Below are 55,286 nucleotides of genomic sequence, written 5' to 3'. Positions count from 1 at the left end.
GCGCCATCGCCCAGAACATCGGCTACTTCGAGCATGCCAGCGGCGGCACCCTGTTCCTGGACGAAGTCACGGAGATGCCGCTGGACATGCAGGTACAACTGCTGCGCGTCCTGGAAACCGGCACTTTTCATCGCGTCGGCGGACTCCACCCGGTTCGGGTAAACGTCCGCATCGTGGCCGCCACCAACCGGGACCCATACACGGCCGTCAACGAGGGCCGCTTCCGCGAGGACCTGCTCTACCGGCTGGCCGTGGTGCCGCTGCGCGTGCCGCCCCTGCGGGAAAGGCTGGAAGACGTGCCTTACCTGGCACAGCGTTTCCTGGACAGCTTCAACGCGGCCGAGGGAACCAACAAAGTCTTCTCCAAGCGTGCATCCGACGCCCTGCTGGCATACGACTGGCCGGGAAACGTCAGGGAATTGAAGAATACTATCCATCGCGCCTACATTCTGGCCGATAACGTGGTCGAGATCGCCGCGCCGGCGCTGTCACGGCGACAGTCCAAGGCGCAGGTTGCCCATGGCACGTTGAAGATGTCCGTGGGAACCTCGCTGCTGCAGGCACAAAGGGAATTGATCCTGGCGACACTGGCTCATCACCAGGGCGACAAGCGCCTGACCGCCCGCACGCTGGGTATCAGCCTTAAGACGCTGTACAACCGGCTTGGCACCTACGACGGATCCGCGACCTCGCACTCCGGGTAATCCCGGACTCGCGGCAAAGTCACGACCAATACGGGGGCTGCCCATAGTACTCGTGGACCCCCGCAGCCCAGGCGGGGTCAGCCATGCGCGGCCAATTGTCCTTGTCGAAGCCGGCGGCGTTGCGCAGACGCTCCAGGTCGATATCCAGCAGAAAGCATTTGCGGTCGGTGTCCAGCGTCAACGCGCTCCACGGCACCGCGAACAGCTTGTCGCCGATCCCCATGACACCGCCTCGTGCCAGCACGGCATAAGCGATGCGGCCGCTGCCGACGTCGATCATGATGTCCTGCAAAACGCCCAACTTTTCGCCGGACAGGTTCAGGACGTCGTTCCCCTCCAGCGTGGCCGCCGCCATGACTTCCGGCCCGGGGCCGGCGCCGGATTTCTTTGCCGACCCGACGATCCGCGTCTCGGCCGGCGAGCCGGCGGCGGCAATGTGCCCGGGTTCGACGGTATCTCGGCCATGCTCCATATCGACCTCCTGGGAATGACGCCGCCGCCGCGATCCTGGAGGCGTCTGGCAGTTATTACATGAGCTGGTAAATCCGTCCGGCAAAGTCGGGGGCTTGGCGGCATCCAGCGATCCACCTATCCCTACGCCAGCATGCGGCGTGCCTTGAAAAGCCAATAAATACGCGGGCTTGCCAGGGGTCCGTCAGGTCGCACGGGGTCGACTGAAAATTGGCATGCACCTTGCTTATGTTTGTCTTGAATGGGATGGGCGTTTTCATCCCTGCAGTCAGACGGAGACAGCAATTGGCACATCAAGCCACGTACGAACTCAGGGCGCGTCAGCAGACCAGCCTGACGCCGCGGCTCCAGCAGTCGGTAAAACTGCTGCAGATGTCCGCGCTGGAATTTACCCGCGAAATCGAGCAAGCACTTGCGACAAACCCGTTCCTCGAGGAAGGCGAGGACGATAACGCACCGGCCGACTCCGGCGTGGCGAGCACGCCGGCCACGGATACGGCGCTCCACGAAAATTTGGCCGGCGCGTCCGATATGCAGAATCCCGCTCTGACGGAAGCTCCGCCGGAAGTCGTGGTCGAGCTACCCGAGCTGCCGGACATTCAATCGGAGTATTCCGGCGATTACCCCGCGGCCCGCGCTTCGGGCGATGGCGACAGCGACGTCGGCCAGTGGGCCCGCAGCACCGAAGACCTGCGCGACCGGCTATGCAGCGAACTGTGCAGCTACCGACTGGCGCCACGCGATCGCCTGATGGCCGAGTACATCATCGAGGGGCTGGACGAAGAAGGCTATCTGCGAACCGACCTGACCGAACTCGCCGGGGACGGGGTATTCGATCCCCCACCCGAGCCCGAGGAATGGGAGGTCGCCCTTAAGTTGGTTCAGCAGCTCGACACGCCCGGCCTGGGGGCACGCAACCTCGCGGAATGCCTGAAGCTGCAACTCGTCGCGATGGACGAGACAACGCCCGCGCGCGATCTGGCAATCCACATCGTCGAACACGAACTGGAACGCCTGGGCAAGCACGATTTTTCCGGCCTGGTCCGCGCGTGCCAATGCAGCGACGACGCGATGCGCGAAGCGTGCTCGCTGATACGACGCCTGGACCCTCGCCCCGGACTGCGTTATTCACAAGCCGATTCCAGCTATGTGGTGCCCGATGTCGTCGTACAGAAGTTCAACAACCAATGGATCGTCACACCCAACCGTGCGGCGATGCCCCGCGCACGCCTGCATCGGGCCTACGCCGATCTGTTCCGCAATGCACGCTATAGCGACCGTTCGCCGATGGCACAAGAGCTGCAGGAAGCACGCTGGCTGATCCGCAACGTCGAACAACGCTACAGCACCATACAGCGCGTGGCGGAAGCGATCGTTCTGCGCCAGCAAACGTTCTTCGAGTACGGAGAGATCGCCCTGCGTCCGTTGATGCTGCGCGAGATCGCCGATGAATTGGAAATCCACGAGTCCACCGTATCCCGCGCGACGAGCAATAAATACATGGCCACGCCACGCGGCATTTTCGAATTCAAGCACTTCTTCTCCCGCGAACTTTATACGGACACGGGGGGAAGCTGCTCGGCCGCCGCCGTGCGGGCGTTGATCAAGGAAATGATTGACGGCGAAGATGCATCCACGCCCCTATCCGATGTCGACCTTGCGCAACTGCTCGGCCAGCAAGGCGTGGTGGTGGCGCGTCGCACCGTATCGAAGTACCGTGGACAGCTGAAGTACCCGCCCGCCGACATGCGCCGGCAGTACTGACCGCGAAGGCATATCGAAAAGGGGCGCCGCGGCGCCCCTTCGTCATTCCGCGCGGCGAAGGTCCTTACCGCTTGCCCGTATCCGTATAAGGCGCGCCGCCGCCCTTCGTTGGCGAGACGTTGGTGTTCTTCATATCCGAGGGCATGCGCGGTTCCTTTTCCTTTCGCAGGTCGCTGCCGGAACTATCCCGCGTAACCGGCGCGGTGCCGGCAGGATGGCTCGCATACGGCGCGGGCGCAGGCGTGCCCGGCGGTACCTTGTCATTCCTTGGCGGCGTGGCGGTAGAGTCGTTCGGCGTGGTGGAAGGCGTGGTAGGTGCATTCTGCTGCGCCAACGCGGCACCGGACCCGCAAGCCGCGGCGAGAATCAACATGGAGGTGAGACGACTGAACTTCATTCCGATCTCCTTTCGTGTGACGAGTTGGGACTACGCACACAGCAAGGGCTATGCCTATCGACGCATGGTTGGGGAATATTGCGCTCGGGTACGCAGCTTGCTCGAAGAACCAGCCCGTCGAGGGCCAGGTCAATCGGCCTGTAGACGACAACGAGGAGTAGCGTCATGAGCATCATCAAACTTTCTCTGAGTGCCATCGCATTGAGTATCCCGGCGGTGACTTTCACCGCGCATGCTCAGACCCAGGCGCCGATGACCAACAAGGAAATCGATGCGCAGTATCGCGCCGACCAGAAGAAATGCGATGGCATGAAGGGCGACGAAAAAGACGTTTGCCAAAAAGAAGCCAAGGCCACGCGCGATAGCGCCAAGGCCGACGCGAAGCAAGCCAAGGAACAGGCCGAAGCGCGACACGATGCAACCAAGGAAAAGCGCGAAGCGGCATATGACGTCGCGAAGGCGAAATGCGACACCCTGTCCGGCAACGCCAAGGATGCCTGCATGGCCGATGCCAAAACGCGCTACGGAAAGTAGCCCCTCTGATTGCGAACCGGCCGGCACGCGCCGGCTGTTCCCGGTCCCGGGAGACGGGCCGTATCAGAGCCAGCGCTCGAACATCCGACCAAAGGACTCCATGAGTCTTTCCTTGATGCCCCGGTCCGACCAGTATTGGGCATCGATTCGCTGGCCCCGAGCTACATCCTCGTCAAACAAGGTTTCCATTTGCCGGGCGAAGCGCGGTCCGATCACGACGGCGTTCAACTCATAGTTCAGCGCGAAACTACGCCAGTCCATATTGCTCGAGCCTACGGTGGACCATACTCCGTCGATCACCGCGGTCTTCGCGTGCAGAAACGCGTCGCGACGCTCGTAGATCTTCACACCTGCTTCCAGCAACTCCGAGTAATGCGAGCGGCCGGCATGGAACACGAGAGAAGAATCGCTGAAGCCCGGCAGCACCAGCACCACGTCCACATTGCGCCTGGCCGCGTCCGCCAAGGCCTGGACGAAGGCAGGATCCGGCACGAAGTACGCCATGGTGATGTGTATCGATCGCTGCGCGCTTTGTATGGCCGACATGAAAGTCAGATACAGCGTATAGCCGTCGCGGTCTCCCGGGCGATTGGCGACGATGCGCACGAAAAGATCTCCCATCCCCTGATTTACCGGATAGAACTCTCTTGGGTCCAATGGCGGACCGTGCTGGGCCTGCCAGCCTTCCTGCATCACCCGTTCAATCTCGGCCACGGCCGGACCCTGCACCCGGATCTGCGTGTCGCGCCATGGAGCCTCCTTGGGATCCGGGGGCTGGGCCGAATCCGACGAGCTGCCGCGCAGGATCGATGCCGATGACCCACCCGATGCGGATGACTCATATACAGAACTGATATTGATTCCGCCGAGAAAGCCCGTCTTGCCATCGACAACCAACAGTTTCCGATGATCGCGGTTATTCGGAGACCATCCCGCGCGTGCCTCGGCAGGGTTCACCGGATTGAACACCACTACCTGTATCCCCTCCTCGCGCAGACGGTCGAAGAAAGCCTTCGGCGTATGCAAGGTCCCCACGCCATCGACCATGAGCGCGACAGGGACGCCCTGTTTTCTCTTCGCGATCAGTGCGTCCGCAAACTTCTGTCCCGCGTCGTCGTCGTCGAAAATATAGCTTTCCATATGCACATACTGGCGAGCGCCCCGGATGGCCTCCAGCATGGCGTGGTAGGTCGTGGGGCCGTCGGAGAACAGATCGACACGATTGCCGGCCTCCAGAGGCGCTCCGCTGATGGCCTCTTCGACTTGCAGGTGACGCAATAGGAAACCCGCGGTGGCGGAGTCCATGTCGTCGGCGCTGAAGCGTGGGCCGGACGCCGGCTGACCGGGCGTATCGAGCTTCTTGACAATATCCTGGCTGCGTTGATAACTCAGCCAGCCGGAATCGGTTGCGATGCGTATCTGGCTGCGCGGCAATGTGCCATCCGTAGCGTCGGGCACGGTGGCACAGGCCGCGAGCAGGCAGGCAAATGCCGCGAGCCAACAGGCCCGCCATAAGCGTTTCATTGTTTCTTCTTGGCTGGAGGAAGGGGCGGCCGCCTTTTACTTCTTGTGGACGTGGGACAACCGCGGGTTAATGGCACGATTGCCTGTGGCTACCTTTCGCGCTCTCCTTTTGTGGCGGAGGGTTCGGCCTGCCGGTTGCCGACGCCGCGTTCGGAGTCTTCCTTGCGGGGAAAGCCGAAGTCGCGTGTTTCATACTTGCCCTGGTCATAGTCGCCCTTATAGCCGCCCTGGTCGCCCTTCTGGAAACCGCGGTCCTGCGCCGCTTTGTCCCACTCCTGCTGTTTGTCCAACTCGTGCGACACGCGTGCCGGCCCTTCCCTGTTCTTGTCCTGGGAATTATCGGGCGAACTGTCCTGGCCGCTCGCTGCCTTATCGTGTTCGTCGCTACGTCCGGCTTTCATTACGGTCTCCTTAACATCATGAAATGGGAAAGCGTCTACCGAACGGACTATCCATGCCCTCGTGGCCTTTAACCAGTTCGGACAGAATCTGCCGCCCTCCTCTGAGGCGCTCCATACTGCGGCCACCGGCGTCGTGCAGCAGTTGCGTACCCTTGGCCTCCTGCCCGGTCCCTGTCACGACAGCCACGAAGGCCGCCTGCGGCGGCAAGGCGCCGTCCGATTCGCCGCGACGCTCCAGATGCGTTACCACGGCCGCGGCCAGCGAGCCGGCCAGCGCGCCAACGGCCGCGATCAGGACACTATATGGATCCGGCACGGCCATCACGGTTGTCGTCGCAACGCCGACCGCCGCACCCGCCGCGCCCAGCGCCGCGGTTCTCGCGATGGCGGCACGCACGCGCCGGCCGGACCAGCGTTCGCCCGGTTCGCCGGCACGAAAAACGCATACGGCGTCTTCGCGAAAACCCTCGCCGACCAGCGCGTGAGCCGCGCTGGCGGCGTCCGGCAGGGTGTCAAATCGCGCGACCACAATCATAGGCATGGCGGCATCTCACGGCCGATGCATCGGGCCGCCGCATCAGCGCCGGTCGTTGCTGGACGACAGGCACGCACCCAGCAGCAGGCCGAGCACCGCGGCGATACCGATCGATTTCCAGGCGTTCTCGTGAACATACTCGTCCGTGGCGTCCGCGACATAGCGATAGCGCTCCGCAGCCGTGCTCTCCCACGAGCCGGCCATGCTGCGCGCGTTTTCCAGCTGAATCTTCAGGCGCTGGCGCGCCCGCTCGATTTCTTCGCCGGTATACGACGCCGTGGAACGAAGCAGTTCTTCGGTACCGGCCATCAGCTCCCGCAGGCTGGTCGCCACCTTTTCCTTGCCGGCCAGAAGTTCTGCGCTATGGGAATTCGAGTTCATGTTCTCTCCTTGGAAAAAACCCTTGCAGGTGACAAAGGGGACGGCGTACCGTATGGCCCATTGTCGAGCTTGACGATGGCGGACGCCCTTTTCTTTCGCAACGATGGGTAAAGCGCTATTTCAGCCCGGCAAACCGGCCAAATTCCTATAAACCTCCGCCGGGAACGGCGATTGCTCCCTCGAACCGTTTGGCCGCCGCCACCTTTGCACAAGGATTTCGCATGCGCGTACCCTCGTATACGTCTTCCGCCGTCGACACCATCCCAACGGTGGCGCCAGCGGCACCCGCCCCCGAACCGCGGTTTCACCAGCGGCACGTCGAAACCACCGATACGGTAAAAAAAGAGCTGCTGGACGGCCTGACAAAAGAGCAGGCTCACATCAGCCCCAAGTTCCTCTACGATGAATTGGGATCCAGCCTGTTCACCGCTATTACACTTCTGGATGAGTACTATCCCACGCGGTGCGAGAACGAGATATTCGCGAAGCATTCGGCCGACATCGTCACCCATGCGGGCCCGGTGCGTACCTTGATCGATCTGGGCGCCGGCGATTGCGCCAAAGCGGAACGCCTGCTGGCCCATCTGCGGCCAGCTCAATATGTTCCCATCGACATCTCCGTCGACTACCTGAAAGCCGCGGTCAAGCGGATCGCGGATCATTATCCGGACCTGGAGATCTCCGCGCTGGGCATGGATTTCTTCAACGATCTCAGCCTGCCCGCCGAAGTACACGGGGAGCGGCGCGCTTTCTTCTATCCTGGGTCGAGCATCGGCAACCTTCCCCCGGAACAGGCGGCAGACCTGCTGGCGAACATACGCCGGCAATGCGCCGATGGAGCGTTGATCATCGGAGTCGATCTGGTCAAAGCTTGCGAGATACTGGAACCGGCCTACGATGACGCGGTGGGCGTGACGGCCGCGTTCAATCTGAACATGCTGCGCCATGTCAACAAAATCCTCGGCTCTGACTTCAATCTGGCGCAATGGCAGCATCTGGCCTCCTTCAACGAAGCGCGCTCGCGCATGGAAATGCATCTGCGCGCGCGTGTCGCGACCAAGGTACGGTGGCCGGGAGGCGAAAGAAGCTTCAAGGAAGGCGAGAGAATCCATACGGAGGACTCCTACAAGTACCGTCCGCATGCCTTCAAGGCCATGTTGTCGCGCGCCGGATTCGGCCAGATCCGATACTGGACGGACGAGCGCGAATGGTTCGCGGTGTTCTGTGCGCGAGCGTAAGAACCCCAAGCCCTATGCAAGACGCAGATAAAGACCATGGATAGTCATCACACGTCGAGCCGTCCCCTCATGCCGGACGCGCCACTGGCCCCCTTGCTGGCCCACTACGAAACCGTACGCGAGACCAGCCTGGTGCTGGCCGCCCCGCTTAGCGCGGAAGACTGCCAGGCGCAGTCCATGCCGGACGCCAGTCCGGTGAAATGGCATCTGGCACATACGACGTGGTTCTTCGAGACCTTCCTGCTGCAACCACGGCTTGCGGACTATGCCGTTTTCCACCCCCGTTATGGCTTCCTGTTCAATTCCTACTACAACGCCATCGGCGAAAGGCATCCGCGCCCACAGCGCGGCCTGCTGACGAGGCCGCCTTTACAGGACATCCTTGCGTACCGCGCACATGTCGACGCAGCGATGGCGCGTCTTATCCCCGCCATCTGCGGCGACAGCGCTGCCGAGGCACTGGTGCGCCTGGGTCTGCATCATGAGCAGCAGCATCAGGAACTGATCCTTACGGACGTCAAGCATTTGCTGTCGTGCAACGCCCTTCGTCCGGCCTATGCCAACACGCCGCGCCCTCGCGCGGTGGTCGCGGCATCGCCGCAGGAATGGCTGGACCATCCCGGCGGCATCGTTTCGGTAGGCCACGACGACGACGACTTCTGCTTCGATAACGAAACCCCTGCCCACCAGGTATTGCTGCGGCCTTTCCGGCTGGCGCGGCGCCCCGTGACCCAGGGCGAGTACCGGGCTTTCATAGACGATGGCGGCTACCGGCGTCCGGAGCTCTGGCTTTCATTAGGCTGGGACGCCGTGCGGACCCATGGATGGGAAGCGCCGCTATATTGGGAAAACACCGACGGCACGTGGCACGCATTCACATTGCACGGCATGGAAACGATCGATCCGAATGCCCCGGTCACGCACATCAGTTACTTTGAAGCCGATGCCTATGCGCGGTGGGCGGGCGCCCGTTTGCCCAAAGAATCCGAATGGGAGCAGATGGCGCGCGACATGCGTCCCGATTCGCATGCAAATCTCCTGGAATCCGGCGCCTTGCATCCTCGTGTGGCCGCCGGAAGCAACGCTCGGACCCCGTTGCAGATGTACGGCGATGTCTGGGAATGGACGGCCAGTCCCTACGAGCCCTACCCCGGCTTCGCAGCGGCGGCCGGCGCCGTCGGCGAATACAACGGCAAGTTCATGTGCAGCCAATACGTGCTGCGTGGCGGCTCCTGCGCGACACCCCGCACGCATATCCGGGCGACGTACCGCAATTTCTTTCCGCCCGACGCGCGGTGGCAGTTTTCCGGCCTCCGGCTGGCTTGCGATGCCTGAGCTCGGTCCGCTTGGCGCTTAGGGCCGGTGCGAACCAGCCCTGGCGACGCGCGCTTCCCGGGCGCCGCGCCATTCGACCGAAAGCCGGGCGCCCCGACCCAGAATGGAGACAAGGGCGGCGCCCTGGGCGGAGGCTTCAGGAGGTACCGTTTCGATTTGGCAAAATGCGACGCAGCGTGCTAGAATTTTGGTCTTTCCTGGGACGCGATGCATCCGGTGTGTCACACGACAATCGATGATGAACCCGAACCTGGATATGGCGCATTAGCTCAGCCGGTTAGAGCGACGGAATCATAATCCGCAGGTCCCCTGTTCGAATCAGGGATGCGCCACCAAAGAATTCGAAGGCCTCCACGCAAGTGGGGGCTTTTTCATTCGGAGCGTCGCTGCCCAATCGGCCGACCATGGACCATGTCCGACGACGCCAGTCACGCTACCCAGGCCGGCGGATTCGGACTGCCTAGAAGGCAAGCAAAGGCACCTTCTCCTTCGTCGTGCGGGCAGACGTTGCACGATAGTGCCCAGCGGGGCCCTATCTCGCCATCCTTGTATCAAAATCGTACAATGATGTCATTATGAATCCGGCGATGCCCCGGCGACCACCAGGAGAGCAACGTGAACACCTCTGCGATGCAAACGATGATGTATGACGCCAACCGGAAAAACGTGGGCGTTGCCTATCTGTTGTGGCTGTTCCTGGGGAGCCTCGGCGGGCACAGGTTCTACGCCGGCAAGACGGGTAGCGCCATCGCGATGCTGGCGCTGACGGTCCTCGGCATTATCCTTAGCATTATCGGCGTGGGCTTTGTGCTTCTGATAGCGGTCGGTATCTGGACCCTGGTGGATGCATTCCTTATCCCCGGCTGGATCCGCAACAAGAACATGCTCCTGGCGGCCACGCTATCCAACGGGAATGTTCCGCTTCAGTGAATCCACGACGCGACCGTCGTGACCTGACCGTGAACGCAAGCGGTGAATGGCACCCCGGAAGCAGGACCTTGATCCAAGCCCCGGGGTGTTTTTCTTTTCAAGCACGCGCCGCAGCTATGCCTCAGTGCTTCAATTCCTCGGGCACCTTGCCGCCGTTTTCAGCCAGCTTGACCATCACCTGCTTGTGCAACCAGATGTTCATGGAGGCGGAGTCCTCCATGTCGCCGCTGTAACCCAATTCGGAAGCCAGGCTTTTACGCGCGGCGAGGCTGCTGTCCAGCCCCAGCAGCTTCATCAGATCGACGATCGATGTATCCCAATTGAGCTTCTGCGGATTCCCGCTTTGCATCTCTACGAGCACGGCGCGGACATCGACTTCGGGCATGGCGGTCGACGGCGTGGCAGCTGAAGCTGCGGACGTGGTGGCCGCTTCGCCGGTCGGAGCAGGCTGGGACGAGGACGCCTCGGTATTGGCGGGATGGCTGCTTGGAAAGATCCTGGCCAGTATGGATTTGAAGATGCTCATGATGTCTCCCATTGAGGCTCGGCATTGCGCTACGCGCGGATGACGCGTTCACGACTTTTAACCCGGAACCGAGTCTGGCCGATGCCTCACTGACCGCGGCCCTTCAAACAGGGCAAACCGGACGTTGCCCCGCCGGGTTGGCGGCGGGCGCCATTTGGAGCAGACATGAGCATCGATATTTACTTATCCCCGCCAACGGAGGCGCCCGTACGCAGGATGGCGTACGCTTGTCCGCCACGGCGGCGCCCCTGGCTTGTACGCGCGCTTGTCGGTGCGGCCCTGTCCGCGCTGGCCTGCGCACCGGCGCGCGCGCACGAGCTGGCGAGCTACCCTTCCCTCGTCGCGGCCTTGATGGCGGGCGAATCGGTCACCGTTCTGCTCGATCTGGCGCACTGCGCCAAGGACGGCAGCGGCATCGCGGGGCCCAGGATGCAGGGTGGTTCGCGCATCACCCGCTTCCTGATCCCAGGCGGACAATACGTCGCCTTTGCCGATACCCATCATACCCTGGCCGCAGAGGATCGGCCTGTTGTCGAATACATACGCTATCGCGCCATGGCCGACGGCAAGGTCATCGTCCGCTTCGCCAGGCAAGCTGGGCCGGGCGGCGCAGCGACGCCCAGCGGCCAATACGAATGCCGCTTCACGCGCGGCATCCGATTCGTCGCCGATCGCGCGCCGCCACGCTGAGCGACGCGGCGCTCGCCGCCGTCCGGATGGATGCGCGCCAGCGTCGGTGCCGTGCAACAAAAAGCCCCACCGAAGTGGGGCTTTTTGCACCGTATTCATGCCAGAGGCATTACGCCGGCGTGATCTTCGTTGCTTGCGGGCCCTTGGGACCGTTGGCGACGACAAACGTCACACGCTGGTTTTCTTCCAGGGAGCGGAAGCCGCTGCCTTGGATTTCGGAGAAGTGCGCGAACAGGTCCTTACCGCCCGACTCGGGGGTGATAAAGCCATAACCTTTTTCAGAGTTGAACCACTTGACGACGCCGGTTTCCATACCGATTTTCCTTGCATTTACAATGGGCCTAAAGCCCGGGACACGAGAATATTCAAGCTAGGGCCAAGAACAATAACGGAGACCGGAAAGAACCCTGAACTGTACAAAGATCGCGCTGCTTGAATTCTCCACGACACTATGAACGTGACGTTCATTTAAGTCAAAAACATTTTCTACCCTAGGCAGCGCCAGTTGAAACGAATTGCTACATCGTCGCGCATAACTCCCGCAGTGCCTTACGCCGCGTTGCACATGAACATTGTGAAGGCGGGAACGATTCGGACTGGCTGGGCATTCGTGTTCCAATGCCACAACGAATATCCCATATATTCGTCATCAGGGGCCAGGACCACACGGCACCCAAGCGAAAGAAGGTAACCATGAGCATTATCAGCGCCCGCACCGCCGACCTGACATCCGGAATTGCCTTGCGAACCACCCTGGATGGCGAGTTCATACGCAGCTATGTCGTCGTGAGCCCCCCTGATCTGGACGCGATTGCCGATATCGTACCGGCCGCCGAGGTCGAAGCCGGGGGACAAATTCACGCCACCGCCGTCAGCGACCCGATCTCGGCCGCCGAGCAAATCGGCGATGTGCTGGACAATATCAATCCGGGAGACATCGCCGTTTTCCTGTGCGCCAGCCCGGCCGCGTACGAAACGGCCCTGCAGCTTTTGGGCTACGATCCGGCGCGCCACGATACTGAATTGCATTAAGTTCAATACAAACTGGCGGGGCTCACGCGGGTACCTGATAAACCCTCACGCCCGCGCGCGGAGTATTTTCCGGCGCCGCATATTGCGGACGCGCGCCTCCCTGTACAGGGGCCAGCCTGAACCCGAGATCCATGCCCCACCGATCGGTTTCGCGTACCCACTGGGTATGGCAGCATGAGCAGCGGAAACGGTCCTCGCGGTGATTTTCGCGGCGCTTTTCGGTAGGCCGCACGAAGCCTTCGTGCACAAGGTTCTGGTGGGCCTGCAGACCGGGCCTGGCAAGGGCAATGCTCTGGCAGGGAAGGCACATCATGGCGCTCATATTTTTCTCCAGGTTCAACATTCAAGCGATAAAGAAAACGAAAATCGAAATCGGCCTTTCCGGTGCGCGCATCGCGACAAGGGTTTACCCCCGGGCGGGATAAGGCTCCGGTTCCAGCTCTTCCAGGGCTGCGCGGCCATCCAGGATGGTTTCGCTGACGGAAGGAAAGCCCACCGGAGAGACGATGCACTGGATGCGCGGCTCGCCGTGCCGGCGATCCTCGACCAGGATCTTCCAGCTATAACGGCCACGGCCATCGGGGTCGACGGTCAAGGTGGCGCCCCATGCGTTGAAGGTCTTTGCGAAAACTTCCATTGCGTATCGCCTCGCGGACTGTTGCACCTGCTGTCGCAAGCGCCGTGCCCGGACCGGGACGCCCCCCTTCCCGCCCAGGAGGATCCCCCACGCGCCTGGCCTGCCAGCCAATAAAGGGACGCAACTGCGGGGGTACCAGCCTGGAATCCCCCGGACACAAAGGCATTAGCAAATGCTACGACTGGATCGGACACCTACCCGAATAAAAAAGGCCGGCAGTTGCCTGCCGGCCTTCGTGCCGCGGGATGACTTTATTACAACGATCGCGCCAATTGCGCTGCCAGACCGATATAGGATCGCGGCGTCATTTGCAGAAGACGCGTCTTGGCATCCTCGGGCAGGCCCAGTCCCTGGATGAATTCGCGCAGCGCGATTTCGGTGATCCCCTTGCCGCGCGTCAGCGCCTTGAGCTGCTCGTAGGGTTGCGGCAGTCCATAGCGCCGCATGACCGTCTGGACCGGCTCTGCCAGGACTTCCCAGCAGGCGTCGATGTCGGCGTCGATGGCGGCCGTGTTCACTTCGAGCTTGTCCAGGCCGCGCAGGCAGGCATCCCAGGCAACCATGCAATAGCCGAACGCCACACCCAGATTGCGCAGGACGGTGGAATCGGTCAAGTCTCGTTGCCAGCGAGATATCGGCAACTTATCGGCAAGATGACGCAACATGGCATTGGCCAGGCCGACGTTGCCCTCCGAATTCTCGAAATCGATCGGGTTGACCTTATGCGGCATGGTGGAGGAACCGACCTCGCCTTCTTTCAGTCGCTGTTTGAAATATCCCAGAGACACATAGCCCCAGACGTCCCGGTCCAGGTCCAGGATGATGATGTTGGCACGCGCCACGGCATCGAACAGGGCCGCCATCCAGTCGTGCGGTTCGATTTGGATGGTATGGCGGTTTTGGGTCAGTCCCAGTCCACGCAGCACCCGCTCGCTGAAGGCGGGCCAGTCCAGCTCCGGATAGGCGGAAAGGTGCGCGTTGTAGTTGCCCGTGGCGCCGTTGAGCTTGGCCAGGGGCTGCACAGCGCGGATCGCATCCAGGGCACGGCCCAGGCGTGCCGCCACATTCGCGAATTCCTTGCCCAGGGTGGTGGGACTGGCTGGCTGCCCATGGGTGCGCGACAGCATGGGCTGGTCGGAGTGGGCGGCCGCCATCGCGGCAAGTTTGCCGTGCAGCTTCTGCAGCGTCGGGATCAGCACACCGTTGCAGGCGCGCGACAACATAAGCGCATGCGAGGTGTTGTTGATATCTTCCGAGGTGCAGGCGAAATGTATGAATTCCGCCGCGCGGGAGAGTTCGACGTGATCGCCCACTTTTTCCTTCAGCCAGTACTCCACGGCCTTGACGTCGTGGTTCGTGACGCGCTCGATCTCTTTGATGCGGGCGGCATCCGCTTCGCTGAAGTCTTCGACGATCGCCTTCAGGCGCGCCCGCGCATCGTCGGAGAAGCGCGGCAGCTCGGGCAGCCCCGCGTCGGCCAGGGCGGAAAGCCAGGCGACTTCCACTTCGACGCGATGCGCCATGAAGCCGGCTTCGGACAACAGCCCGCGCAGGGCCTCGCCACGGGAGGCATATCGCCCATCAAGAGGAGAAAGCGCGTTGAGCGGACTGAGGGCGGGGGCGATATGCATGAGCAGGGAAATAGACCGAAACGAGTATTGAAAACCGCGAAAAAACGCCAGGATTTTATCATCCGCCGCTCTTCGTCCGCCGGCGCGCGCCATCGGCTGCGCCAACCGCCGTCCGGCGTGGCATCATCCTGCTATACTGCCGCCCGCTTTCCGACTATGACCGTGCATCCATGAAACTGATAGGCTCCCTTACTAGCCCGTACGTACGTAAGGTACGGATCGTCATGGCGGAAAAAAAGCTGGATTACCGCTTTGAACTCGAAAACGTGTGGTCTCCGGATACCCGGATCCAGCAATACAACCCCCTGGGCAAGGTGCCCTGCCTGGTCATGGAAGACGGCGGCGCGCTGTTCGATTCGCGCGTTATCGTCGAGTATCTCGATACGCTCTCCCCGGTTGCCAGGCTGATCCCCCAATCCGGCCGCGAGCGCGCTGCCGTCAAGTGCTGGGAAGCCATCGCCGATGGCGTCCTGGATGCCGCGGTGGGGATCGTCAAGGAAAGGCAACGCCCCGCCGAACTACGCAACGATGAATGGATCGCCCGCCAATACGGCAAGATCCACGCCAGCCTGGACGCGATGAACAAGAGCCTGGGCGAACATGCCCATTGCATGGGCATCAATCACAGCCTGGCGGACGTGGCGGTGGGTTGCGCGCTCGGCTACCTCGTCCTGCGCTTCCCGGACCTGGATTGGCGCGCGGGGCACCCGAATCTGGCGCGCCTGTTCGAAAAGCTGTCGACGCGCCAGTCCTTTATCGATACCGCCCCGCCGGCAAATGCCTGAACGGGGCGCGCCGTCTCAGGAAAAAGCACGCCAGGCCTTGTAGGCCATGAAGATCGCCAGCGCGAAGAGCAGGTAGGCGAAAATACGCTTGACTGTCGCGACCGGCAGCTTGTGCGCGGCGCGGGCGCCCATCGGCGCGGTCAGTACGCTGGTGCACACCAGCGCCAGCAGCGCCGGCCAGTAGATATAGCCCAGCATCCCAGGCGTACTTCCCGCTTCCCGCAGGCCGGAAATCACATAGCCGGTGCTGTTCGCCAGCGCGATGGGGAAGCCCAGCGCGGCGGATGTCGCGACCGCGTTGCGCAGCGGAACATTGCACCAGATCATGAAAGGCACGGATAGAAACCCGCCGCCCGCGCCCACCAGGCCGGATATGAAGCCGATGCCGGTGCCGGCGGCCGTTGTGCCGATCACGCCGGGCATTTGGCGCGAAGGCTTGGGTTTGGTATTGCGCAACATCGAATAGCCGGAGTACAGCACGAAGGCGGCGAAGAATGCGGACAGCCAGCCCGTGTGCAGCGCGGCGAACACCGCCCCGCCCGCCAGCAGCCCCCCGACGATCAGACCCGGCGCCATCGCCAAGGCAATCCGCCAGAGCACCGCGCCGGCGGCGTGGTGGGCACGTACGCTGGATAGCGACGTGAACAGGATGGAAGTCATCGACGTGGCGATCGCGGCATGGACGATGAGATCGTCGTTCATGCCTTGCCAGGAGAAAATCATGGTCAGGAAAGGCACCAGCACCATGCCGCCGCCGATGCCAAGCAAACCCGCCGCGAAACCCGCGCCCGCACCCAGCAGCAACAGGCAGATCAAGATAGGAATATCCACGCCCCACTCCCTTTGTTATGGTCATTGGGACGCGATGATACCTCCCCCCAGGCAAATCTCGCCGTCGTAGAGCACGGCCGACTGGCCCGGCGTCACCGCCCACTGCGGCTGATCGAAGTCCAGCGTGAAGGTATCTCCGCCGCCATCGCGCATGACACAGCCGGCATCGGACTGCCGATAGCGTGTTTTGGCCGCATAAGAGCCGGGGGCGGGAGGATGCCCGGCGATCCAACTGGCATCCTGGGCGCCGAGAGAGTCTGACAGGAGCCAGGGATGATCGTGGCCCTGCACGACATACAGCGTGTTGGCCGGCAGATCCTTGCGGGCGGCGTACCAGGCTTCGGCGGTGCCGTCGTCGCGCTGCCTGCCCTTGATGCCGCCGATCCCGATACCCTTACGCTGCCCCAGGGTATAGAACGAAAGCCCGGTATGAGTGCCGACACGCTGCCCTTCCGAAGTCAGGATGGGGCCGGGCGCGGTAGGCAGATAGCGGTTCAGGAACTCGCGGAAAGGCCGTTCGCCGATAAAGCAGATGCCGGTGGAGTCCTTCTTCGCAGCATTGTGCAGGCCGATATCGTGAGCGATACGGCGCACCTGGGTCTTGGGGATTTCCCCCAGCGGAAACATGGTGCGCGACAACTGCTGCTGGTTCAGGCGGTGCAGGAAGTAGCTCTGGTCCTTGGTCGCGTCCAGCGCCTTCAGCAGTTCGTAGCGGGTGCCGCCAGCGGCAGAGACCGCGCGCACGCGGGCGTAGTGGCCGGTCGCGATGAGATCCGCGCCCAGGGACATGGCATGGTCAAGGAAAGCCTTGAACTTGATTTCGGCATTGCACAGTACATCCGGATTGGGCGTGCGGCCGGCCGAGTATTCGCGCAAGAACTCGGCGAAAACGCGATCCTTGTACTCGGCCGCGAAGTTCACGGCCTCGATGTCCACGCCGACCAGATCGGCGACGCTGGCGGCATCCAGCCAATCCTGCCGGGTCGAACAATATTCGGAATCGTCATCGTCCTCCCAGTTTTTCATGAACAGGCCGATGACTTCGTAGCCCTGCTGTTTGAGCAGCCACGCGGTAACGGATGAGTCGACGCCGCCGGACATGCCGACGACGACACGGCCTTTGATGGGAGCAATGGAAGACATGGAAAGCCGAAAGATAAGCGGCGCGCAAGGGCAACGAGGATCCCTGCGCCGCCGGATAAGGGCCGCGGGCGGGCTGCCGCCCGTCCCGGAAGAGCCGGACGGGTATTTTACCCGGTGCTTTTACCGAAGCCACGGCGCGACAACTCGTGTATAAGTGTCACCGGCCGGACATCCGACAAGGAGAACGTATGCGTATCGGTATACCGCGAGAGACCCTGGAGGGGGAAACGCGAGTAGCGGCAACACCGGAGACCGTCAAGAAATACGTGGCGGGCGGGAATACCGTCATCGTGGAACGCGGCGCCGGCAGCGCCGCGCGCTACACGGATGAAGCCTACGAAGCAGCGGGCGCCATGCTCGGCTCGGCGACGGATTCGCTGGGCGCGGATCTGGTGCTGAGCGTGCGGATGCCCGGTACGGCCGGCCTGGCGGCGCTCAGGCGCGGCGCCGTCCTGGCCGGCATGCTGGATCCGTTCGATACCGAAGGCATCGCGCGGCTGGCGGCGACCGGAGTCACCGGCTTTGCGCTGGAAGCCGCGCCGCGCATCACGCGTGCGCAAAGCCTGGACGTGCTCTCGTCCCAGGCGAACCTGGCGGGTTACAAGGCGGTGCTGCTGGCGGCTCACTACTATGGGCGGCTGTTCCCCATGATGATGACGGCCGCGGGCACCCTGAAAGCCGCACGCGCGGTCGTATTGGGCGCGGGCGTGGCCGGCCTGCAGGCGATCGCAACCGCCCGCAGGCTGGGCGCCGTGGTAGAGGCATCCGATGTACGGCCGGCTGCGAAAGAACAGGTCGAGTCGCTGGGGGCGAAGTTCATCGACGTACCCTTCGAAACAGACGAAGAACGCGAAATCGCGCAGGGCATAGGCGGCTATGCCCGGCCCATGCCACCCGCGTGGATGGCGCGCCAGGCGGAACTGGTCTCGGAACGTTGCAAGCAGGCCGACATCATCATCACCACGGCGCTGATACCGGGCCGCCCTGCTCCCACGCTGGTCTCGGCCGAGACGGTGCAAGCGATGAAGCCGGGGTCGGTGGTGGTGGACCTGGCCGTGGAGCGCGGCGGCAACTGCCCCTTGTCCGAGAAGGGACAGGTGGTGGAAAAGCATGGCGTGACGCTGGTCGGCCTGACAAACCTGCCGGCCCTCGTACCCACGGACGCTTCGGCGCTCTACGCGCGCAACCTGGCGGACTTCCTGAAGCTTATCGTGGACAAGGACGGCGCGCTGGCCATCCAGCGCGAGGATGAAATCGTCGCAGCCTGCCTGGTCTGCGAATCCGGCAACGCGGTTCGGAGGTCCTGAATGGAAGCCCTCAGCCCTACCCTGATCAACCTGATCATTTTCGTCCTGGCGATCTACGTCGGTTACCACGTCGTATGGAACGTCACGCCGGCACTGCACACGCCGCTGATGGCGGTGACCAACGCCATCAGCGCCATCATCATCGTTGGCGCGATGCTGGCCGCGGCGCTCACCGAGGGTGGCCTGGCACGCGGCATGGGCGTGCTGGCCGTGGCGCTGGCGGCGGTGAACGTCTTCGGCGGCTTCCTGGTTACCCGGCGGATGCTCGAGATGTTCAAGAAAAAAGAACGCAAGCCCGCCAAGGAGGACGCACGATGATTTCGCTGAACGTCGTCACCCTGCTCTACTTGCTGGCATCGATCTGCTTCATCCAGGCCCTGAAGGGACTCTCGCATCCGACCACGTCGCGCGTCGGCAATGCCTTCGGCATGGCAGGCATGGCGATCGCCGTCCTCACCACGGGCGCGCTGATCGTGGCCCTGGCTGGGCCGGGTATCGCCGGGCTGGGATTGGGGTGGGTATTGCTGGGTCTGCTGATCGGCGGTACCGCCGGAACCATCATGGCCAGGCGCGTCGAGATGACCAAAATGCCAGAACTGGTCGCCTTCATGCACAGCATGATAGGCCTGGCCGCGGTGGCGATCGCCGTCGCCGTGGTGGCCGAACCGCATGCCTTCGGCATCGCCCCGATGGGTACCGCGCTGCCGATGGGCAACCGGGTGGAGATCTTCATCGGCACCTTCGTCGGCGCCATCACCTTTTCCGGTTCCGTCATCGCATTCGGCAAGCTTTCCGGCAAGTACCGGTTCCGCCTGTTCCAGGGCGCTCCGGTGGTGTTTCCGGGCCAGCATATCTTCAATCTCCTGCTGGCGCTGATCATGCTGGGATGCGGCGTGGCCTTCGTGCTGACGGAAGGCTGGACGCCGTTCATCGCCATGGCCGTGATCGCCTTCGTGCTGGGCGTGCTGATCATCATTCCCATCGGCGGCGCCGACATGCCGGTCGTGGTCTCCATGTTGAACAGCTATTCGGGGTGGGCCGCGGCCGGCATCGGTTTTTCGCTGAACAATCCGATGCTGATCATCGCGGGATCGCTGGTCGGGTCTTCCGGTGCCATCCTGTCGTACATCATGTGCAAGGCGATGAACCGCTCGTTCTTCAATGTCTTGCTGGGCGGCTTCGGCAATGGCGGCGGCAGCGCCGGCGCGGGCGCGACGGCAGAGCAGCGCAACGTGAAGTCGGGCAGCCCCGACGACGTGGCCTTCCTCATGACCAATGCCGAAACGGTGATCATCGTTCCGGGTTATGGACTCGCCGTCGCGCGGGCACAGCATGCACTGAAGGAGCTGGCGACCAAACTGACGGCAAAAGGGGTATCGGTACGGTATGCCATCCACCCGGTGGCCGGCCGCATGCCGGGCCACATGAACGTCCTGCTGGCGGAGGCCGAAGTGCCCTACGACCAGGTCTTCGAGATGGACGACATCAATGGCGAATTCGGTCAGACCGATGTGGTCCTGGTGCTCGGCGCGAACGACGTGGTGAATCCCGCCGCCAAGAACGACCCGCAATCGCCGATCGCCGGCATGCCGATCCTGGAAGCCTACAAGGCCCGCACCGTGATCGTAAACAAGCGGTCGATGGCGGCCGGCTATGCCGGCCTGGACAACGAATTGTTCTACATGGACCGCACGATGATGGTCTTCGGGGACGCGAAGAAAGTCATCGAGGATATGGTCAAGGCCGTGGACTAGCGCCCCTGTGGATGGAGGCGCTCGTCCAGCGCCTCTATCCAGTGCCGCACCGGCGTGGACGTGCCGCTCTGCAGGTGCGTAATGCAGCCGATATTCGCCGACAGGATCACATCCGGCGCCGTCGGTGCAATCGCTGCCAGCTTGCGGTCGCGCAGGGTGCCTGCCATATCGGGGTTCATGACAGAGTAGGCGCCGGCCGAACCGCAGCACAGATGCCGGTCGGCGAAAGGCTGCAACTCGAAACCCAGGTCGGCCAGCAAGGTGTCGGCCAGGGGCCGCAGCCCCTGCCAATGCTGCAGCGTGCATGGCGGGTGGAACGCCGCGCGTACCGGCGCAGGCAAGCGCTCGCGAAGCTGGCCGGCGTGCGGCGCGACGATCTCCGATACATCCCGGACCATCGATACGATGCGCGCCGCGCGGTCCGCGTAGCCGGCCTCGCCACGCAGGTGATAAGCGTATTCCTTGACGATGGCGCCGCAGCCGGAGGCGTTCATCACGATGGCTTCCACCTTGCCGCTTTCCACCAGCGGCCACCATGCATCGACGTTGGCGCGCATCTGCGCCAGGGAAGCCGGTACATCATCCAGATGCAGATTGATGGCGCCGCAGCATCCGCTTCCCGCCACCACCGTCGTGCCTATGCCCAGGGCGTCGAGGACCCGTATCGTCGCGGCGTCGATGGTAGGCATCATGGACGGTTGCACACAGCCCGACAGCATAATCACCTGACGCGCATGCGCGCGCCCGTCCGGAAGCCTGCCCGTGGGGCGCGGCTGCGGCACCTTGGCACGCACCGCGGCCGGTAGCAGCGGCCGCAGCGCCTGGCCCAGTCGCATCGCGGGCGCGAACCAGCGCGACGTCAGGCCCTTGCGCAGCAGCGCGCGCTTCAGGCGCTGGCCCCAGGGTCGGCTGACACGGCTTTCCACCAATCCTCGGCCGATGTCGATGAGATGTCCATATTCGACGCCGGACGGACACGTCGTCTCGCAATTGCGGCAGGTCAGGCAACGGTCCAGATGCGCCTGCGTGGAGCGCGTGGGCTCGGCGCCTTCGAGGATCTGCTTGATCAGATAGATGCGGCCGCGCGGGCCATCGAGCTCATCGCCCAGCACCTGATACGTCGGACACGTCGCCGTGCAAAAGCCACAGTGGACGCAGCGGCGCAGGATGGCGTCCGCTTCGCGGCCGTAATCCGTGTTGCGCGCCCATGATGCGATTTGGGTTTGCATGATGACCCTATAGCTCCAATGCCAACCTGCCGGGATTGAACAGCCCGGAAGGATCGAGTTCCTGCTTCAGCCGGCGTGTGAGCGTGGCGACGCCTGGCGCCAAAGGGTGGAAAACACCATCTTCGGGGACGTCCTCGCGCCGTGCGGCGCGGAACAGGGTTGCGTGCCCACCCCTGCCCTGCGCGGCGGCGCGCACGGATGCGGCCTCGTACCGGCCGCTGAGCCAACGCTGGCCGCCGCCCCATTCGATAAGCGTTGCGCCCAGGCCCATCGGCGCCGTCGCCGGCGGCACCGCGATGCGCCACAATGGCCGCGTGCGATCGAAGAATTCATGCGTTTGCTCGCGCAGCGACAGCCAGAAGGCGTCGGCCCGTTCGGGATCCACCGCGTCGCCGCCGATACGCACGCGTGCCGCGTCGATGGCGGGCGGCGCGCCGGACAGGCGCACCCATATCGTGCCGCCATCGCCCTGCGCGTCAGACACCCAGCACGCTGCCGAAACCGGCATCGGCAGCCGACGCCATGTGGCGAATGCAGCAAGCGCCTCGCGTTCGGTGCCCTGCAGGCTGAGCGTCGCTTCATCGGCCGGCCGCGGCAGGACTTTCAACGAGACCTCCAGCAAGACGCCGAAGATGCCCAGCGAACCGGCCAACAGGCGCGATACGTCGTAGCCGGCCACGTTTTTCATGACCTCTCCGCCGAAATTCAATGCACGACCATGGGCGTCCAACAGGCGCGCGCCCAGCACGAAATCCCGCACGCTACCGGCGGCCATTCGGCGCGGTCCCGCGAGGCCCGATGCCACGCAGCCGCCCACTGTGGCGGACGCCTCATAGTGCGGCGGCTCGAATGCCAGCATCTGGCCATGTCCGGCCAGCTCGGCTTCCAGCTCGCGCAACGGCGTGCCGGCGCGAGCCGTCACTACAAGTTCGGAAGGCTGGTAGTTGACGATACCCCGGTACGGCGTTACATCGAGCAGGCAGTGGCCGTCCTCCAGCCGCAGCGGTCGATGGTTGCCGTAGAAGGCCTTGCTGCCCCCGCCGCGGATGAACAAAGGCTTGTGCGCGGCGCGCGCAGTCATGACCTGGTCGCACAATTCCGACAGGACAAAATCCATGACAACCAACCCTATATCAGAAACGGGATAGATCCGGGAATCGGAGCTCGCCGCCGTGCACGTGCATCTTGCCGTACTCGGCACAGCGCGCCAGGGTTGGAATGACCTTCTGCGGATTGAGCAGGCACTGTGGATCGAAAGCCCGCTTCACGGCGAGGAATGTATCGAGCTCCTCGCGCGAGAACTGTACGCACATCTGATTAATTTTCTCCATACCCACACCGTGCTCTCCCGTCACGGTGCCTCCCACCTGTACGCACAGCTCGAGTATCGCCACGCCGAATTTATCGGCGCGCTCTGTCTCGTCCGGCTTGTTGGAATCGAAAAGAATGAGCGGATGCAGATTGCCGTCACCTGCATGGAACACATTCGCGCAACGCAGGCCGAACTCGTCTTCCATCTGCTCGATGGCACCGAGCACGCGCGCCAGATGGCGCCGCGGAATCGTGCCATCCATGCAGTAATAATCGGGAGACACGCGCCCCGCCGCGGGGAAGGCATTCTTGCGCCCGGCCCAGAAACGCAGGCGCTCCGGCTCGGACGTGGACACCTGCAGACGGGTCGCTCCGGCGTCCTGCAAGACAGCCTCCATGCGAGCGACTTCATGCGCGACTTCCTCGGACGTACCGTCGGATTCGCATAGCAGAATGGCTTGCGCGTCCATGTCGTAGCCGGCTTGCACGAAAGGCTCGACCATGTGCACCGCCTGCCTGTCCATCATTTCCAGGCCAGCCGGAATAATGCCTGCGCCGATGATGTGCGTGACGGCATTACCCGCGGCTTCCACGCTGGGGAAACTGGCCAGCACCACCTGTGCGCAAACCGGCTTGGGCATCAGCTTGACCGAGATCTCGGTCACGATCCCCAGCATGCCCTCGGACCCGATGAATACCGCGAGCAGATCCAGGCCGGGTGAATCGGGGGCTTCGCTGCCGAGCTCGACGATATCACCGTCGATCGTCACCACCCGGACGCGCAGGATGTTATGCACTGTCAGGCCGTACTTCATGCAGCGCACGCCGCCTGAATTTTCAGCCACGTTGCCACCGATGGAACAGGCAATCTGGCTGGAGGGATCGGGCGCGTAATACAGTCCATACGCGGCAGCGGCCTCCGAGATCGCCAGATTGCGCACCCCGGGTTCCACCACGGCCAGCGCGTTGTCCGCGTCGATGCGCTTGATGCGATTCAGTTTCGACAGCCCCAGCAGCACGCCCTGGCTGTGCGGCATCGCGCCGCCGGACAAGCCGGTCCCGGCGCCGCGCGGCACGATCGGCGCGCTAAGCCGCTTGCATACGCGCATCACCTGTTGCACCTGCGCTTCGGTTTCGGGCAGGCAAACCACCGCGGGCAAGGCGCGGTACAAGGACAGCCCGTCGCATTCGTAGGGCCGGGTGTCTTCCTCTCGGTACAACACGCAATGGGACGGCAGTACCGCCTGAAGCGCCGCGACCAATTCGGGCACCGCCGGCGGCGCTACCTGCGCATCCGTAAGATCGGTCTCTACCAGAGTATTCATGGTTCAAAGATAGCGCGGGCAGGCAAATCGCACAGTCAGGGATTTACCCCAACGCGGCGAGTGCCTGCGCGGCAGACTACCAGCTGATGATTTTTCCGGGATTGAGAATGTTGTTCGGGTCGAAGGCGTGCTTGAGACTACGCATTAAATCCAGCGCCGCCTGCCCGTGTTCCTCGAGAAGAAAGTCCATTTTGTGCAGTCCGACCCCATGTTCGCCCGTGCACGTGCCGTCGGCCGCAATGGCGCGCCGGACCAGCGCGTGATTGATGCGCTCCGATGCCTCCCACTCCCGCGGGCTGTCCGGATCCAGCAACATCAACACATGGAAGTTGCCATCGCCGACATGCCCCACAATGGTGGTTGGAAATGGCGCATCGGCCAGGTCGCGAGCGGTATCCCGCACACAATCGGCCAGGGCCGATATAGGCACGCAGACATCCGTGGTGCTGGCCCGGCAGCCAGGCCGCAATTGCAAGCCGGCGAAATAAGCATTGTGGCGCGCAGCCCACAACCGGCTGCGGTCCTCGGGGCGATGCGCCCATTCGAAATCCATGCCGCCATGTTCGTGGACGATCGCCTGCACGGATGCGGACTGCTCCTGGACGCCCACCGCGCTGCCGTGAAATTCAAAAAGCAGCAGTGGCGTTTCGCGCAGATCCAGTTTGCTGAACCGGTTCACGGAGCGCACCGCATCTTCGTCCATGAATTCGACACGCGCGACCGGTATGCCCGCCTGCATGATTTCGATGACGCTGTCGACGGCGTCGCTCAGCGTGGGGAAATTGCACACGGCAGCGGACACTGCTTCCGGCTGAGGATACAGCTTGACGGTAACTTCCGTGATGATGCCCAGCGTACCTTCGCTGCCCACGAAAATACGCGTCAGGTCATAGCCGGCCGACGATTTCGGCGCGCGGCGCGCGGTGCGCAGCACACGGCCGTCGGCGGTGACGACCGTCAAGGAAACGACGTTTTCCCGCATGGTCCCATAGCGCACCGCATTGGTGCCGGATGCGCGCGTGGCCGCCATGCCGCCCAGGCTGGCATCGGCGCCGGGATCGACCGGGAAAAATAAGCCCGTGTCGCGCAAGTGCTCGTTAAGCTGCTTGCGCGTCACGCCGGCCTGTACGGTGGCGGTAAAGTCTTGCGCATGGACCTCCAGGACCGCATTCATGCCCGAGAGGTCGAGCGTGATGCCGCCCTGGATGGGAAGCAGATGGCCTTCCAGCGAAGAGCCGGCGCCATAAGCGACCAGGGGAACGCGATGGTCATTGCATATTCGCGCGACCGCGGCAACCTCGTCGGTGCTCTCGGCGAAAATCACCGCGTCCGGCAGCACATCCGGGTAGGGAGACTCGTCATGGCCATGATGCTCGCGCACGGCCCGCGCGGTGGATAGCCTATCGCCGACCACCAAGCGCAGGGCTTCCAGGCAGGACGCGGGCAGCGGACGGCGCAGCTGCGAAGGATCGGTCAGGTCATTCATGTTGTTTTATCCGAGCCGGAATCATCCAGGCATTCTACGCCGGCCCTCCGCGCTGTCGCCCAAGGACGTTGTGGCCCCATTATTTTCCGCTCGCGGCCCCGCGCCGGCGTTCCCTGACGGCATCCGCCAGCCCTTCCAGCACTTCGACGGATGCATCCCAATCGATACAACCGTCAGTGATGCTCTGCCCATAGGTCAGCGGTTTGCCCGGAACCAGGTCCTGCCGTCCGCCCAGCAGATGGCTTTCCACCATCAAGCCGACGATTCGGGCGTCGCCCGCCGCGATCTGGCGGCCTATATCCTGGGCGACCAAGGGTTGGTTCTGCGGGTTCTTGCTGCTATTGGCATGGCTGGTGTCGATCATCAGCCGCTGCGCGAGTCCCGCCTTGGCCAGGTCCTGGCTGGCAGCTTCCACGCTGGCGGCGTCGTAGTTGGGCGCCTTGCCGCCCCGCAGGATCACATGGCAGTCCTCATTACCCGCCGTCGAAACGATGGCGGAATGGCCGCCCTTTGTCACCGACAGGAAGTGATGCGGCTGCGATGCGGCCTTGATCGCGTCGACGGCGATTTTCACGTTCCCGTCGGTACCATTTTTGAAGCCCACCGGACACGACAGGCCGGAAGCAAGTTCGCGATGGACCTGGCTTTCGGTGGTGCGCGCACCGATCGCGCCCCAGGACACCAGGTCGGCGATATATTGCGGCGTGATCATGTCGAGGAATTCACATCCGGCCGGCAAGCCCAGGGTATTGATTTCAAGCAGCAGTTCGCGCCCGACGCGTATGCCTTTGTTGATATTGAAGCTGCCGTCAAGATCCGGATCGTTGATCAACCCTTTCCAACCCACCGTCGTGCGCGGCTTCTCGAAGTAGACCCGCATGACGATTTCCAGGTCCGCCTTCAGGCGGTCGCGTACCGGTTTGAGCTTGCGGGCGTATTCCAGCGCGGCCTTCGTGTCGTGGATGGAGCACGGCCCTATCACTACCGCGAGCCGGTCGTCCATGCCATGCAATATCCGATGCAGGGCCTGGCGCGCCGAATAAACGGTGTCCGACACCGATTGACTGCAGGGAAACTCGCGCATGACGTGCGCCGGAGGCGTCAGTTCCTTGATCTCTCGGATACGCAAGTCATCGGTATTGTGTGACACGGTGGTGCTCCTTCCTGGGTACGTTTGCCAGGCTGACGGACACAAAAAAGCCGCCAGATCGCTGGCGGCTTTTTTGGGGGGATTTCGCGGACTTCAGTTGGCGCGCAACCCTTCCTCCGCCAGCGGCATCGGAAAGCCATAAAAATAAAAATAAAATCGGGCGGCCTGGCCGCGGTTGCTTGCGCGCGTCATATTGGACTCTGATCTACCGGATGCCAGAGAGCACCCGGCCAGACGTATTGCCCGGTCGTATTGCCGACTGGGGCACCCAGTGCGACATCACGCCGAATTACATCTCGCGAAATCCTAGCACAAAAATGACCAGGGGTCATGGTGGGACGTTTCGGGCCACTACGAGGCAACCGCGTTATATCCGACGGGACCGGCCTTCAGGCCGTGCCGCCCACCGTCAGTCCGTCCATGCGCAAAGTCGGCATCCCGACGCCGACAGGCACGCTTTGCCCTTCCTTGCCGCACGTCCCGACGCCGGAGTCGAGCCGCATATCGTTGCCGATGAGGCTTACGCGGGTCATCGCGTCCGGGCCATTGCCGATCAGCGTGGCGCCTTTCACGGGGTATGTGACCTTGCCGTTTTCGATCATATAGGCTTCGGACGCGGAAAATACGAATTTGCCGCTGGTGATATCCACCTGCCCGCCGCCGAAATTCACGGCGTAGAGGCCGCGCTTGACCGACGCGAGGATTTCCTCGGGAGGCGTGTCGCCCCCCAACATATAGGTATTCGTCATGCGCGGCATGGGCAGATGCGCGAACGATTCGCGCCGCCCATTGCCGGTAGCGGCCGTTTTCATCAGACGCGCGTTCATCGTGTCCTGCATATAGCCGCGCAATATGCCGTCCTCGATAAGAACATTGCGCTGGGTCGCGTTGCCTTCGTCGTCCACATTCAAGGAGCCGCGACGATCCGGCAAGGTGCCGTCATCGATGACGGTAACCCCCTTGGACGCCACGCGTTCGCCGATACGACCGGCGAAAACGCTGGAGCCCTTGCGATTGAAGTCGCCTTCCAGCCCGTGTCCCACAGCCTCGTGCAGCAGGATGCCCGGCCAACCGGAGCCGAGCACGACCGTCATCTCCCCGGCGGGCGCCGGCCTTGCATCGAGATTCACCAGCGCTTCGTGTACGGCATGCTCGACATAACCACGCAGGATCTCGTCGGTGAAATAAGCGAGCCCGGAACGACCGCCGCCTCCCGCATGCCCCATTTCCCGCCTGCCGTGGCGCTCGACGATCACTGTCAGCGACAGCCGCACCAGGGGGCGCACGTCGGCGGCCAGCCGCCCGTCGCTGCCCGCGACCAGGATGACGTCGTATTCCGCGCCCAGGCCGGCCATGACCTGGATAACGTGCGGGTCTCGTGCGCGGGCCATGCGCTCGATACGTTCGAGCAGGCCGACTTTGTCCGGCGCGCTCAGCGTGAGCAGTGGGTCGATGGCGGGGTACAGGCCGCGTACCTGGTCCGGGCCGCCCTGCGCACGCACTTTTGCCTTGCCGGCGCCTTGACGGGCGATGCCGCGCACCGCGCGGGCCGAAGACAGCAGCGCATCGGGCGAAAGGGTATCCGAGTACGCAAATGCGGTTTTCTCGCCGCTGATCGCCCGCACGCCGACGCCCTGGCCGATCGAGAAGCTGCCGGTCTTGACGATGCCCTCTTCCAGGCTCCAACCCTCGCTACGCGTGTACTGGAAATAAAGATCGGCGTAATCCACCTTGTGCGTGAATATCTCGCCCAGCGCGCGCGCCATGTCCGCCTCGCTCAATCCCCAGGGATCGAGCAGCAGGGATTTGGCCGTGGCCAGGGCTTGAATGTCGGGATCTATTAGTTTCATATCGGCAACTCGGTGGAATTCACATGACGCGGTGGTGCAGTGCGGGCAAGGCGGTTCGCACTTCGGACAGCCGCGCGGGGTCTATGTTACCCGCTACGACGCCCGCCCCCTCCGGCAGCACGTCGATGATATCCCCCCATGGATCGATCAACATGGAATGCCCCCAGGTACGGCGGCCATTGGGATGTGAGCCGCCCTGCGCCGGTGCCAGCACATAGCATTGGTTCTCGACGGCTCGCGCGCGCAGCAGCATTTCCCAATGAGCCTTGCCGGTCGTGTAGGTGAATGCCGCCGGAACCAGAATCAGGTCCACCTGTCCCAGCGCCCGATATAACTCCGGGAACCGGAGGTCGTAGCATACCGAGAGGCCCACGCGCGCGAATGGGGTATCGATGGTACGCACTTCGTTCCCCGGGCGAATGGCGATCGACTCGTCGTAGGATTCCGTGCCGCGCTTGAAGTTGAACAAGTGGATTTTGTCGTACCGCACCAAACGGTTGCCATCCGGACCATATACCAGGGAGGTGTTGAACACCCGGCTTGCGTCCGGGCTGGCAAGCGGTAAAGTACCTCCCACGACATATAGGCCGTGGCGGCACGCCTGATCCGCCAGAAACGCCTGAATGGGGCCGTCGCCCTCTGTTTCCCTAATGGCAAGCTTGTCGTGATCTTTTTGTCCCATGAAGCAGAAATATTCCGGCAAGGCTACCAATCGCGCCCCGGATTCGGCCGCTTTTGCGATTAACTGGGACGCAACATCCAGATTTTCCCTGACTATGGGCGTACTGACCATCTGGATAGCCGCCACGCGGGCGGGGGGAGAGGAAGCGATGGAAGGAGCGTTCATCGGAAACAAATAGATTCAAGAATTCCAGGGATAATTCCCAACTCGTTTTGTGCTATTGTCGACAAAATAACTATAATCAGGTCGGAAAATCAATTCCATAATAAGGATCGATATATCATGCCAAGAGAGACCTACTCCGCGCAGCAAGCCAGGATCGAAAAGGAGATCGATAAGCTCCGTAAAAAAGCGGAAGCGCTGCAAATGAAGCGCCGCAAGCCGGTGGTGGCCTCCATCACCCGGTCCATGCGTGAATACAATATCACTCCTGAAGAGATCGTCGCCGCGTTCGGCAAGCCCGCCGCGCGCCGGGGCCCGGGCCGCAAGATCGCTGGGGCGACCGCCGCGGCATCCGCCAAGCGTGCCGTGGCACCGAAATACCGCCACCCCGACACCGGCGAAACCTGGACTGGCCGGGGCAAGGCACCTCGCTGGCTTACCGCCGCCGAGGCCGCAGGCGCATCCCGCGAGACTTTTCTCATTCAATAATCGGGGCGGTCAACACCACCTCGATTCCGATCCCAAGGCAGGCCCCGTGCGATTTCGCGGGGCCTGATCTTTTTGAAGCTTCAGAGTACCGGAAGTGCCGGCCGCATCTGGCCACGGCCCTCCGGCCCGCTACCTGTCCATGGTATAGCGGACTTCCCGCTCCGAACCATTGTTCGCGGGAAAATTATCGAAAATGGCGCGAACCAGGTACGGCATGACTTTCAAAAGCCTGTCGTTATCGGACACGCTATATGCGGTAGCCCGGTAAACCTCCTTGCCACCCTGACTGGTATCGCGTATTTCCACGGTCAGCGCATTGCGGTAAGCAACTGTCGGCACATCGACCCAGTCCGGGCCCCAGAAGCCAGGACCCCACGGGCCGCCCCAATACCGTCCGCCATAAAAGCCCGGACCATACCCCCCGTAGAAATAGGGATCATAGGGCCGCCGCACGTTCACCTGCGTCTGGGTCACGCCATAACGGAACGCCACATCGAAGCGGGCCGGCTGGCCGGCCTGAGCTTCCACCAGGCCGGTCGCGCCTATCCCGCTGCGCACCATATCCTGAAAATTCTGATATTCCAGATTGTTATTCTGGCTGGGATCCGCGGGCACGAAGCGATACCGCTGCCCGGTCGCACCGGCGGGCCATTCCTGGAAGGAAGTCACGCGCGCCGATACGCTGGGCGCGGTGGCGCAGCCGACGAGCAAGCCGGCCATCAGCGCGAGGACCAAAGCCTGCGCGCAGCGCCAGGAACGTGACATGGTGACGCTATACATAAAGACTCCTGCAAAACGACGAGGCGTCGCTGCTCACGCAAGCATGATAATGGCAGCCCGTGCCCGTTGGACAGGAAACCGGAAGCAAAGTTTTGCGGACCGCGCCGAGGGGCGCCCTACAATAAGCTCCGTGCTCACCACGACAGGCAAGGCCATGCGTACAGAAACTTCCGTCACCGTCTACCGCCAGGACTACCAGCCCTACCCTTTCGATATACCGGAGGTTGCGCTGGCCTTCGACCTGGCCCCCGAAGCGACGACGGTGACCTCCCGCCTGACGGTTCGGCGACGCACGCCGGGCGATACGGCGCCGCTGAAGCTCGACGGCAGCGATCTGGAGCTCGTCTCCGTGTCGGTAGACGGCCGCCCATTGGAAGCCGCCGAATATACCGTCGACGAACATGCGTTGACGTTGCCCAACCTGGGGGCGAGCGCGTCGATAGAGATCGTCAGCCGTTGCCGGCCGGCCGCCAATTCCACGCTGATGGGCCTCTACGTGTCCGGGGGAAACTTTTTCACGCAATGCGAGGCCGAAGGATTTCGCCGCATTACCTGGTTCGCAGACAGGCCGGACGTCATGTCGCGTTATCGCGTCACGCTGCGCGCGGCGCCCGATTATCCCGTCTTGCTCAGCAATGGGAACTTGCTGGAGCACCGGACCCTGCCAGACGGCCGTGCGCAGGCCGTTTGGGAAGATCCGTTCCCGAAACCGTGCTATCTGTTTGCCCTCGTGGCCGGACGCCTCACGCATCGCGAAACCCGGGTGAATACCGCATCCGGCCGGGAAGTCCTGCTGCAGATTTACAGCGATCCTGGGGCCGAATCCAGGACGGAATGGGCACTTGAATCCTTGGTCCGCTCGCTACGCTGGGATGAAAGTCGGTTCGGACTGGAGCTGGATCTGGACCGCTTCATGGTGGTTGCCGTACGCGACTTCAATATGGGCGCCATGGAAAACAAAGGCTTGAATATTTTCAACGCCGCCTATGTCCTGGCCGATCCCGATACCGCCACCGATGCCAACTATGAAGCCATCGAGGCGGTCATCGGGCACGAATACTTTCATAACTGGACCGGCAACCGCGTCACTTGCCGCGATTGGTTCCAATTGAGCCTGAAGGAAGGACTGACCGTATTCCGCGACCAGGAATTCAGTGCCGACATGATGGCCCGGGACATGGATGCGCAAGCAGCGGCCAGCGCGCGGGCCGTCAAACGCATTGACGACGTCGTTACCCTGCGGGCCGCCCAGTTTCCGGAAGACGCCGGCCCAATGGCTCATCCCATCCGTCCGGAAAGCTACCAGGAAATCGGCAACTTCTATACTGCGACGGTTTACGAAAAGGGCGCCGAAGTTATCCGTATGCAACATACGCTGCTCGGCGAAGCGGGTTTCCGGGCCGGCATGGACGAATATTTCCGGCGCCACGACGGGCAGGCCGTCACCTGCGACGACTTCGTGGCCGCGATGGAATCCGTTTACGCGCGTCAGCATCCAGGCCGCGATCTGCAGGTATTCCGGCGCTGGTACAGCCAGGCAGGAACGCCGAGAGTGGCGGTGGAATTGAACTACGACGCGGCGGCACGCCGCTGCACCGTCACACTGGCGCAGCGTTGCGCGCCGGTGGGGGTCGAAAAAACCCATCCCAGCCCGGCTGGCAAGCAGCCTTTCCATATTCCCTTCGCGCTGGGTCTCCTGGACCGCGACGGCGCACCCATCCTGCTACGGCAGGACGGCAAGGAAGCCGCGACAGCGCTGCTGGAGTTCACCGAGGAGCGTCAGCAATGGGTTTTCGACGATATCCCCAGCAAACCCATTCCTTCCCTGCTGCGCGGTTTCTCCGCGCCCGTCATTGTGGAATACCCATGGAGCGACGCCGAGCTGGCGTTGCTGTCCGCGCACGATACCGACCCCTTCGCGCGCTGGGAAGCAGGACAGGAGCTGGCAACCCGCGAAATACTCGGCCTGACGGCGGCACGTCAGGCCGGCGCCGAAATGAAAGTCAGTGCAGGCTTTATCGCCGCCTGGCGTGCCTTGCTGGAAGACCCCCGCCTGGATGCCGCTTATCGGGCACGCGCGCTCTCGCTGCCGTCGGAGAAAACCCTCGCTGAACGCATGGCCGCGATAGATCCGCCGTCGCTGGCGTTCGCGCGCGATTTCCTGCGGGCGGAACTGGGCAAACAGTTGGCAGGGTCATGGCGCCAAGCCGTGGCGGCCTGCCAGACGCCCGGGCCCTATACTCCCGCGCCGGAACCCGCGGGCAAGCGCGCCTTGAAGAACATGGCATTAAGCCACCTGATGGCGGGGGGTGACGCCGATGCGGCGAAATCGGCGCTGGACCAATACGAACGGGCCGGCAACATGACGGACCGCCTGGGAGCCTTGACGGCACTGGTCAACCATGGGGACGAGGATGTCGCCACGCGGACCTTGAGCCAATTCTACGAACAATGGCAGCATGACCCGCTGGTCATCGACAAGTGGTTCGCATTGCAGGCGACGGCGCGCGCCACCACGGTAGAGACAGTACGGGGCTTGATGGCGCATCCCGCCTTCACCCTGCGCAATCCGAATCGTGCGCGCGCCCTGGTGTTCCAGTTCTGCCTGAATAACGCACGCGGCTTGCACGCCGCCGATGGCTCCGGCTACGTCTTCTGGGAAGAACAGGTTCTGGCACTGGATGCCCTGAACCCCGAAATCGCTGCGCGTCTGGCACGCGCAATGGATAACTGGTCCCGCTTCGTTCCGGCACTGCGCGGCCCCATGCGGGCATCGCTGGAGCGCGTGCGCGGCCACGCGGGCTTGTCCCGCAATGTCATGGAAATCGTATCCAAGGCACTCGAACTGGCTGCCTGAAATTATCTGCTCTAGGAGAATCCTTTGAAACGCAAAACCCTGACCCAGTATCTGGTCGAGCAGCAGCGCCAGGCGCAGGCGGTCGGCCCGGAAGTTCGCCTCCTTATCGAGGTGGTGGCCCGCGCCTGCAAGGCAATCAGCCATGCCGTCAGCAAAGGTGCGCTGGGTGGCGTGCTGGGCAGCCTGGACTCGGAAAATGTGCAGGGCGAAGTCCAGAAAAAACTGGATGTCATGTCCAACGAAGTCCTTCTCGAGGCCAACGAATGGGGCGGGCACCTCGCCGCAATGGCTTCCGAAGAGATGGAAACCATCCATCTGATTCCGAACCGTTACCCCAAAGGCGAATACCTGCTGCTATTCGATCCGCTGGACGGCTCTTCCAATATCGACGTCAATGTCTCGATCGGCACGATTTTCTCGGTATTGCGGGCACCGCACGAAGTGCATGGACAGCCTGTCACGGAAAAGGACTTCCTGCAGTGCGGCAAACAGCAGGTGGCGGCCGGCTATGCGGTCTATGGACCGCAGTCCATGCTGGTCCTGACGGTCGGCAATGGCGTCGTGGGCTTTACGCTGGATCGGGAGATGGGTTCCTGGGTGCTGACACATGAAAACATGCAGATTCCGCCGGACACCAAGGAATTCGCCATCAATATGTCGAATATGCGGCACTGGGCGCCGCCCGTGAAGCGCTATATAGACGATTGCCTGGCCGGCAAGACCGGTCCGCGGGGCAAGGACTTCAATATGCGCTGGGTCGCGTCGATGGTGGCGGATGTGCATCGCATCCTGACGCGCGGCGGCATCTTCATGTATCCCTGGGATGCGCGCGAACCCACCAAGCCGGGCAAGCTGCGCCTGATGTATGAAGCAAATCCCATGAGTTTCATCGTCGAGCAGGCGGGCGGTGCTTCCATCAACGGCAAGCAACGCATTCTGGACATCGAACCGAGCCAACTGCACGAACGCGTAAGCGTCATACTGGGATCGCGCAACGAAGTGGAAACCGTCGCGCACTATCATCGCGAGCACGACGCCGAGGCCTCCCGCTAGCACTATCCTGGCGAACAAAAACCGGCGCCTCGTTTCGCACGACGGCGCCGGTTTTTACCGGACGATGCGGATCCGGCCATTTCGGCCGTTTATTTGACCTGTTCGATCGACTTCACATCGTCCTTGTTGATCTGGACCTCCTTGCCATTTTGATCGTACTGGTACATCCCGGACTTCTTGTCGTACTCGGGCTTGTCGGGCGTCACGATCTGGGAACCATCCCGCGTATTCACGACGGACGGCGAAGAGCAGCCGGCCAGGATGGCGACGGTAGCGAGCGACATCGCGGTGAACTTCAGGGTCATGTCATCTCCTTGCGTAAAGGACATAACCAATTTAGCCAAGGGCGGACGCCATAGAGGTGACCGGATGTCGGCAAAATGCGAGTATCTGTTAACCGTCCCTGAAATACCAAGAAAAAAGGCCACCCGAGGGCAGCCTTGCAAACCGAATCCGAAATACGCTGCGATCAGTTGCCCAGCGTCAGGATGGTCGCGCCGGTGGTTTTGCGGGAGGCCAGGGCCGTCTGGGCCTCGCCTGCCTGGTCCAGCGAGTAGCGTTGGTCGATGCGCATGCGGATTTTCTTTTTCAGCACGAGATCGAACAGCTCATCCGAGGCGGCTTTCAGTTTGGCCGGCGTATTTACATGTATGCCGAGGGACGGCCGCGTCAGGTACAGGCAACCCTTTTGGTTCAGGATGCCCACATTGACGCCGGTAACCGGCCCGGACGCGTTGCCGAAACTGACCATCAAGCCACGCGGCTCGATGCAGTCCAGCGATATTTCCCAGGTGTCCTTGCCGACGCCGTCGTACACCACCGGCACCTTCTTCCCGCCGGTCAGTTCCAGCATGCGTTCGACGACGTTTTCGCGCGAATAATCGATGGTCTGCCACGCGCCATGTTCGCGAGCGAGTTCCGCCTTTTCCGGACTGGAGACCGTGCCGATCAGTTTCACGCCCAAAGCCCTGGCCCACTGGCAAGCGATCAAGCCCACGCCGCCCGCGGCCGCGTGGAAGAGAATGGTCTCGTGGCCTTGCAGGCGATATGTCTGGCGGAACAGATATTGCACGGTGAGGCCCTTGAGCATCATCGCGGCGGCCTCATCGAAGCCGATTCCCTTGGGCAATTTCACGACATTGATCGCTGGCACGTTGCGCATTTCGGCATAGGCGCCCAAGGGACTCTGGCCATACGCGACGCGATCGCCCTTTTTGATATGGCCGACTTCGCTGCCCACCGCTTCCACCACGCCCGCACCTTCGAAGCCCAGGCCGTGCGGCAACGGGTGCGGATACAGGCCTGTGCGATAGTAGATATCGATGAAATTCAAGCCGGCCGCATGCTGGCGCACGGTCACCTCGTTGGGCCCCGGCGGGGGTACCTCCACGTCAACCAACTTCAGGACTTCCGGGCCGCCATGGGCCTCCAGTTGGATTGCCTTGACTGTGTTGCTGGCCATACAACGCTCCTTTCTTTGCGTTCGTCGCGGTAAGAGGGTAAATCGTCAGACAGGAACCGGGCAGCGGGCGGCCCGGTCAATTCCGTTTTGCCGAAGTCGGCGCGGTGAGCACGAAGACGCCCGCCAGGACAAATGCCGTTCCGGCCAGTTGCCAGGCGGTGACCGGCTCGCCGAGAAACCAGAAGGCGAGAAATAGCACCGATACCGGGCCCAGCATACCCAGCTGAGCCGCCAGCGGCGGCCCGATGCGGGACACCGCGCTCATGATCATGAACACCGGCAAGACGGTATTGACGGTGGCATGGATCAGTGACAATCCATAAAAACCCGCGGGCTGAATCAGGGCGGAGGCCGGATGCAGCAGGAAAAACTGCACGAGGCAGGCAATGCTTGAAACCGACATCGCATAGGCGGTCAGGCGCATGGCTCCGACCCGCTTGACGAGTTCGCCCGAACCGATCAGATACAACGCATACGAGAACGCCGACGCGAAGACGAAGGCGGATCCCAAGAGGACGGCACCGCCATCCGTTTGCGACATATCGTGCGCGAATACCAGAACGACACCAAGATAGGACAGCAACAGCGCCAGCCACTGGCGGGCGGCAATCGGCCGCTTCAGCCAGAATGCCGTAATCAACAGCACCAGGGTCGGTGCCAGGAAAAGAATCAGCCGCTCCAGGCCCACACTGATGTAACGCAGCCCGAGAAAATCCAGGAAGCTCGACAGGTAATAGCCGATCAGGCCGAGCAGCACGACCTTCGCGCACTCCGCGCGCGTCAGGACCGGTATTTCGCCGCGCACGGCACGCCGCGACTGGCGCCATCCGATATAGGCAAAGAACGGCAGCGAAAAGAGCATGCGAAAAGCGATAAGCGTCACCGCGTCCACCCCGTACGCGTAGGTGAACTTGACGACGATAGCTTTGCCGGAAAAGAGGATGGCGCCCAAGGCGGCCAGGAAAAAACCGGCGGCGCGGCTGGAATAAGGCCCGGCGGCCGGTGTTGCGACGGTCGAATTCATGGCGGCGATTTTATGTGGCGGTCGGTGGTCTTTGCACGGCCTTTCTCTCGGCCCGAGTGCGCGACCGGAGAAGAAGCGGCGTGGCGGCGCCGCCACGCTGTCCGCCAGAAAGGCTCCTTGACAATAACTGCCTAAACAACTAATATTCGCTGCATGAACGACGAATCCACTGTCATGTCAGGCGAGTCCCCGCCTTACCGCTGCGACCGCACCCGGGTCGAGGACAATCCTGGCTACCTCATCCGTCTGGTCTTCAATTCCCTGAATCGGGCGTTGGACCAGGAGATGGCTCCGCTGGGGCTGACCGCAACCCAATGGCGCCCCGTGGCGATGGTGGCGCTGGGCCGGGCCGATACCGCTGCCGAGCTGGCCCGCCTGAACGAGGTGGACACCGGCGCGATGACGCGCACGCTGGACCGGCTCGAAGCCAAGAAGTTGCTGCGCCGCAAGCGCAGCGAACAGGACCGCCGTGTCGTGAAGATCGAACTTACCGAAGAAGGCGAAGCGATGGTGCGGGAGATCCCGGCCAACATCGCGCGCACACTCAACCACTACCTGCGCGGGTTCTCCGAACACGAAGTGGAACTGTTGACCCACTTCCTGCGTCGCATGCTGGCCAACGGTTCGGCACCGGTGCCCCCAGCCAAAGGTTGAGCATGGATCGCTTTTTTTCGCGCTAATAGCTGCCTAGTCAATAAGTAACTGGTCAATAAAATGACAAACTGCTTAATCCTATCCTGCCGCCACCGGACACCCTTGAAGCCACTTATCGCACGCTGACTCGTATGAAACGCCTATCGATCTTGCTATTGGCAATCGTCCTGAGCGGTTGCGCCTTCATGGAAAAAGGGCCCACGCCCGTGGCCGAGCTTACCGGTCAAAAGCTGGGCCTGGCCGAGACCGCCGCGGCCTGGCCCACCACGCAATGGTGGGAACGGTATGGCGACTCGCAACTCGACGCCCTGGTGCAGGAGGCATTGGCGAACAATCCCACAATGTCGGCCGCGCAGGCCCGGTTGGCGCAAGCCAATGCGGCAGTGGGAGGCGCCCGCGCCCCCCTGCTACCGCGCGTCGATGCGAACTATTCGCTGCAGCGGGAACATATCTCCAAGACCTATATCTACCCCGATCCGCTCGGCGGTTCGGTCCAGAGCGATAACAGTCTGGGACTGAATTTCAGCTACGAGCTGGACTTCTGGGGCAAGAATCGCTCCGCCCTGCAGGCCGCGCTATCGCGCGAACAGGCGGCGGAGGCCGATAAGCAGGCGGCGCGCACGATGTTGTCCAGCGCCATGGTGCAAAGCTACCTGAACCTGCAGAATGCGTTCGCGCAGCGCGACGTTCTTCAGCGCATCATCAAGCAACGCGACGACGCCCTGTCCATTACGCGGCAGCGTTTCAGCGCGGGGCTCGATACCCAGGTGGAAGTCAAGCAGGCGGAGTCCCAACTGGCTTCGGCCAAGGTGCAGTTGACGCAGATCGAGACGACGCTGGCGCAACTGCGCAACCAGGTGGCAGCCCTGGCAGGCGCCGGCCCGCAACGTGGGCAGACCTTGCAGGAAGCGCACTTGACCGCGCCGGCCGGCGGCGTCCCGGCCTCGATTCCGCTGGACCTGCTGGGACACCGGGCCGATGTCGTGGCCGCCCGCTGGCGCGCCGAGGCCGCGCGCCATACCATCGACGTCGCGAAGGCGGATTTCTACCCCAACGTCAATATCACTGCCTTCATCGGTTTCCAGGCGCTGGGCACCAACAACCTGCTGCAGGCGGCCAGCCATGCCGCGAATATCGGGCCCGCCATTTCACTGCCTATTTTTCATGGCGGCGAATTGAACGCCAACCTGGCCGGCCGCCGCGCCGACACGGATCTGGCGATATCGGACTACAACCAGACCGTGCTGGACGCCGTCCGGCAGACCGCCGACGCGTTGGACGCGCTGCGCCTGATCGGACGCGAGACGGCCGAACAGCGCCAGGCACGCGAATCCATCGACGCCGCCTACGACCTGGCCGTCAACCGCTACAAGGCCGGGCTGGGCAACTACCTGACCGTCCTGGTGGCACAGAACGAAGTGCTGACGCAGGCGCGACTGGAAACGGACCTGCGCTTCCGCACCTATAAGCTCGACGCGGACCTTGCCAACGCATTGGGCGGCGGCTACGTACCGGCGCCGGCCAACGCGGAACTCGCGCGCAACCAGGACAACCTGAATACCACTCGTTGAAAAAGAATCGGATTACGCCATGAACGCCCCTCAAAGCTCCAATCCCAAACGCAAGCGCCTGATGCTGATCGCAACGGGTGTGTTCGTGCTGGCCGCCATCGCATACGGCGCATGGTGGTGGCTGGTCGGCTCTCATTTCGAGAGCACGGACGACGCCTACGTGCACGGCAACCTGGTGCAGATCACGCCGCAGGTACCCGGCACGGTCATCGCCATCGAAGCCGACGACACGGAAACGATCGAAGCGGGCGCGCCGCTGGTGCGCCTGGATCCCTCGGATACCGACATCGCCCTGCAGCAGGCCGAAGCCAAACTGGCACAGACCGTGCGCCAGGTGCGGACGCTATACGTGCAGAACGATGCCCTGGCCGCCGATGTGGCGGTCCGCCAGGCCGACGTGGAGCGCGCGCAGGCCGATCTGACGCGCGCCCGCAGCGACCTCGCGCGCCGCCAAACGCTGGCCAAATCCGGCGGCGTGAGCGGCGAAGAGATCCTGCATGCCCAGACTACGCTGAAGTCCGCGGAATCCGGTCTGGCACAGGCGCGGGCCTCCCTGGAGGCGTCCAGGGCCAAGCTGGCCACCAACCAGGCGCTGACGCACGGCACCAGCGTCGAGAACCATCCGGACGTTCGCGAAGCCGAAGCCGAACTGCGCAATGCCTGGCTGGCGCAATCGCGCACGGTGTTGCCCGCTCCTGTCACCGGCATGGTGGCACGCCGCAGCGTCCAGGTGGGCCAGCGCGTGGCCCCGGGCAATACGCTGATGAACGTCGTGCCGTTGAACCAGCTGTGGGTGGAGGCCAACTTCAAGGAAGGACAACTGCGCGAGATGCGAGTGGGCCAGCCGGTCAAGCTGACCGCCGACCTGTACGGCGGCAGCGTGACCTACCACGGCACGGTGGTTGGCCTGGACGCCGGCACCGGCAGCGCTTTCGCCCTGCTGCCCGCACAGAACGCGACCGGCAACTGGATCAAGGTCGTCCAGCGGGTCCCCGTGCGCATCGCGCTGGATCCGCGGGAACTCAAGGCGCATCCCTTGCGTATCGGTCTGTCCATGGACGTCGAGGTCGACCTGAGCAAGCAGGATGGTCCCGCCGTCACGGAACAACCCCGCCGCGCCGAACCCGCGCTCGCCACCCGGGCCTTCGATCCGGACCGCAAACAGGTCGACGCCATGATCCAAAAAATCGTTAAAGAGAACCTCGTGCAATGAATCCCGCCAGCAATGCCGTGCCGGCCCGGTCCGAGGCGCCGCCAGCCCCTGCGGACCCGCAGCGCCCGGTCACCTATCCGCCCCTGGAGGGCAGCCTGCGGATCGTCGGCTCCATCGCCTTGTCGACGGCAGTGTTCATGAACGTGCTGGACACCTCCATTGCGAATGTCTCCATTCCGACGATCTCGGGGGATCTGGGCGTCAGCACCAGCCAGGGCACGTGGGTCATCACGTCATTCGCGGTCGCCAATGCCATTACCGTCCCGCTGACCGGCTGGTTGACGCAGCGCTTCGGCCAGGTGCGGCTGTTCGTGATCTCTACGCTGCTTTTCGTCGTGGCGTCATGGCTGTGCGGCTTCGCGCCCACGCTGGAAACGCTCATCGCCTTCCGGGTGCTGCAGGGCGCCGTCGCCGGCCCGATGATCCCGCTGTCGCAAACATTGATGCTGGCAAGCTTTCCGCGGAATAAGGCCGGCATGGCACTGGCCATATGGTCGATGACGACACTGGTCGCGCCCGTCGCCGGACCGCTGCTGGGAGGCTGGATCTCTGACAACTACTCCTGGCCCTGGATCTTCTATATCAACGTCCCGGTCGGACTGCTCGCCGCGTGGCTTAGCTGGCGCATCTACAAGGACCGCGAGTCGGTCACCCACAAGCTGCCCATCGACAAGACAGGCCTGGTCTTGCTGGTGGTCTGGGTGGGAGCACTGCAGATCATGCTGGACAAGGGCAAGGAACTGGATTGGTTCCAAAGCCCCACCATCATCGCTTTGGCCGTGACCACGGCGATCGCGTTCGTGTTCTTCATTATCTGGGAACTGACGGAAGCGCATCCCATCGTGGAGCTCAGGCTGTTCAAGGGACGCAATTTCACGATAGGCGCGGTCACGCTGGCCATCGCCTACGGGGTCTTCTTCGGTAACGTGGTGCTGCTGCCGCTATGGCTGCAAAGCAATATGAATTACACAGCCACCGACGCCGGTATCGTGACGGCGCCCGTGGGCATTCTGGCCATCGCGCTCACCCCGGTGGTCGGGCGCATGCTGGCCACGCGTGATCCGCGCCAGATCGTGACTTTCGCCTTCTGCGTCTTCGCGCTGGTCTGCTATATGCGCGCGAACTTCACGCCGCAGACGGACATGCAGGCGCTGATGATTCCCACCATCATCCAGGGCGCGGCCATGGCGGCTTTCTTCGTCCCATTGACGTCGATCACGCTGTCGGGCCTGGAACCGTGGCGCATCCCCGCGGCGGCCGGCTTGTCCAACTTCTGCCGCCTGACGGCCGGCGCTTTCGGCACCTCCATCGCGACCACGCTTTGGGAGAATCGCGCCACCCTGCACCATGCGCGCCTTACGGAAACGGCGACGCCAAGCTCGCCGGCCTATGAGCAGGTCATGCACGGACTGGCATCGGTCGGCATGTCGGCCGAGCAGGCGCTGAATGCGCTGAACGGCATGCTCAATACGCAGGCCTTCACGATGTCTGCCCTGGATGTTTTCTACGGCTCGGCGATCGTTTTCGTATTGCTGACCGGCCTGGTGTGGTTCGCGCGTCCCGTGCGGGCCAAGGATGCCGCCGCAGCAGAGGCAGCGGCGGGCGCTCACTGAGCGCGACCCGACACGGCACGGCGCCCCGGCTCGCATCGCGCGGCCCGGGGCGCCGTCGTTTCGTATCGAGGATCAGGAAACCAGCGTGCGCCAGTCGAGCTTGGGAATGATCCGATCGGACAAGGCGCTGTTCTGCGACAGGTTGAATACGTCGATTCCACGAGCCTTCAGCAACGCCGCTGCCTGCGAGAAGGACGGCTCGATCAGCCGGTCGAAATTACGCACCAGCCGGCTGTTTTCCGGTTGCGCTTCCTTGTAGAAACGGCGCGCTCCGGAAAAGCCGAGATCCAGGCCGTGCATGTAGATACGACCGACGCCGCCAGCGACCAGGATTTGCAGCGCGGCATAGGCCACCGTATCGGCGTCGAATACACCGCTGGCAAGGTCGAAGCTGTAGCCGAGCGAGCGTTGCGAATCGAACAGCGAAAGCGCCGGATTGGCCTTTGCCATCGCGGCGAGTTCGTCCGGCCTGAAATGCGGCAGGTAGGCGCGTTCCGATACGACCTCGATGACGCAGATGCGGCACTTGTAGCGCTCGGGCCATGGCATTCCCTGCACCATGTAGCGCAGCACATCCGGCGTGACGAACAAGGTCAGATCGCGTTCGACCACCTCGCGCATCAAGTCGATGCGGCGGCGGACGAAGTTCTGGTCGATCACGCAGTAATAGCGGAATGGGATGTCGAACTGGCGAGCCAGGGAGATGGACCCGTTGACGCCCATCGCGGCCCGCATGGGCAGGCGGTCGTACGGGATCTCCGCCACGGACGGGCCGCTGAGGATGACGTGCACCGCGTCGTGGTGTTCCGCAAAGGCCTGCTGCAGCGGCGTAATGGGCACGACATGGCGAAATGCCGAAAAAGCGTTGATGGCGCCCTGCGCGTCGCGTCCGATGGACACGTACGGCCACAGATGCCGGTTGTGCTGCATGCGGCGGCTGCGAAACAGCGAATAAAACTTGCGCCAGAAGCGATCGAGCGGTTTGTCACCTACGGTGCCGTCACTGGCGACAACGAGACTGCCGCCCTCAGGGAGCAGCGCTGTCTTCCCCGTCACCAGGGAATCCGCGTTGTCGGCAGCCAAACTTGTGGAAGATAACAATGCCAAACTCGAACGTGAGGGCGCAAACGTACAAAAATGTACGGCGCGATCGGAAAGTACCGGGGACGCAACGCATATCCATGCCGCCACCTGTAGCCAAACTATACCTTCGCATGCGCGTCAATAGTTTGAATTTCCGACGGAATTTACAAACTTCCGGCCGTCAGACCGGCCGCTGCGGCATATACGCCGCAGCCTAAAGAGGGACGGCATTACCATAGCACGGATCCCGCCCCCATGGCGGCGGAACATCCCCACCATCAAAAATTACCGCTTGTTGCGACCCTGAAAAGCGGGGGGCCGTGCGCCCTCCTGCCCTGGCGCCTACTGGGCAGCGAGCCGCTCCGCGACGGCGCGCCCCACTTCTTCCGTGCGAGCCTGCCCCTTCATATCGGGGGTGCGCGGGCCGTTTGCCAATACGTGCTCGATCGCCGATACCACCGCCGCGGCGGCTTCCGGGTAGCCGAGGAAATCCAGCATCAGCGCGCCGCTCCAGATCTGACCGATGGGATTGGCGATGCCCTTGCCGTAAATGTCCGGTGCGGATCCATGCACCGGTTCGAACAAGGACGGGAACTTGCGTTCCGGATTCAGGTTGGCCGAAGGTGCGATGCCGATCGTGCCGGTGCAGGCCGGTCCCAGGTCCGAAAGGATGTCGCCGAACAGATTCGAGGCCACCACGACGTCGAAGGTGTCCGGACGCTGGACGAAGTGGGCACACAGGATATCGATATGGAACTTGTCCCACCGCACGTCGGGATAGTGCTGCGCCATCTCGGCCACCCTTTCGTCCCACCACGGCATGGAAATCGAAATACCGTTGGATTTGGTCGCGGCCGTCAGGTGCTTGCCTCGTTTGCGCGCCAGTTCGAACGCGAACTTCAGCACCCGTTCGGCGCCGACGCGCGTGAACACGCTTTCCTGGATGACGATTTCCCGCTCCGTGCCGGCGAAAAGCTTGCCACCGCTGTTGGAATATTCCCCTTCGGTGTTCTCGCGGACGATGAAGAAATCGATATCGCCAGGCTTGCGATTGGCCAGGGGCGATACGACCCCCGGCATCAGCCGGACAGGACGCAGATTGATGTACTGGTCGAAATCGCGGCGGAACCGGAACAACGATCCCCACAGGGCTTCATGGTCCGGTACGGCGTCCGGCCAACCGATAGCGCCGAAGTAGATGGCCTCGTGGCCACCGATCTGCGCCGCCCAATCGTCCGGCATCATCTTCCCGTGCCGGGCGTAGTAATCGCAACTCCAGTCGAAGTGGTCCCACTGGAATTCGATACCGAACTTGCCGGCCGCGACGTCGAGCACGCGCAGCCCTTCCGGAACCACCTCCTTGCCGATACCGTCGCCGGGAATTACCGCGATCCTGTGTTTTTTAGCCACCGCCAAGTCTCCATGATCCGTTGGTTGGTCCAGATACGTGCGGGCATTATCGGATACAGCGGCGCGGCGCGGCAACCGCAACATACGACCGGTACCCGGCGCCGCGCCGGCCGGCTACTATGGAGGAATGGCGCTTGATGCCATTCATGCGCCGCTCAACCCAACTTTTTCGCGAACATCCATGTCGACCACCAGCCAATCCCACGCGCAGGATATCCGCCACCAGATCCACCCCTATACCAACGCGGTCAAGCATCGCAGCGTCGGTCCGCGCGTCATCGACCGCGGAGAGGGAATCTACGTCTACGACGACGAGGGCAACAAGTACCTGGAGGGAATGGCCGGCCTCTGGAGCGTGGCGGTGGGCTTCGGCGAACCCCGCCTGGTGCAGGCAGCCACCCAACAGATGGGCAAGCTGCCCTACTACCACACGTTCACGCACAAATCGAACGCGCCATCGATTGCCCTGGCCGAACGCCTGATCGGCTATACGCAGGGGCGGATGTCCGGGGCCTTCTTCACCAATTCCGGCTCTGAAGCGAACGATACGGTCATCAAGTTCGTCTGGTATTACAACAACGCGCTGGGCCGTCCCCTGAAGAAGAAAATCATCGCGCGCCAACGCGGCTATCACGGCGTGACGGTGGCCTCGGCCAGCCTTACCGGACTGGCCGGCAATCATCGCGATTTCGATCTGCCCCTGCCGCAGATGAAACACGTCTCGTGCCCCCACCACTACCGCCACGCCAATCCGGGCGAAACCGAGGAAGACTTTGCCACCCGGATGGCGGCCGAACTGGAAGCGTTTATCCTGCAGGAAGGCCCGGACACCGTCGCCGCCTTCATCGGCGAACCCGTCATGGGCGCGGGCGGCGTGATCGTACCCCCACGCACGTACTGGCCCAAGATACAGGCCGTGTGCCGGAAGTACGACGTATTGCTGATCGCCGACGAAGTCATCACCGGCTTCGGCCGGCTGGGCACGTTCTTCGGCAGCGACACCTATGGCATCGAACCGGACATCATGGTGCTGTCCAAGCAGATTACGTCCTCGTACATCCCCCTGGCGGCCGTCCTGGTGTCGCCCAAGGTGCATGAGACGATTGCCGAAAACAGCGGCCGTGTCGGGACGCTGGGTCATGGCTACACAGCCAGCGGCCATCCGGTGGCCACCGCCGTGGCGCTGGAAAACCTGAACATCATCGAGGAACGCGGCCTGGTGGAAAACGCCTTGCGCACGGGCGAAGTGCTGCAGCAGGAACTTCGCGCGCTGGCCGGCCATCCGCTGGTGGGCGAAGTGCGCGGCGTAGGCCTGATTGCCGGGGTGGAACTGGTGGCCGACAAGGCCGAGAAGCGGCCCTTCGAGCCGCTGGGCAAGGCCGGCGCCTATGCCTACGAACAGGCCCATGCGCATGGTCTGATCATTCGCGGGATCCAGGACACGGTGGCATTCTGCCCGCCGTTGATCATCACGCCGGACGAAGTGCGCGATATGGTGGCGCGCTTTGTCCGCACGCTGGAGGACGTCACGCGCTTCGTCGCCGCCTGAACTGCCTGCCACGCAGGCGCTGTGGCCGCGGCCCGCCAACGCCAGCCACGACGAGGCCGCCGGCGTCGCGCCCTAGCGTCGCCGGGACCCCAGCAGCGATCCCAGTACGCCACGCACCAGCTCGCGCGCGACAGAACGCATGGCGGTTTTCGCCATGGTCTGGACGACGCCATCGCGGCGACCGCCGCGCGGGCCCGTCGAACCGAACAGCACATCGTTCAACCCGTCCATCAGTCCGCCCTCGGCCGGCGGCGTCCCGCCGGGCGCCTCGGTGCCGGCGTGTCCGGGGGCGGCATCCGGCACGCCCGAGCCCGCCCCGCCATCGACCGGCGCAGCGGCACGACGGGCCAGGACTTCGTAGGCCGACTCGCGGTCGACCGCCCGCTCATATTTGCCCGCCACCGGCGAAGCCGCCCGCAGGGCATCGCGCTCCGCCCGCGTGGCCGGCCCGATGCGGCTGGCCGGCGGGACAAGCCACGCGCGTTGCGTGACGCCGGGACGCCCCTTGACGTCCAGCAGTGAAATCAACGCTTCTCCCACGCCCAGTTCGGCGATTGCCTGCTCCAGGTTCAGCTGCGGGTTGGCACGCATGGTCTGCGCGGCGGTTCGCACCGCTTTCTGGTCGCGCGGCGTGAACGCGCGCAGGGCATGCTGGATGCGATTGCCGAGCTGGCCCAGCACGGTGTCGGGAATGTCCAGCGGATTCTGCGTGACGAAATACACGCCGACGCCTTTGGATCGCACCAGACGCACGACCTGCTCGATCTTGTCCAGCAGCGCCTTGGGCGCATCCTGGAAGAGCAGGTGCGCTTCGTCGAAGAAAAACACCAGCCGGGGCTTGTCCGGGTCGCCGATCTCGGGCAGTTTTTCGTACAGTTCGGCCAGCAGCCACAGCAGGAAGATCGCATATAGCCGCGGCGCCTGCATCAGTTTATCCGCCGCCAGGATGCTGACCACGCCGCGCCCCTGCGCATCGACGCGCAGCAGATCGTCCATCTCCAGCATCGGTTCGCCGAAGAACGCCTGTGCGCCCTGCGATTCCAGCCGGAGCAAGCCGCGCTGGATGGCGCCCACGGTGGCGGCGGAGACGTTGCCATACCGTGTTTTCAGCGACGGCGCACGATCCGCGACGTCCTGCAGCATCGCGCGCAAATCCTTCAGGTCCAACAGCAGTTGGCCTTCGTCATCGGCAACTTTGAACGTCAGGGCCAGCACGCCTTCCTGGGTATCGTTGAGCTCCAGCATGCGGGAAAGCAGCAGCGGACCCATATCGGAGACGGTCGCGCGCACCGGGTGGCCCTGTTCTCCGAATACGTCCCAGAGCACCACCGGCGCGGCGCCCCAGACCGGTTCTGGCAGCCCCAGGGAGTCCAGGCGTTCACGCAGTTTCGGGGTGGCGCTGCCCATCTGCGAGATACCCGTCAGGTCGCCCTTGACGTCGGCCAGGAAGACGGGCGTGCCGATGCGCGAGAATTGCTCCGCCAGGACTTGCAAGGTGACGGTCTTGCCGGTGCCGGTAGCGCCAGTGATACAACCGTGCCGGTTCGCCATGGCGGGAAGCAGCCCCAGGTCCTGGCCGTCGTGCCGGGCGACTCGCAAGGGAGGAACGGATGTGGCGGTGTCGGACATGGCGATCTCCAGATGGTGTTTGCGGCGTCGGCGCGGCCATTCTCCGCCGCGCCGCGCGCCAGCGCAACACACCCGGATCACCGCGCGGCAGAAGCGGCACGGTAAAATACCCATCTTTGCCTCACTCTTATTCGGAAAGCCATGGCCGGACACAGTAAATGGGCCAATATTCAGCACCGCAAGGGCCGCCAGGACGCCAAGCGCGGCAAGCTGTGGACCAAGATCATCCGTGAAATCACCGTTGCGGCACGTGCCGGCGGAGCCGATCCGGAAAGCAACCCGCGCTTGCGGCTGGCCTGGGACAAGGCCACCGACGCCAACATGCCCAAGGACAACATCCAGCGCGCCATCCAGCGCGGCGCGGGCGGCGCGGACGGCGACAACTACGAGGAAGTGCGCTACGAAGGCTATGGCGTGGGCGGCGCGGCGGTCATCGTCGACTGCATGACCGACAACCGCACTCGCACGGTCGCGGAGGTGCGCCATGCGTTCGCCAAGAACGGCGGCAACCTGGGCCAGGAGGGCTCGGTGGCGTTCATGTTCAAGCACTGCGGCCAGTTCATTTTCGCGCCCGGCACGCCCGAGGACAAAGTGATGGAAACCGCCCTGGAAGCCGGCGCCGAAGACGTCGTAACGGACGCCGAAGGCGTGATCGAAGTCATCTGCGCGCCGGCCGACTACGCGGCGCTGCGCCAGGCCTTCGAAGCCGCCGGTCTGAAGGCCGAGATGGACGGCGTCATCATGAAGGCGTTGAACGAAACCGAGCTCGCGGGCGAGGACGCCGTCAAGATGCAAAAGCTGCTCGATGCGCTGGAAGGGCTGGATGATGTGCAGGAGGTCTATACCACCGCCATCCTCGATGAAACCGGCGCCTGATCTCCCTGGGCCTGCCGCGCGCGGGTCTCCCTTCTCGTGGCGCCGCCACGGCGCTCCCCGGCGCAGTCCCCACGCGTTTATCTTTATCAGCCATTCACTATGAAACTCCTGGTTATCGGTTCGGGCGGCCGCGAACATGCCCTCGCCTGGCGTCTGGCGCAGTCGCCGCGCGTGCATAAGATTTATGTCGCCCCCGGCAACGGCGGCACGCAGCACGACAGCCTGCAAAACGTGCCCTTGACCCAGGCGGAAGAACTGGCGGACTTCGTCCAGCGCGAAGGGATATCGCTTACCGTGGTCGGGCCTGAGGCGCCCCTGGCCGCGGGCGTCGTCGATGTATTCCGCTCGCGCGGCCTGAAAATCTTCGGTCCTACCAAAGCCGCCGCGCAGCTGGAAAGCTCTAAGGACTACGCCAAGGCCTTTATGGTGCGGCACAACATTCCCACCGCTCGGTACCAGACCTTCACCGACCCCGCGCTGGCGCACGCCTATATCGACCAGGAAGGCGCCCCCATCGTGATCAAGGCCGACGGTCTGGCCGCCGGCAAGGGTGTGGTGGTCGCGACCTCGCTGGAAGAGGCGCACACGGCCGTCGACGCCATGCTGGGCGATGGCTCGCTGGGCACTGCCGGGGCCCGCGTGGTCATCGAGGAATGCCTGGAAGGCGAAGAAGCGAGCTTCATCGTCATGGTCGACGGACGCAATGTGCTGGCATTGGCGACCAGCCAGGACCACAAGCGGCTGAAGGACGGCGACCAGGGGCCCAACACCGGCGGTATGGGCGCCTATTCGCCGGCACCGGTGGTGACGCCGGAGCTGCACCATCGCATCATGCGGGAAGTCATCCTGCCCACGGTCCAGGGCATGGCGCGCGACGGCCTGCCGTATACGGGTTTTCTTTATGCCGGCCTGATGATCGCGGCCGGCGACGATCCGGACCGCCCGATCAAGGTACTGGAGTTCAACTGCCGCATGGGCGATCCGGAAACGCAACCGATCATGATGCGGATCAAAAGCGACTTCGTCGATGTGCTGGAACATGCCATTGCCGGAACGCTGAACCAGGCGGATATCGTCTGGGACCGGCGCACCGCCCTGGGCGTGGTGCTGGCGGCACACAACTATCCTGGTACGCCACGTACCGGCGACGTGATTGCCGGCTTGCCGGAAGACGCCGCGGATTGCATGGTGTTCCACGCTGCCACGCAATTGGACGGTGATCAGGTCAAGACCTCGGGTGGTCGCGTCCTGTGCGTAACGGCCCTGGGGGATTCGGTACGCATGGCCCGCGAGCGCGCTTACGAAACCGTGGACCGGGTCGTGTTCGATGGCCGCCAGTACCGTACCGATATCGGCTGGCGCGCCCTCAAACGCGTACCGCCCAAACCGAAAACAAGCACTTGAAATGAACGCCGCATCCGCATCCCTTCTTCCCTTCGAATCCGCCGTTGAGTCGGCCAGGGACTACTTCGCCAACCTGCAGGCGCGCATCGTCGCAGCCCTGGAGCAGGCGGACGGCACCGCCTTCCGTACGGATGCATGGGAAAGACCGGAAGGCGGCGGCGGTGTATCGCGGATGCTGGAAGGCGGGTCGGTGTTCGAACGCGCGGCCGTGCTGTTCAGTCATGTCACGGGTCAGAACCTGCCGCCTTCGGCCAGCGCGCGGCGCCCGGAGCTGGCCGGCCGGCCCTGGCAGGCGATGGGCGTATCGCTGGTGCTGCATCCACGCAATCCCTATGTGCCCACCGTGCACATGAATGTTCGGCTTTTTGTTGCGCCGGCGCGCCACAGCGGCGAGACATCCGCATTCTGGTTCGGTGGCGGCATGGACCTGACTCCCTACTACGCCTTCGAAGAGGATGCCCGCCATTTCCACCGCACCTGCCGCGACGCGCTCGCGCCGCATGGTGAAGACTATTATCCCCGTTTCAAAAAGTGGTGTGACGAGTACTTCTATCTGAAGCATCGTTCCGAAACGCGCGGTATCGGCGGCGTATTCTTCGACGACCTGGCCGAACCCGGATTCGACGCCTGCTTTGCCCTGGTCCGCGATGTCGGGGATGCCTTCCTCCCTGCCTATATGCCCATCGTGGAGCTGCGCAGGAACGAACCGTACGGCGAGCGTGAGCGTGCCTTCCAGGCCTACCGCCGAGGCCGCTACGTCGAATTCAATCTGGTCTATGACCGCGGCACCCTGTTCGGCCTGCAGTCCGGCGGCCGGACAGAATCCATACTTTTGTCGATGCCCCCCGTCGCCAACTGGCGCTACGACTGGAAACCCGACCCGGGCACGCCGGAAGCTGCCCTCGCCGCCTTTCTTGTGCCCCGGGACTGGCTTTGAAACGCATCGGCTTGCTGGGTGGCAGCTTCGACCCCGTGCATGTGGCCCATCTCGCGCTGGCGCACGCGGCACTGGATGCTCTGGACCTGGCACAAGTCCAGTTGATTCCCGCGGCCGCGCCCTGGCAAAGAGGGCCGCTGCGGGCGACACCGTCGCAACGCTGCGACATGATCCGCCTGGCCATTGCCGATGAACCCGGGATCGTATTGAATACCGCCGAAATCGACCGCGGCGGCCCCACCTACACCATCGATACCGTGCGCGGCCTGCCGGCGGAGCATCGCTATGTATGGCTGCTCGGCGCGGATCAGCTGGCCAATTTCTGCACCTGGCGGGAATGGCAGGCCATTGCGGACGGCGTGGACCTGGCCGTGGCCACGCGCCCCGGGATCCCCCTGGAGCCGCCGGCGCGGCTCCAACACCATCTGGCGGTGCAGCAACGTGGCGTAGAGATAGTCCCTTTCGCGGAAATGCCTGTTTCCGCATCGGCGATCCGGGATCGCCTGGCACATGATTTGCCGGTCGATGGACTGGTCGCCGAACCGGTATATCGATACATCCGTGCCCACCGTCTCTACCATGACTGAGGAATAGCCCTCGTCCAACGGCGGAGCAGCATCCACGACCCGAAATACGCGGGCGGCGGTTATAGTTGCGACATGGAAATACAGAAACTACAACGCGCTGTCATTGACGCCCTTGAAGACGTCAAGGCGCAGGATATCAAGGTCTTCAATACCACCCATCTGACCAGCCTGTTCGATCGGGTCGTCATTGCCAGCGGCACGTCGAACCGGCAGACCCGCGCCCTGGCCTCCAGTGTGGCGAACCGCGGCCGCGCCCTGAAATTGTCGGTCACCGTCGAAGGCGAAGACACGGGCGAATGGGTAGTTATCGATCTCGGCGACATCGTTGTCCATGTCATGCAGCCGGCGATACGCGAGTACTACAACCTGGAAGAAATCTGGGGCGGCAAGCCCGTCCGGGTCAAGCTGCTGCCGCAGTCCTCGCGCGCGGCCCTGTCCGGCGCCACCTACGACGAAGACGATATCTGAACCGGCAAGGCGCCACACGATGAATGCCCTGGCCGCCCTCGGAATCCGCACACCGTGAAGCTCGTCGTCGTCGCCGTCGGCAACCGCATGCCGGCCTGGGTCCAAACCGCGTGGGACGACTATGCCCGCCGGCTGCCCGCCGATTGCGCGCTCGAACTGCGGGAGATCAAACCCGAACCGCGCACCACCGGCAAGACCACGGCGCAGATGATGGCGGCGGAAGCCAAGCGCATAGAGGCAGGTGCGCCGCCCGGCGCGTTGAGGATCGCCCTCGACGAACGTGGACGCGACCTGACGACGGCTGCACTGGCGAAGACGCTCGAGCAGTGGCGCGGGCAGGGCCGTGACGTCGCGCTTTTGGTGGGCGGGCCTGACGGGTTGGACGCAACGCTGAAAGCCTCCTGCGACGGTTTGATCCGCCTGTCTTCGCTGACCCTGCCGCACCCGATGGTGCGCGTACTGCTTGCGGAACAGATCTACCGCGCATGGGCGATCCTGAGCAATCATCCTTATCACCGCGCGTGAACCCCGCGCACGCCACCATGTCTTCCGATCGAGCTCCCGCCCCCCGCTTGTACCTTGCCTCGGCCAGCCCCCGCCGGCGCGAATTGCTCATGCAAATCGGCCTGCCGCATCGCGTGCTGGACGTGCCCTCGCCTCCGGGCGAGGACGAGCCGCAACACGCGGGCGAGCCGGCAACCGATTACGTCCGCCGAACCGCTCGTGAAAAAGCGGTCCGGGGCGAGCAATACCGGCAGGACATGAATCTACCGCACCTGCCCTTGCTGGCCGCCGATACAACCGTCATCCTGGATGGGGAGGTCCTGGGCAAGCCGGCCGACCGCGATCACGCCATTCATATGCTGACGCGGCTCTCCGATTCCCGCCACGAGGTTCACACTGCCGTCGCACTGTTCGCGCACGACCGCTTGCACGAAAAGGTCTCGGTTACGCAAGTATGGATGCGGCCGCTGGACCCCGGCGAGGTCCGCCGCTATTGCGACAGCGGAGAACCGTACGGCAAGGCAGGGGCCTATGGCATCCAGGGGCTGGCAGCCGCGTTCATCGAGCGCATCGACGGCAGCTACACCGGCGTGATGGGATTGCCCCTGTTCGAAACCGCGGCGCTGCTGCGGCGCGTCGATATCGCCTTGCCTTAAAAACCACATGCCCTGGCGCGGTTCGCGCGCCAGGGCATGTCATAACCGCTATGGGTGCCGGAAGCGGCGCGCCCGGCCTGTGCGGGGCTTAGCGCCCCGCCGCCACGGCCGGTTGGGGAGGTGCCGCCTGCCGGGGATTGCCGTTCAGCGCGGCATCCAGCGCGGCCTTGTCCAACTGGCCTTCCCAACGGGCAACGACCACGGACGCCGTGGCATTGCCGACCAGATTCGTCAGCGCGCGGCACTCGGACATGAAGCGGTCCACACCGAGAATCAAGGCCATGCCGGCGATCGGCAGGCTGGGCACGACCGACAGCGTGGCGGCCAGCGTGATAAAGCCGGAGCCCGTAACGCCTGCAGCTCCTTTCGAACTGAGCATGGCCACCAGCAGCAAAAGCACTTGGTCGCCCAGAGACAGATGGATGTCGCAAGCCTGGGCGATGAACAGCGCCGCCATGGTCATGTAAATATTGGTGCCGTCCAGATTGAACGAATACCCCGTCGGCACCACCAACCCGACCACGGACTTGGAGCAGCCGGCGCGCTCCATCTTTTGCATCAGGCTGGGCAGCGCGGCCTCGGACGAGCTGGTGCCGAGCACAAGCAGGAGTTCCTCGCGGATATAGCGAACCAGCTTGATGATGGAGAAACCGTTGTAGCGCGCCACGAGGCCGAGCACGACAACCACGAAAAGAATCGCGGTTCCGTAGAACGTACCGACCAGTGCCGCGAGGTTTATCACCGACCTGATGCCGTATTTGCCGATGGTAAAAGCCATCGCACCGAAAGCCCCGATGGGGGCGGCGCGCATCAGTATCGCAACCATCTTGAAGACGGGATGCGCCACTGCGTTCAGCAGATCCAGCACCGGCTTGCCGCGGTCGCCGACCAGGGCCAGCGCGACGCCGAACAGAACCGACACGAACAGCACCTGGAGGATGTCGCCCGTGACGAAGGGCCCGGCCAGCGAGCTGGGGATCACATTCATCAGGAAGCCGGTGATGGTGCTGTCATGCGCCTTGGTGACGTAATCGGCAACAGCCTTGTTATCCAGTGTCTGCGGATTAACGTGCATGCCTGCGCCGGGCTGGACAATGTGGCTGACCACCATGCCGACGATCAACGCGACTGTGGAAAAGACCAGAAAATACGCGAAGGCCTTGCCCGCGACACGACCGACACGCTTCAGGTCGTTCATTCCCGCGATCCCGGTACTGACCGTGAGGAAGATGACGGGAGCAATGATCAACTTGACCAGCTTGATAAAGCCGTCACCCAGTGGGCGCATCGCCTCCGCTGTCTCAGGCTTGTAGTAGCCCAGCAAGATACCGATGACGATTGCGACTAACACCTGCACATACAGAATCTGATAAAACTTCTGCTTCCGCGGTACTGCGGTCTGATCTATTTCGATCATTGCTCATCCACTTGTTTTTTCATCAGGCGACTGCAAGGCTACGAACATCGCGCCCACACCGTAAGCGCGAATTATCGCACTCCACGCAAGCCCCTAGGCCGTGAAACTCCGGAAAACTGAATTCCGCGAAAGCCGTTTCCTGGCACCAGACAAGTCATCCGGCGCGGTTCGATCTGGAGGGAGCTGCCGCCACATAAAGCAAAACCCCGCTGGAGTATCCAGCGGGGTTTTGGGGATAAGAGCCTGACGATGACCTACTTTCACAGACGTCCGTCCACTATCATCGGCGCGAAGGCGTTTCACTG

The 55,286-nt window shown here is 63.1% G+C and carries 55 protein-coding genes and 1 tRNA gene (1 of these 56 running past the window's edge); 28 read left to right on the top strand and 28 right to left on the bottom strand.

Features of this window, described 5'->3' with window-relative positions:
- A protein-coding gene (locus tag ACO1P8_RS20050; RefSeq protein ID WP_486297635.1) for a sigma-54 interaction domain-containing protein crosses the window boundary here: on the top strand, nucleotides 1-704 show its 3' portion. Its footprint begins 313 nt before the window's first position; the window shows 704 of its 1,017 coding nt (coding positions 314-1,017); its start codon lies beyond the left edge, outside the window; the stop codon is at nucleotides 702-704.
- A gap of 19 nt (nucleotides 705-723) precedes the next feature.
- Here the strand turns inward: ACO1P8_RS20050 and ACO1P8_RS20045 are convergent, their stop codons facing one another.
- Nucleotides 724-1,176, bottom strand: a complete 453-nt coding sequence (locus tag ACO1P8_RS20045) for a PRC-barrel domain-containing protein (RefSeq protein WP_486297634.1) — start codon at nucleotides 1,174-1,176, stop codon at nucleotides 724-726.
- A gap of 284 nt (nucleotides 1,177-1,460) precedes the next feature.
- On the opposite strand from ACO1P8_RS20045, the gene ACO1P8_RS20040 reads away from it, so the two are divergent.
- Nucleotides 1,461-2,939, top strand: a complete 1,479-nt coding sequence (locus ACO1P8_RS20040) for an RNA polymerase factor sigma-54 (RefSeq protein WP_486297633.1) — start codon at nucleotides 1,461-1,463, stop codon at nucleotides 2,937-2,939.
- A gap of 64 nt (nucleotides 2,940-3,003) precedes the next feature.
- On the opposite strand, the gene ACO1P8_RS20035 is transcribed toward ACO1P8_RS20040, so the two are convergent.
- On the bottom strand, nucleotides 3,004-3,336 hold the full coding sequence (locus ACO1P8_RS20035) for a hypothetical protein (RefSeq protein WP_486297632.1): 333 nt from the start codon (nucleotides 3,334-3,336) through the stop codon (nucleotides 3,004-3,006).
- Between the two features lie 165 nt (nucleotides 3,337-3,501).
- On the opposite strand from ACO1P8_RS20035, the gene ACO1P8_RS20030 reads away from it, so the two are divergent.
- The gene (locus tag ACO1P8_RS20030) at nucleotides 3,502-3,870 is read left to right on the top strand and encodes a hypothetical protein (RefSeq protein WP_486297631.1); all 369 of its coding nucleotides are present in this window, start codon (nucleotides 3,502-3,504) and stop codon (nucleotides 3,868-3,870) included.
- Nucleotides 3,871-3,933: 63 nt separating this feature from the next.
- On the opposite strand, the gene ACO1P8_RS20025 is transcribed toward ACO1P8_RS20030, so the two are convergent.
- The 4 genes from ACO1P8_RS20025 to ACO1P8_RS20010 form a co-directional block, all read right to left on the bottom strand.
- Nucleotides 3,934-5,394: a phospholipase D-like domain-containing protein gene (locus ACO1P8_RS20025; protein ID WP_486297630.1), complete on the bottom strand. Its 1,461-nt coding sequence runs from the start codon at nucleotides 5,392-5,394 to the stop codon at nucleotides 3,934-3,936.
- A gap of 89 nt (nucleotides 5,395-5,483) precedes the next feature.
- A complete protein-coding gene (locus ACO1P8_RS20020) occupies nucleotides 5,484-5,795 on the bottom strand; it encodes a hypothetical protein (protein ID WP_486297629.1) in 312 nt (103 codons plus the stop codon).
- A 16-nt stretch (nucleotides 5,796-5,811) separates the two neighbouring features.
- Nucleotides 5,812-6,336, bottom strand: a complete 525-nt coding sequence (locus tag ACO1P8_RS20015) for a hypothetical protein (protein ID WP_486297628.1) — start codon at nucleotides 6,334-6,336, stop codon at nucleotides 5,812-5,814.
- Between the two features lie 36 nt (nucleotides 6,337-6,372).
- A complete protein-coding gene (locus ACO1P8_RS20010; protein ID WP_486297627.1) occupies nucleotides 6,373-6,711 on the bottom strand; it encodes an ElaB/YgaM/YqjD family protein in 339 nt (112 codons plus the stop codon).
- A 221-nt stretch (nucleotides 6,712-6,932) separates the two neighbouring features.
- Here ACO1P8_RS20010 and egtD point away from each other — a divergent pair, with 221 nt between their 5' ends.
- The 4 genes from egtD (at nucleotide 6,933) to ACO1P8_RS19990 (ending at nucleotide 10,214) form a co-directional block, all read left to right on the top strand.
- On the top strand, nucleotides 6,933-7,949 hold the full coding sequence (gene egtD / locus ACO1P8_RS20005) for an L-histidine N(alpha)-methyltransferase (RefSeq protein ID WP_486297626.1): 1,017 nt from the start codon (nucleotides 6,933-6,935) through the stop codon (nucleotides 7,947-7,949).
- A gap of 69 nt (nucleotides 7,950-8,018) precedes the next feature.
- Nucleotides 8,019-9,284 carry an ergothioneine biosynthesis protein EgtB gene (gene egtB / locus ACO1P8_RS20000; RefSeq protein WP_486297654.1) on the top strand — a complete coding sequence of 422 codons (1,266 nt, stop codon included), beginning with the start codon at nucleotides 8,019-8,021 and terminating at the stop codon, nucleotides 9,282-9,284.
- A gap of 258 nt (nucleotides 9,285-9,542) precedes the next feature.
- Nucleotides 9,543-9,619, top strand: a tRNA-Met gene (locus ACO1P8_RS19995).
- Between the two features lie 280 nt (nucleotides 9,620-9,899).
- The gene (locus ACO1P8_RS19990) at nucleotides 9,900-10,214 is read left to right on the top strand and encodes a TM2 domain-containing protein (protein ID WP_486297625.1); all 315 of its coding nucleotides are present in this window, start codon (nucleotides 9,900-9,902) and stop codon (nucleotides 10,212-10,214) included.
- Between the two features lie 121 nt (nucleotides 10,215-10,335).
- On the opposite strand, the gene ACO1P8_RS19985 is transcribed toward ACO1P8_RS19990, so the two are convergent.
- The gene (locus ACO1P8_RS19985; protein ID WP_486297624.1) at nucleotides 10,336-10,740 is read right to left on the bottom strand and encodes a DUF3597 domain-containing protein; all 405 of its coding nucleotides are present in this window, start codon (nucleotides 10,738-10,740) and stop codon (nucleotides 10,336-10,338) included.
- Between the two features lie 165 nt (nucleotides 10,741-10,905).
- Between ACO1P8_RS19985 and ACO1P8_RS19980 the strand changes: the two genes are divergently transcribed.
- Nucleotides 10,906-11,430: a VirK family protein gene (locus ACO1P8_RS19980; protein ID WP_486297623.1), complete on the top strand. Its 525-nt coding sequence runs from the start codon at nucleotides 10,906-10,908 to the stop codon at nucleotides 11,428-11,430.
- A gap of 109 nt (nucleotides 11,431-11,539) precedes the next feature.
- Here the strand turns inward: ACO1P8_RS19980 and ACO1P8_RS19975 are convergent, their stop codons facing one another.
- A complete protein-coding gene (locus ACO1P8_RS19975; RefSeq protein WP_094842734.1) occupies nucleotides 11,540-11,743 on the bottom strand; it encodes a cold-shock protein in 204 nt (67 codons plus the stop codon).
- Nucleotides 11,744-12,123: 380 nt separating this feature from the next.
- Between ACO1P8_RS19975 and ACO1P8_RS19970 the strand changes: the two genes are divergently transcribed.
- Nucleotides 12,124-12,462, top strand: a complete 339-nt coding sequence (locus ACO1P8_RS19970; RefSeq protein ID WP_486297622.1) for a hypothetical protein — start codon at nucleotides 12,124-12,126, stop codon at nucleotides 12,460-12,462.
- Nucleotides 12,463-12,484: 22 nt separating this feature from the next.
- Here the strand turns inward: ACO1P8_RS19970 and ACO1P8_RS19965 are convergent, their stop codons facing one another.
- From ACO1P8_RS19965 to purB, 3 genes are all read right to left on the bottom strand, one after another.
- Nucleotides 12,485-12,784, bottom strand: coding sequence for a hypothetical protein (locus tag ACO1P8_RS19965; RefSeq protein ID WP_486297621.1), 300 nt, complete (start codon nucleotides 12,782-12,784; stop codon nucleotides 12,485-12,487).
- 84 nt (nucleotides 12,785-12,868) lie between these two features.
- Nucleotides 12,869-13,099, bottom strand: a complete 231-nt coding sequence (locus tag ACO1P8_RS19960) for a hypothetical protein (RefSeq protein ID WP_486297620.1) — start codon at nucleotides 13,097-13,099, stop codon at nucleotides 12,869-12,871.
- 254 nt (nucleotides 13,100-13,353) lie between these two features.
- On the bottom strand, nucleotides 13,354-14,730 hold the full coding sequence (purB, locus tag ACO1P8_RS19955) for an adenylosuccinate lyase (protein WP_486297619.1): 1,377 nt from the start codon (nucleotides 14,728-14,730) through the stop codon (nucleotides 13,354-13,356).
- Nucleotides 14,731-14,900: 170 nt separating this feature from the next.
- Here purB and ACO1P8_RS19950 point away from each other — a divergent pair, with 170 nt between their 5' ends.
- A complete protein-coding gene (locus tag ACO1P8_RS19950; RefSeq protein ID WP_094842738.1) occupies nucleotides 14,901-15,515 on the top strand; it encodes a glutathione S-transferase in 615 nt (204 codons plus the stop codon).
- Nucleotides 15,516-15,530: 15 nt separating this feature from the next.
- Here ACO1P8_RS19950 and ACO1P8_RS19945 read toward each other — a convergent pair whose 3' ends face one another.
- Together ACO1P8_RS19945 and mnmA are read right to left on the bottom strand one after the other, a co-directional pair.
- Nucleotides 15,531-16,346 (bottom strand): sulfite exporter TauE/SafE family protein, encoded by an 816-nt coding sequence (locus ACO1P8_RS19945; protein ID WP_486297618.1) that lies wholly within the window; start codon nucleotides 16,344-16,346, stop codon nucleotides 15,531-15,533.
- Nucleotides 16,347-16,367: 21 nt separating this feature from the next.
- Nucleotides 16,368-17,489, bottom strand: a complete 1,122-nt coding sequence (gene mnmA, locus ACO1P8_RS19940) for a tRNA 2-thiouridine(34) synthase MnmA (RefSeq protein ID WP_486297617.1) — start codon at nucleotides 17,487-17,489, stop codon at nucleotides 16,368-16,370.
- Between the two features lie 188 nt (nucleotides 17,490-17,677).
- Here mnmA and ACO1P8_RS19935 point away from each other — a divergent pair, with 188 nt between their 5' ends.
- From ACO1P8_RS19935 to ACO1P8_RS19925, 3 genes are read left to right on the top strand one after another with little or no spacing between them, the layout of a single operon-like run.
- Complete coding sequence (locus ACO1P8_RS19935) at nucleotides 17,678-18,796, top strand: Re/Si-specific NAD(P)(+) transhydrogenase subunit alpha (RefSeq protein WP_486297616.1); 1,119 nt, start codon at nucleotides 17,678-17,680, stop codon at nucleotides 18,794-18,796.
- A complete protein-coding gene (locus tag ACO1P8_RS19930; protein ID WP_094842742.1) occupies nucleotides 18,797-19,114 on the top strand; it encodes an NAD(P) transhydrogenase subunit alpha part 2 in 318 nt (105 codons plus the stop codon).
- Nucleotides 19,111-20,550, top strand: coding sequence for an NAD(P)(+) transhydrogenase (Re/Si-specific) subunit beta (locus ACO1P8_RS19925; RefSeq protein ID WP_486297615.1), 1,440 nt, complete (start codon nucleotides 19,111-19,113; stop codon nucleotides 20,548-20,550). Before ACO1P8_RS19930 ends, ACO1P8_RS19925 begins: the two co-directional genes overlap by 4 nt.
- Here ACO1P8_RS19925 and glcF read toward each other — a convergent pair.
- The 7 genes from glcF to ACO1P8_RS19890 form a co-directional block, all read right to left on the bottom strand.
- On the bottom strand, nucleotides 20,547-21,779 hold the full coding sequence (glcF, locus tag ACO1P8_RS19920; protein ID WP_486297614.1) for a glycolate oxidase subunit GlcF: 1,233 nt from the start codon (nucleotides 21,777-21,779) through the stop codon (nucleotides 20,547-20,549). The genes ACO1P8_RS19925 and glcF overlap by 4 nt on opposite strands.
- 7 nt (nucleotides 21,780-21,786) lie before the next feature.
- Nucleotides 21,787-22,896 (bottom strand): glycolate oxidase subunit GlcE, encoded by a 1,110-nt coding sequence (gene glcE / locus ACO1P8_RS19915; protein WP_486297613.1) that lies wholly within the window; start codon nucleotides 22,894-22,896, stop codon nucleotides 21,787-21,789.
- 16 nt (nucleotides 22,897-22,912) lie between these two features.
- Nucleotides 22,913-24,415, bottom strand: a complete 1,503-nt coding sequence (locus ACO1P8_RS19910) for an FAD-linked oxidase C-terminal domain-containing protein (RefSeq protein ID WP_486297612.1) — start codon at nucleotides 24,413-24,415, stop codon at nucleotides 22,913-22,915.
- A 76-nt stretch (nucleotides 24,416-24,491) separates the two neighbouring features.
- A complete protein-coding gene (locus ACO1P8_RS19905) occupies nucleotides 24,492-25,901 on the bottom strand; it encodes an FAD-binding oxidoreductase (RefSeq protein WP_486297611.1) in 1,410 nt (469 codons plus the stop codon).
- Between the two features lie 79 nt (nucleotides 25,902-25,980).
- Entirely contained in the window at nucleotides 25,981-27,051 is a 1,071-nt protein-coding gene (aroG, locus tag ACO1P8_RS19900) for a 3-deoxy-7-phosphoheptulonate synthase AroG (RefSeq protein WP_486297610.1), read from the bottom strand.
- 389 nt (nucleotides 27,052-27,440) lie between these two features.
- A complete protein-coding gene (tldD, locus tag ACO1P8_RS19895; RefSeq protein WP_486297609.1) occupies nucleotides 27,441-28,901 on the bottom strand; it encodes a metalloprotease TldD in 1,461 nt (486 codons plus the stop codon).
- Nucleotides 28,902-28,920: 19 nt separating this feature from the next.
- Nucleotides 28,921-29,748 carry a carbon-nitrogen hydrolase family protein gene (locus tag ACO1P8_RS19890; protein WP_486297608.1) on the bottom strand — a complete coding sequence of 276 codons (828 nt, stop codon included), beginning with the start codon at nucleotides 29,746-29,748 and terminating at the stop codon, nucleotides 28,921-28,923.
- 117 nt (nucleotides 29,749-29,865) lie between these two features.
- On the opposite strand from ACO1P8_RS19890, the gene ACO1P8_RS19885 reads away from it, so the two are divergent.
- The gene (locus ACO1P8_RS19885; RefSeq protein ID WP_486297607.1) at nucleotides 29,866-30,234 is read left to right on the top strand and encodes an H-NS histone family protein; all 369 of its coding nucleotides are present in this window, start codon (nucleotides 29,866-29,868) and stop codon (nucleotides 30,232-30,234) included.
- 129 nt (nucleotides 30,235-30,363) lie between these two features.
- Here the strand turns inward: ACO1P8_RS19885 and ACO1P8_RS19880 are convergent, their stop codons facing one another.
- A complete protein-coding gene (locus tag ACO1P8_RS19880) occupies nucleotides 30,364-31,014 on the bottom strand; it encodes a DUF4136 domain-containing protein (RefSeq protein WP_486297606.1) in 651 nt (216 codons plus the stop codon).
- Between the two features lie 154 nt (nucleotides 31,015-31,168).
- Here ACO1P8_RS19880 and pepN point away from each other — a divergent pair, with 154 nt between their 5' ends.
- Nucleotides 31,169-33,871, top strand: coding sequence for an aminopeptidase N (gene pepN / locus ACO1P8_RS19875; protein ID WP_486297605.1), 2,703 nt, complete (start codon nucleotides 31,169-31,171; stop codon nucleotides 33,869-33,871).
- Nucleotides 33,872-33,895: 24 nt separating this feature from the next.
- Complete coding sequence (locus ACO1P8_RS19870; protein ID WP_486297604.1) at nucleotides 33,896-34,924, top strand: class 1 fructose-bisphosphatase; 1,029 nt, start codon at nucleotides 33,896-33,898, stop codon at nucleotides 34,922-34,924.
- A gap of 89 nt (nucleotides 34,925-35,013) precedes the next feature.
- Here ACO1P8_RS19870 and ACO1P8_RS19865 read toward each other — a convergent pair whose 3' ends face one another.
- The 3 genes from ACO1P8_RS19865 to ACO1P8_RS19855 all read right to left on the bottom strand — a co-directional run bounded on the left by ACO1P8_RS19865 (nucleotide 35,014) and on the right by ACO1P8_RS19855 (nucleotide 37,410).
- Complete coding sequence (locus ACO1P8_RS19865) at nucleotides 35,014-35,229, bottom strand: YgdI/YgdR family lipoprotein (protein ID WP_486297603.1); 216 nt, start codon at nucleotides 35,227-35,229, stop codon at nucleotides 35,014-35,016.
- A gap of 164 nt (nucleotides 35,230-35,393) precedes the next feature.
- Complete coding sequence (locus ACO1P8_RS19860) at nucleotides 35,394-36,386, bottom strand: quinone oxidoreductase family protein (protein WP_486297602.1); 993 nt, start codon at nucleotides 36,384-36,386, stop codon at nucleotides 35,394-35,396.
- Nucleotides 36,387-36,462: 76 nt separating this feature from the next.
- The gene (locus ACO1P8_RS19855; protein ID WP_486297653.1) at nucleotides 36,463-37,410 is read right to left on the bottom strand and encodes a DMT family transporter; all 948 of its coding nucleotides are present in this window, start codon (nucleotides 37,408-37,410) and stop codon (nucleotides 36,463-36,465) included.
- A 174-nt stretch (nucleotides 37,411-37,584) separates the two neighbouring features.
- Between ACO1P8_RS19855 and ACO1P8_RS19850 the strand changes: the two genes are divergently transcribed.
- The 4 genes from ACO1P8_RS19850 to ACO1P8_RS19835 all read left to right on the top strand — a co-directional run bounded on the left by ACO1P8_RS19850 (nucleotide 37,585) and on the right by ACO1P8_RS19835 (nucleotide 42,461).
- On the top strand, nucleotides 37,585-38,064 hold the full coding sequence (locus ACO1P8_RS19850) for a MarR family winged helix-turn-helix transcriptional regulator (RefSeq protein ID WP_486297601.1): 480 nt from the start codon (nucleotides 37,585-37,587) through the stop codon (nucleotides 38,062-38,064).
- 131 nt (nucleotides 38,065-38,195) lie between these two features.
- Nucleotides 38,196-39,635 (top strand): efflux transporter outer membrane subunit, encoded by a 1,440-nt coding sequence (locus ACO1P8_RS19845; RefSeq protein WP_486297600.1) that lies wholly within the window; start codon nucleotides 38,196-38,198, stop codon nucleotides 39,633-39,635.
- A gap of 19 nt (nucleotides 39,636-39,654) precedes the next feature.
- Nucleotides 39,655-40,848 (top strand): EmrA/EmrK family multidrug efflux transporter periplasmic adaptor subunit, encoded by a 1,194-nt coding sequence (locus ACO1P8_RS19840; RefSeq protein WP_486297599.1) that lies wholly within the window; start codon nucleotides 39,655-39,657, stop codon nucleotides 40,846-40,848.
- Nucleotides 40,845-42,461: a DHA2 family efflux MFS transporter permease subunit gene (locus tag ACO1P8_RS19835; protein WP_486297598.1), complete on the top strand. Its 1,617-nt coding sequence runs from the start codon at nucleotides 40,845-40,847 to the stop codon at nucleotides 42,459-42,461. The genes ACO1P8_RS19840 and ACO1P8_RS19835 overlap by 4 nt, the downstream gene beginning before the upstream one ends.
- A gap of 72 nt (nucleotides 42,462-42,533) precedes the next feature.
- On the opposite strand, the gene ACO1P8_RS19830 is transcribed toward ACO1P8_RS19835, so the two are convergent.
- Together ACO1P8_RS19830 and ACO1P8_RS19825 are read right to left on the bottom strand one after the other, a co-directional pair.
- Nucleotides 42,534-43,652: a hypothetical protein gene (locus ACO1P8_RS19830; RefSeq protein ID WP_486297597.1), complete on the bottom strand. Its 1,119-nt coding sequence runs from the start codon at nucleotides 43,650-43,652 to the stop codon at nucleotides 42,534-42,536.
- A 234-nt stretch (nucleotides 43,653-43,886) separates the two neighbouring features.
- Nucleotides 43,887-44,954, bottom strand: a complete 1,068-nt coding sequence (locus tag ACO1P8_RS19825) for a tartrate dehydrogenase (RefSeq protein WP_486297596.1) — start codon at nucleotides 44,952-44,954, stop codon at nucleotides 43,887-43,889.
- Between the two features lie 181 nt (nucleotides 44,955-45,135).
- On the opposite strand from ACO1P8_RS19825, the gene ACO1P8_RS19820 reads away from it, so the two are divergent.
- Complete coding sequence (locus tag ACO1P8_RS19820; RefSeq protein ID WP_486297595.1) at nucleotides 45,136-46,503, top strand: aspartate aminotransferase family protein; 1,368 nt, start codon at nucleotides 45,136-45,138, stop codon at nucleotides 46,501-46,503.
- 72 nt (nucleotides 46,504-46,575) lie between these two features.
- On the opposite strand, the gene ACO1P8_RS19815 is transcribed toward ACO1P8_RS19820, so the two are convergent.
- Nucleotides 46,576-48,132, bottom strand: a complete 1,557-nt coding sequence (locus ACO1P8_RS19815; RefSeq protein ID WP_486297594.1) for a helicase HerA-like C-terminal domain-containing protein — start codon at nucleotides 48,130-48,132, stop codon at nucleotides 46,576-46,578.
- A gap of 141 nt (nucleotides 48,133-48,273) precedes the next feature.
- Between ACO1P8_RS19815 and ACO1P8_RS19810 the strand changes: the two genes are divergently transcribed.
- The 7 genes from ACO1P8_RS19810 (at nucleotide 48,274) to ACO1P8_RS19780 (ending at nucleotide 53,564) form a co-directional block, all read left to right on the top strand.
- A complete protein-coding gene (locus ACO1P8_RS19810) occupies nucleotides 48,274-49,008 on the top strand; it encodes a YebC/PmpR family DNA-binding transcriptional regulator (RefSeq protein WP_486297593.1) in 735 nt (244 codons plus the stop codon).
- Between the two features lie 99 nt (nucleotides 49,009-49,107).
- Nucleotides 49,108-50,412, top strand: coding sequence for a phosphoribosylamine--glycine ligase (gene purD / locus ACO1P8_RS19805; RefSeq protein WP_486297592.1), 1,305 nt, complete (start codon nucleotides 49,108-49,110; stop codon nucleotides 50,410-50,412).
- 1 nt (nucleotide 50,413) lies between these two features.
- Nucleotides 50,414-51,349, top strand: a complete 936-nt coding sequence (gene hemF / locus ACO1P8_RS19800; protein WP_486297591.1) for an oxygen-dependent coproporphyrinogen oxidase — start codon at nucleotides 50,414-50,416, stop codon at nucleotides 51,347-51,349.
- Entirely contained in the window at nucleotides 51,346-51,936 is a 591-nt protein-coding gene (gene nadD / locus ACO1P8_RS19795) for a nicotinate (nicotinamide) nucleotide adenylyltransferase (RefSeq protein ID WP_486297590.1), read from the top strand. The genes hemF and nadD overlap by 4 nt, the downstream gene beginning before the upstream one ends.
- 72 nt (nucleotides 51,937-52,008) lie before the next feature.
- A complete protein-coding gene (gene rsfS, locus ACO1P8_RS19790; protein ID WP_486297589.1) occupies nucleotides 52,009-52,404 on the top strand; it encodes a ribosome silencing factor in 396 nt (131 codons plus the stop codon).
- A gap of 54 nt (nucleotides 52,405-52,458) precedes the next feature.
- Nucleotides 52,459-52,929 carry a 23S rRNA (pseudouridine(1915)-N(3))-methyltransferase RlmH gene (rlmH, locus tag ACO1P8_RS19785; protein ID WP_486297588.1) on the top strand — a complete coding sequence of 157 codons (471 nt, stop codon included), beginning with the start codon at nucleotides 52,459-52,461 and terminating at the stop codon, nucleotides 52,927-52,929.
- A gap of 17 nt (nucleotides 52,930-52,946) precedes the next feature.
- On the top strand, nucleotides 52,947-53,564 hold the full coding sequence (locus tag ACO1P8_RS19780; protein ID WP_486297587.1) for a Maf family protein: 618 nt from the start codon (nucleotides 52,947-52,949) through the stop codon (nucleotides 53,562-53,564).
- 88 nt (nucleotides 53,565-53,652) lie between these two features.
- Here ACO1P8_RS19780 and ACO1P8_RS19775 read toward each other — a convergent pair whose 3' ends face one another.
- Nucleotides 53,653-54,981: a dicarboxylate/amino acid:cation symporter gene (locus ACO1P8_RS19775; RefSeq protein ID WP_486297586.1), complete on the bottom strand. Its 1,329-nt coding sequence runs from the start codon at nucleotides 54,979-54,981 to the stop codon at nucleotides 53,653-53,655.
- Between the last annotated feature and the right edge of the window lie 305 nt (nucleotides 54,982-55,286).

The organism is Bordetella sp. (assembly GCF_057362025.1).
The sequence above is the reverse complement of the archived record's forward strand: the minus strand, read 5'-3'. Positions and strand labels throughout refer to the sequence as shown.

What these genes read in the sequence shown, in the direction of transcription:
- ACO1P8_RS19910 (WP_486297612.1), bottom strand. Translation starts at nt 24,415, where the DNA reads ATGAATACTCTGGTAGAGACCGATCTTACGGATGCGCAGGTAGCGCCG.
- glcE (WP_486297613.1), bottom strand. Translation starts at nt 22,896, where the DNA reads ATGGATTTTGTCCTGTCGGAATTGTGCGACCAGGTCATGACTGCGCGC.
- tldD (WP_486297609.1), bottom strand. Translation starts at nt 28,901, where the DNA reads ATGAAACTAATAGATCCCGACATTCAAGCCCTGGCCACGGCCAAATCC.
- ACO1P8_RS20045 (WP_486297634.1), bottom strand. Translation starts at nt 1,176, where the DNA reads ATGGAGCATGGCCGAGATACCGTCGAACCCGGGCACATTGCCGCCGCC.
- glcF (WP_486297614.1), bottom strand. Translation starts at nt 21,779, where the DNA reads ATGCAAACCCAAATCGCATCATGGGCGCGCAACACGGATTACGGCCGC.
- egtB (WP_486297654.1), top strand. Translation starts at nt 8,019, where the DNA reads ATGCCGGACGCGCCACTGGCCCCCTTGCTGGCCCACTACGAAACCGTA.
- ACO1P8_RS20030 (WP_486297631.1), top strand. Translation starts at nt 3,502, where the DNA reads ATGAGCATCATCAAACTTTCTCTGAGTGCCATCGCATTGAGTATCCCG.
- ACO1P8_RS20010 (WP_486297627.1), bottom strand. Translation starts at nt 6,711, where the DNA reads ATGAACTCGAATTCCCATAGCGCAGAACTTCTGGCCGGCAAGGAAAAG.
- egtD (WP_486297626.1), top strand. Translation starts at nt 6,933, where the DNA reads ATGCGCGTACCCTCGTATACGTCTTCCGCCGTCGACACCATCCCAACG.
- ACO1P8_RS19865 (WP_486297603.1), bottom strand. Translation starts at nt 35,229, where the DNA reads ATGACCCTGAAGTTCACCGCGATGTCGCTCGCTACCGTCGCCATCCTG.
- ACO1P8_RS19835 (WP_486297598.1), top strand. Translation starts at nt 40,845, where the DNA reads ATGAATCCCGCCAGCAATGCCGTGCCGGCCCGGTCCGAGGCGCCGCCA.
- ACO1P8_RS19810 (WP_486297593.1), top strand. Translation starts at nt 48,274, where the DNA reads ATGGCCGGACACAGTAAATGGGCCAATATTCAGCACCGCAAGGGCCGC.
- ACO1P8_RS19970 (WP_486297622.1), top strand. Translation starts at nt 12,124, where the DNA reads ATGAGCATTATCAGCGCCCGCACCGCCGACCTGACATCCGGAATTGCC.
- ACO1P8_RS19815 (WP_486297594.1), bottom strand. Translation starts at nt 48,132, where the DNA reads ATGTCCGACACCGCCACATCCGTTCCTCCCTTGCGAGTCGCCCGGCAC.
- purD (WP_486297592.1), top strand. Translation starts at nt 49,108, where the DNA reads ATGAAACTCCTGGTTATCGGTTCGGGCGGCCGCGAACATGCCCTCGCC.
- ACO1P8_RS19850 (WP_486297601.1), top strand. Translation starts at nt 37,585, where the DNA reads ATGTCAGGCGAGTCCCCGCCTTACCGCTGCGACCGCACCCGGGTCGAG.
- ACO1P8_RS19880 (WP_486297606.1), bottom strand. Translation starts at nt 31,014, where the DNA reads ATGTATAGCGTCACCATGTCACGTTCCTGGCGCTGCGCGCAGGCTTTG.
- ACO1P8_RS20020 (WP_486297629.1), bottom strand. Translation starts at nt 5,795, where the DNA reads ATGAAAGCCGGACGTAGCGACGAACACGATAAGGCAGCGAGCGGCCAG.
- ACO1P8_RS19980 (WP_486297623.1), top strand. Translation starts at nt 10,906, where the DNA reads ATGAGCATCGATATTTACTTATCCCCGCCAACGGAGGCGCCCGTACGC.
- ACO1P8_RS19950 (WP_094842738.1), top strand. Translation starts at nt 14,901, where the DNA reads ATGAAACTGATAGGCTCCCTTACTAGCCCGTACGTACGTAAGGTACGG.
- ACO1P8_RS19820 (WP_486297595.1), top strand. Translation starts at nt 45,136, where the DNA reads ATGTCGACCACCAGCCAATCCCACGCGCAGGATATCCGCCACCAGATC.
- ACO1P8_RS19975 (WP_094842734.1), bottom strand. Translation starts at nt 11,743, where the DNA reads ATGGAAACCGGCGTCGTCAAGTGGTTCAACTCTGAAAAAGGTTATGGC.
- purB (WP_486297619.1), bottom strand. Translation starts at nt 14,730, where the DNA reads ATGCATATCGCCCCCGCCCTCAGTCCGCTCAACGCGCTTTCTCCTCTT.
- ACO1P8_RS19885 (WP_486297607.1), top strand. Translation starts at nt 29,866, where the DNA reads ATGCCAAGAGAGACCTACTCCGCGCAGCAAGCCAGGATCGAAAAGGAG.
- ACO1P8_RS19775 (WP_486297586.1), bottom strand. Translation starts at nt 54,981, where the DNA reads ATGATCGAAATAGATCAGACCGCAGTACCGCGGAAGCAGAAGTTTTAT.
- ACO1P8_RS19780 (WP_486297587.1), top strand. Translation starts at nt 52,947, where the DNA reads ATGTCTTCCGATCGAGCTCCCGCCCCCCGCTTGTACCTTGCCTCGGCC.
- ACO1P8_RS19905 (WP_486297611.1), bottom strand. Translation starts at nt 25,901, where the DNA reads ATGAATGACCTGACCGATCCTTCGCAGCTGCGCCGTCCGCTGCCCGCG.
- ACO1P8_RS20015 (WP_486297628.1), bottom strand. Translation starts at nt 6,336, where the DNA reads ATGCCTATGATTGTGGTCGCGCGATTTGACACCCTGCCGGACGCCGCC.
- ACO1P8_RS19935 (WP_486297616.1), top strand. Translation starts at nt 17,678, where the DNA reads ATGCGTATCGGTATACCGCGAGAGACCCTGGAGGGGGAAACGCGAGTA.
- ACO1P8_RS20035 (WP_486297632.1), bottom strand. Translation starts at nt 3,336, where the DNA reads ATGAAGTTCAGTCGTCTCACCTCCATGTTGATTCTCGCCGCGGCTTGC.
- ACO1P8_RS19965 (WP_486297621.1), bottom strand. Translation starts at nt 12,784, where the DNA reads ATGAGCGCCATGATGTGCCTTCCCTGCCAGAGCATTGCCCTTGCCAGG.
- ACO1P8_RS19960 (WP_486297620.1), bottom strand. Translation starts at nt 13,099, where the DNA reads ATGGAAGTTTTCGCAAAGACCTTCAACGCATGGGGCGCCACCTTGACC.
- hemF (WP_486297591.1), top strand. Translation starts at nt 50,414, where the DNA reads ATGAACGCCGCATCCGCATCCCTTCTTCCCTTCGAATCCGCCGTTGAG.
- mnmA (WP_486297617.1), bottom strand. Translation starts at nt 17,489, where the DNA reads ATGTCTTCCATTGCTCCCATCAAAGGCCGTGTCGTCGTCGGCATGTCC.
- ACO1P8_RS19985 (WP_486297624.1), bottom strand. Translation starts at nt 10,740, where the DNA reads ATGAGCATCTTCAAATCCATACTGGCCAGGATCTTTCCAAGCAGCCAT.
- ACO1P8_RS19925 (WP_486297615.1), top strand. Translation starts at nt 19,111, where the DNA reads ATGATTTCGCTGAACGTCGTCACCCTGCTCTACTTGCTGGCATCGATC.
- ACO1P8_RS19860 (WP_486297602.1), bottom strand. Translation starts at nt 36,386, where the DNA reads ATGGCCAGCAACACAGTCAAGGCAATCCAACTGGAGGCCCATGGCGGC.
- ACO1P8_RS19890 (WP_486297608.1), bottom strand. Translation starts at nt 29,748, where the DNA reads ATGAACGCTCCTTCCATCGCTTCCTCTCCCCCCGCCCGCGTGGCGGCT.
- rsfS (WP_486297589.1), top strand. Translation starts at nt 52,009, where the DNA reads ATGGAAATACAGAAACTACAACGCGCTGTCATTGACGCCCTTGAAGAC.
- pepN (WP_486297605.1), top strand. Translation starts at nt 31,169, where the DNA reads ATGCGTACAGAAACTTCCGTCACCGTCTACCGCCAGGACTACCAGCCC.
- ACO1P8_RS19930 (WP_094842742.1), top strand. Translation starts at nt 18,797, where the DNA reads ATGGAAGCCCTCAGCCCTACCCTGATCAACCTGATCATTTTCGTCCTG.
- ACO1P8_RS20025 (WP_486297630.1), bottom strand. Translation starts at nt 5,394, where the DNA reads ATGAAACGCTTATGGCGGGCCTGTTGGCTCGCGGCATTTGCCTGCCTG.
- ACO1P8_RS19845 (WP_486297600.1), top strand. Translation starts at nt 38,196, where the DNA reads ATGAAACGCCTATCGATCTTGCTATTGGCAATCGTCCTGAGCGGTTGC.
- ACO1P8_RS19855 (WP_486297653.1), bottom strand. Translation starts at nt 37,410, where the DNA reads ATGAATTCGACCGTCGCAACACCGGCCGCCGGGCCTTATTCCAGCCGC.
- ACO1P8_RS19840 (WP_486297599.1), top strand. Translation starts at nt 39,655, where the DNA reads ATGAACGCCCCTCAAAGCTCCAATCCCAAACGCAAGCGCCTGATGCTG.